Source organism: Nocardia sp. NPDC024068, from assembly GCF_040638875.1.
Taxonomy (GTDB): Bacteria; Actinomycetota; Actinomycetes; order Mycobacteriales; family Mycobacteriaceae; genus Nocardia.
Map to the genome: position 1 here is coordinate 1 of NZ_JBEZYU010000012.1, position 56,018 is coordinate 56,018.

Consider the following 56,018-nt stretch of genomic DNA (forward strand, 5'->3'; position numbering starts at 1 on the left):
CATTACGCGCTGGCAACATAAGATAAGGGTTGCGCTCGTTGCGGGACTTAACCCAACATCTCACGACACGAGAGGTCCGACAGCCGACGCCAAAAGGGCCGAAACCCCGCGCGCGCCAGCGCGCCCGTGTTACAGCACAGCGAATGCGATACCGGTGGACGTGAAGGCGGCGAGCCCGGCCGCGCCCAGCGCGAGGGGCAGCTGCGTTCGCACATGGTCCATGACATCGCCGCCGCAGGCCAGGGCGGACATGATCGTCGTATCGGAGATCGGGGAGCACTGGTCGCCGAAGACCGCACCACCGACCACGGCCCCGAAGCACAGGTGCATGAACGTCGGGCTGGGGTCGATGGCGTAGGCGAGTGGCATCGCGATCGGGAAGACGACCGCGAAAGTGCCCCAGGACGATCCGATCGAGAACGCCACGGCCATGCAGATGGCCATGAGGATGGCGGGCAACAGCGGGTCCACCACCAGATCCGATGTGGTTTCGACGATGTAGTTCGCGGTGCCGAGCTGTTTGGACACGAACCCGAGCGTGACGGCCAGGGCGAGGACCAGCGCACCGACGGTCACACCCTTGCAGCCGTCGACGAAACCGTCGATGGCCTCATTGAGCGAGAGCCCCTTGATCAGCGCCAGCACGATCGCGACGATCACGGCCAGACCGAAGCCCTGTGCGATCAGCACGTCGCCGGTCAGAATGTAGGAGCCGATCACGACTGCCAGCAGTACGCCCATGGGAAGGGCGAAATCGATCACGCCGGGTTTGTAGTCCGCCGGCAGCTTCAGGGTGACCAGCTCTTCGGAGGTGATCGGTTTCGCGGTGGGGGCGTTCAGCTGGCCCGTGGTGCGCGCCCGGTGCATCGCCTTGCGCATGGCACCGCCGACCCAGGGCAGTTTGCCCCAGGCGAACAGCAGTGTCGCCAGGATCGCGAAGATCGCGTAGAAGTTGAACGGGATCGAGCTGATGAAGAACGCGACACCGTCGTCCTCGGTGAGGAACATCGGCGTGGTGCCCACCACCAGGCCTGCGACGTACAGCGGCCAGGCGTTGAACGGAAGCACCGTCGCGACCGGGGATGCGGTGGAGTCGACGATGTAGGTCAGCTCTTCTTTCGACACCTTGTGCTTGTCGGTGAGCGGACGCACGGTAGTGCCGGCGAGGATCGTCGAGATCGTGCCGCCCTGGTGGAACAGCACGCCCACCAGCCATCCGAAGACCCGGGCACTGACCGGTCCGCGAACCAGCGTGCGACCCGCCAGTTCCGCGAACGCCTGGGCGCCGCCGGTGCGGGTCCACAGGCCGATCAGGCCGCCCAGCGCCCACAGGTAGACCAGCAGGATCGTCGCGAAGGAGACGGTGCCCAGCGCCGGGAGCATGAAACCGTCGACGACGTTGTACTCCGCGCTGACGACTCCGCCGGTGATGACACCCAGGAACAGCGCGGCCACCACGTTCTTGGTGGCGAAGACCACCGCCAGGGTGACCAGGGCGGGCAGCAGGCTGAACACGCCCACATGGTCGCCCTCGCCGGGAAGCTTTCCGGGAGAGAGGAATCCGAGCGCGATCAGAACGATCGCCAGCCCTACCACCCCGAGGATGGTGCGGGTGTTACCCAGGCGGGAGGTGTCGAACAGCCTTTTCAGGCCGGTGGGTGCGGCCGTGGCGGTCGCCGCGGCTGTGGGTGGACCGGAATCGCTATCCGGGCTTTCGGCTTCGGATGTTGCGTCTGTGCTGATCGTGGACATGGGTGACCTTCCGCTGATACCCGGATGCACACGGCACCGGGGTGCGCGCCGAATTCGAACGAACCCGCACGCGGTCCTTGTGGGTGTTGTTCGAGCGCCGTCACGCGGGAGAGGTGTGTCTGCGTCCACTCGGCCGGTGGGGGCCGATCAAACGTTCTGCCCACCGCGCCACCGGCTCCCGCGTGACGGAGTTCTGGTTGCGCGACGCCCGCAACCTACCCTTCCGTTAATGCGCCGTTATATAGCGGTACGTTAAATCAGTTCCTAAAGGTATGGCAAAGGCGGGCCTTCTCGTGCACGGGAATAGTTGCCCTACAAGGGGTTAAGGGCCCTTGCCCGGGCCGCTGCGCGTGTTCGGATTCGGCATGCGCTTCGGAGTGGTGGAGCTATCGAGCCGTTGAATGACGGCGTAATACGAAGACTTACGGATCCGTCGAGTCCGATCCGACACGTGACTGCGGCGCGTGGTCGGTCGAACCGGGCTGCCTCCTACGAGGTCATGCGTAACCTCGTGAACGCCTGTGCCCCACGGGCACATCCTCACCACAGTCGCCGCCGGTGACGCGGCTGAGGTTGGTGCGCTCCCCGTCGTCGACAACGGTCGTGGACCGGGCGCTCGACCACGAAGGGGCTCCCGGCGCGATGGCCGGGAGCCCCTCGGTGCTCGATTGTTCGCCGGGCCGGCGGCTCAGTCCGGCCCGCCTCCACCGGCCGACGGCGGCGGTATCCGTACCACGCGGTCGTCGTTGGGGGTGGGCTGGCCGCCCTCGGATTTATTCGCCGTGGTGACCCAGATGGTGCCGTCCATGGCCGGGGCGGCGCCGAGCAGCCGGCCGTACTTGTTGGCGACGAAAACACTCGGCGGCGCGGTGATCGCGAAGGTGGCCGGGTCCGGGGTCGCCATCGCCAGCGCCTTGGCATCGGTCAGCGAGATCGCGACACCTTCGGGTGTGACCGCGCATCCGGCGACACCCGGGCGGTCCGGCCAGGTCCAGGCCGTGGTGACCGCGCCGTCGGGGCCGATCCGCTGGAGCCGGTCCAGGGCCGGAGTGCGGTCGGTGATCCAGATCTGGTCGCCGCCCAGGCAGATATCTCCGGCCGAACCGATCCCGGATACCGCGACCTCGGTGGGGGCGTTGCCGTTGGTCGTCGGATTGTTCACCCGCAGCAGTTTGCCCGCCGTGCTGCCCGGGTCGCTCGCACTCGCGGGGTCGCCGGCGTCGCCGGTGAGCACCAGCATCTGCTCGGCCGAACTCCATTCGATCGCGCCGCGATTCCCGGTGCTGCCTTTCGGGATTCCGGTCAGCACCGGTTTCGGGGGGCCGCCGTCGGCGATACGCACCACCCGGTTGTCACTGCCGGTGGTCACATAGGCATACAGCAGGCCGTCCTCCGGATAGGTGGGGGAGACCGCGATATCGCTGAGACCGCCGTCGCCGGCCGGATCGACATCCACCCGCGCTACTTCGACCGGCTGCTGTTCCGGCGCGACCTGCAGGATCCGCCCGGTGCGTCGTTCGGCGACCAGCGCGTATCCGCCCATCTCCACGATCCCGCCGGTGGTGTCCAGGCAGCTCACCACGACCGCCGGATCCGGATCGATGCACGGACCGCTGGGCCGGGTGGTGGAGCTCTCGCCCGGCTGCGGTTTCTTGGGTTCGAGTTGCGCGCCGTCCAGTGTCGGTTCCGGGGTGAACGGACTGGACGCCGAATCGTCGAATCGGGCGCATCCGCCGAGTAACAACGCCGCCCCGAGTACCAGTCCCACCGTCACGCGCCGCGCGCCAACCGACCTCATAAGCTCCCAACGTAGTGGAAATCTCCCCGGCCGCGCCCCGACGCCCCTGCCGGGACCGGGGGCACGGACGCGACCGGCGGATTCCCCGCAGGACCGGCCCCGGTCGGCCGACGCCCGGCCGCCACGGCGACCGGCCCGGAACGGATGGGCCGGTCGCCGCGCGCGTATGGCGCGGACACGCCGCCGTTTCAGCGGGGTGGACGGCACCCGATCGGCTTAGGGTTGAGGGGTGAGTGCCAAGGCGAGAAACGGGTCCGCGTCCTCCGAGGCCGCCGGGCCCGGGAATCTGTCTACCGGGGAGCAGCGCGCGGTATCGACTACCGCGGGCGGGGTCGGGAGTCCCTATGACTCTCCGACCGGCCAGTTCCCGAAAGTGGCCATGACCAAGGAGTTGCCCGTGAATGCCTCGACCGCCACCGGAGACACACCGGGCGACGTCCCAGGTACGGACGGCCCCGGCAGTCATGACAGCACCTACACCTACGCGAGTATCCCGCCCGCGGGCGGTCAGCCCAGCGGCGGACTGCGGCGCCGCAACGGCGACGCCCGGCGCGGCACCCTCGACTTCGGCCTGTTCATCCTCCGGCTGGTCGTCGGCGCCACCTTCCTCTACCACGGCCTGCAGAAGCTGACGGGCTGGTTCCACGGTCCCGGCCTGGACGGCACCAAGGCCATGATGGAGAGCGGCGGCTGGGACCATCCGTCGGTGGCTGCGGCACTGGTCACCGCGGGGGAGGTGGGCGGTGGCGCGCTGCTGATCCTCGGCCTGGCCACCCCGCTGGCCGCCGGTGCGGTGCTGGCGGTGATCCTGGACGCCTGGATGTGGAAGCAGGGTATGTACCCGGGTTTCCAGTACAAGGAGGGTCCGGGCGCGGTCGAGATGGACAGCATCCTGGTCGGTGCCGCCACCGCCCTCATCTTCACCGGGCCGGGTCGCTGGTCGCTGGACCGCGGCCGCAGCTGGGCGGTCCGCCCGGGCGCCGGTTCCTGGGTCGTCTTCGTCTTGGCCGTCGCCGCCGCGATCTTCACCTACTGGTACCTGCAGGACGGTAACCCCCTCACGGGAATCGGGCCGTTCGATTAATTGGCGTCGCCTCCGGCGACGCGGGTTTCGGCCCTCTTGGACGGGCCGAAACCTTGCAGGGCCTCGCTGAACTCGGCACGATGGCCGGGGGTCGTTCGGCACGGCCGAACTTCGCGCAGGCTTTCTATCCATTGATGGGAAATTGACCTGCGCTGTCCGGTCGCGAATCGTGAAAGTCGATGTCCTCGAATATCGGTTTCCTCGTCGCCGGAGTACTTGCTTCGAGCGGCCGGGGAAGGTCGCCGATCGAAGACGCCTGCCGGCCGCCGGGAGCGCAGGCGAGGTTTCGGTGCCGCACCCGCGAAGGAAATCGGGCGCGGGTTGTCCGGTAAGACAGGCCGGGGGAGTGCCCAGGAGGTACTGAAACAGGTTCGCGATGGCCTGCGGGGACTGCTGAGTCTGCGAGCACACCACGATCATGTCTGGCTTCGCGGTGGCGCCGACGGCCTGCGCGGGGCCGACCGGGCCTTCCGGCGCAGCGAGGACGACGGACACGATCGAATCACCGCCGCGGGGCCTCGCGACGACCGCGCCGGCGGATCGGCTACCGCCGCCCGGCCGCCCGTCACCGATCTATCCCATATGCGCTCACTGAGCGACCTGCACAACGCCGCACGCCGCGGTGATCTCGACAATGCCGGGCTGACTCGGGAAGTGCAGGGTCTGGGCCGCCGGTACGGTCCTTTCGACGTCACCCGCCTGCGGGCTCGCTACCACTCGGGGTCCGACACGCTGACCATCACCGCGGACGTCCGCGATACCCGCGGCAGGTACGCCGGGGCACTGGACTACCGGATCGGCCGGGATGCCGAGGGGAAGCTGGTGGCCGAGAATTTCATCACCCACCTCATGCCGGGATTCACCGGGAAAGGTTTCGCCTCCGCGTTCTCGGCGGCCATCGAGGCCTATTTCCGCCGATCGGGTGTCGATCGGATCCTGGTGAGCGCGGGTCTGGCGGACGGCGGGGTGGTCTGGGCGAAATCCGGCTACGGCTGGAATACCGCCCCGGACAAACTGCACAAGTCCGTCACGAACATGCGCACACGTATCGACGAGTTGCTCGCCGGCGGCAAACGTTCGTTGAGTGCCGGTGACGCGGCGCTGCTCCAGGATATGCGCGGCCGATTCGACGGCCCGGTGACCGGATATCCCTCGCCACGCGAACTGGTCACCCTCACCGGGGACAACCCGGGGCTCGGCGAGGAACTGTTGCGGGGTACGTACTGGCACGGGATGAAGAAGCTGTGACCAGGGCCCGGAGGAACGGAGTTCCTCCGGGCCCGTGACCGGCCGATCGCCGCCCGGCCGGAGCGGGCCCCGTCACCGAGCGCGGCCGCCGTCGAATCGGTCTATGGCGTATATCGGCCGCCGGCGGAGGGTCTCAGGGCACGTACCGGACGGCGCCCTTGTCCGCCGAGGTGGCCATGGCGGCGTAGGCGCGCAGCGCCGTGGTGACCGGTCGTTCCCGGTTCACCGGCTGCCACGGGCGTTCCCGGGCGTCCATCTTGGCCCGCCGCTCGGCCAGGACCGCGTCGTCGACCAGCACCTCGAGGGTGCGGGTGGCGACGTCGATGCGGACCTGGTCGCCGTTCTCCACCAGCCCGATCACCCCGCCGCTGGCCGCCTCGGGGGAGATGTGCCCGATGGACAGGCCGGAGGTGCCGCCGGAGAACCGGCCGTCGGTGATGAGCGCGCACTGTTTGCCCAGGCCCGCGCCTTTCAGGAAGGCGGTCGGATGCAGCATCTCCTGCATACCCGGCCCACCCGCCGGACCCTCGTAGCGCACGACCAGTACATCGCCCGGCTTGATCTGCTTGCCCAGGATCACCGAAACGGCTTCCTCCTGGGATTCGACCACCACGGCCGGGCCCTGGAAGGAGAACAGTTCCTCGTCGATACCGGCGGTCTTGAGTACCGCGCCGTCGGGCGCGAGGTTGCCGCGCAGCACGACCAATCCGCCCTCGACGGTGTAGGCGTGCTCGATATCGCGGATGCAGCCGCCCGCGGCATCGGTATCCAGTGACGACCAGCGGTTCTCGGTCGAGAACGGTTCGGTGGTGCGCACCCCGCCCGGCGCCGCGTGGAAGAGTTCGAGCGCTTCCTCCGACGCCTTACCCGAGCGGATATCCCAGGTGTCGAGCCATTCGTCCACGGTCGCGCTGTGCACCGTCGTCACATCGGTTTCCAGCAGCCCGGCGCGGCGCAGCTCACCGAGGATGGCGGGGATACCGCCGGCCCGGTGCACATCCTCCATGTGATAGTCGGAGTTCGGCGCCACCTTCGACAGGGTCGGCACCTTACGGCTGATGGTTTCGATGGTGTGCAGATCGAAGTCGATCTCACCCTCTTGTGCCGCGGCCAGGGTGTGCAGCACGGTATTGGTCGAACCGCCCATCGCGACGTCCAGGGCCATCGCATTGCGGAAGGCCTTGTCGTCGGCGACATTGCGCGGCAGGACCGACGCGTCGTCGTCGCGGTACCAGCGGGTCGCGATATCGACGATCACCCGCCCGGCCCGCTCGAACAGCGCCCGCCGCGCGGCATGGGTGGCCAGCGTGGAGCCGTTACCCGGCAGGGCCAGGCCCAGCGCCTCGGTGAGGCAGTTCATCGAGTTCGCGGTGAACATGCCGGAGCAGGAGCCGCAGGTCGGGCAGGCACTGCGCTCGACCTCGTCGAGCCCTTCGTCGGTGACCGCGGAGTTCGCGCTCGCCGAGATGGCCGAGACGAGATCGAGCGGTGCGTGGGCGACTCCCTCCACGACCACGGCCTTACCGGCCTCCATCGGGCCACCGGAGACGAACACCGCGGGGATGTTCAGCCGCATGGCCGCGTTCAGCATGCCGGGGGTGATCTTGTCGCAGTTGGAGATACACACCAGCGCGTCGGCGGTGTGCGCGTTGGCCATGTACTCCACGGAGTCGGCGATGATCTCGCGGCTGGGCAGCGAGTAGAGCATGCCGCCGTGTCCCATGGCGATACCGTCGTCGACGGCGATGGTGTGGAATTCGCGCGGTACGCCGCCCGCCTCCCGGACCGCGGCGGCGACGATCTCGCCGACATCCTTCAGATGTACGTGCCCGGGCACGAACTGGGTGTAGGAGTTGGCGATCGCGACGATCGGTTTACCGAAATCGGAATCGGTCATACCGGTGGCCCGCCACAGGGCGCGGGCGCCGGCGGCATTACGGCCGATGGTGGTCGTGCGGGAACGAAGCGGTGGCATGGATGTCCTCGGTCTGGTCGCGGGGGCTGAAAGATGCGACGGCGCCGTACCACCCGGCGGCAGGTGACCGCGATTCCGGGCGATCGGCGATTCTCCAGGCTACTCCCGTTAGGAAGTGGACTCGGGGTCGGTATCGGCCTTGGTCCGGCCGGTGTCCGCGGCGGCGGAGTCGCCGTTCGCGGGGTCCGCGCCGGACTCGGTGCCGGACGCGGTGTCGTCGGCCGCGTCGGAATCGGAGGTCGTCTCCGGGTCGGGGACCGCGAAGGGGTCGGGGATTCGCCCGCCCGACGCGTCCACCAGATCGCGCAGCCGGTCGTAGCTTACGGCCGGCAGCGGCACCTCGCTGTCGTCGTCGAGGTGCGCCCGCACATACCCCCGCTTGGGGATGCTGACGCCCTTCAGCCGGTCCCAGTCGATATGCCGGGAGGAGAACGTCGACCGCAGGTCCAGACCGCTCGGTGACACCGTGGTCTGGGTGCGCAGCAGGTACACCAGGACCGCGAGGGGGATGAGCGCCAGCCAGAAGAGCCCGGCGGGCCAGCCGACGATGGGGAAGAACACGCACATCGCCAGGAGGAACACGCCGAGGAACGACAGCCGTGTCATGCGGATCACACGGGTCGGTCCCGGCGGCGCCGTATCGCCACCCGTTACCGCCGCGGCCGCGGGGTTGTGGGACGATTCAGGTGGTGGCACGGACTGATGCGGTGATGACACCTCACCATCCTCGCATCATGGTGGACCGGCGTGAGCACCCGCTACCTTCCCACATAATGGGAAGTCAGCGGTCAGCTGTTTGACTCCGCACCACACGCACACATACCGTCATGCGCGTGAATCGAAACGAGATGCTCGTAATCGGCCGGCGCGTCCAGCGCTGAGCCAGACGATCCGGAGTCGAATACGTCAGCTCGCACTGCGACGCGCCACCCTCGAACAGCCGCCGGCTGTCGGGGGCTTTTTTATGTCGGGACCAGTGAACGACAAGCAGTAAGGAACCAAGACGGTGAGCGCACCAACTACCCGGCCCGGGCCCGCGGCCCGCAGGCCCGCGCCTTCGAATACACCGGCTCCGGCCGGCGCTCCGACCACCCCGGCGAACCGCCGCCAGGTCCCGCCCGAGCGGGTCATCGGCGCGCAGTCCGTCGTCCGCTCCCTCGAGGAGCTCGGCGTCGACACCGTATTCGGCATTCCGGGTGGCGCTGTCCTTCCGCTCTACGATCCGCTCTTCGATTCCACCAAAGTGCGCCATGTGCTCGTGCGTCACGAGCAGGGCGCGGGCCACGCGGCCACCGGATACGCCCAGGCCACCGGCAAGGTCGGTGTGTGCATGGCCACCTCCGGCCCCGGCGCGACCAACCTGGTGACCCCGATCGCGGACGCCCAGATGGACTCGGTGCCGATGGTCGCGATCACCGGTCAGGTCGGCCGCAGCCTGATCGGCACCGACGCCTTCCAGGAAGCCGATATCTCCGGCATCACCATGCCGATCACCAAGCACAACTTCCTGATCAAAGAGGGCGCCGATATCCCGCGCATCCTCGCCGAGGCCTTCTACCTGGCCTCGAGCGGACGCCCCGGTGTGGTACTGGTGGATATCCCCAAGGATGTGCTGCAGGAGCAGACGACCTTCAGCTGGCCGCCGGAGATGCGGCTGCCCGGCTACCGTCCGGTCACCAAACCGCACGGGAAGCAGGTGCGTGAGGCCGCCCGGCTGATCGCCGAGTCCACCCAGCCCGTGCTCTACGTGGGCGGCGGCGTGATCAAGTCCGAGGCCTCGGCCGAACTGCTGGAGCTCGCCGAACTCACCGGTATCCCGGTGGTCACCACCCTGATGGCGCGCGGCTCGTTCCCCGACAGCCACGAACTCAATATGGGCATGCCGGGTATGCACGGCACCGTGGCCGCGGTGGCCGCCCTGCAGAAATCGGATCTGCTGATCACTCTCGGCGCCCGGTTCGACGACCGCGTCACCGGAAAGCTGGACTCCTTCGCGCCCGGCGCCAAGATCATCCACGCCGATATCGACCCGGCCGAGATCGGTAAGAACCGGCACGCCGATGTGCCGATCGTCGGCGACTGCCGCGAGGTGATCACCGAACTCATCGAAACCCTGCGGGCCGACCCGGCCGGTTTCGAACTCGACCTGACCGCCTGGCGGGCCTACCTCGACGGCGTCCGCGAGTCCTTCCCCCTCGGCTGGAGCAAGCCGTCGGACGGCTCGGTGTCGCCGGAATTCGTCATCGAGACCCTGGGCCGCCTGGCCGGACCCGACGCCATCTACTGCGCGGGCGTCGGCCAGCACCAGATGTGGGCCGCCCAGTTCATCAAATACGAGAAGCCGCGGACCTGGCTGAACTCCGGCGGCGCCGGAACCATGGGTTACGCGGTTCCCGCCGCGATGGGCGCCAAGATGGGCCAGCCCGACCGTGAGGTGTGGGCGGTCGACGGTGACGGCTGCTTCCAGATGACCAATCAGGAACTCGCCACCTGCGCGGTGGAGGGTGTGCCGATCAAGGTCGCGCTGATCAACAACGGCAATCTCGGCATGGTCCGCCAGTGGCAGACCCTGTTCTACGACCAGCGCTACTCCAATACCGACCTCAAGACCCACGGCCTGCGCATCCCTGATTTCGTGAAGCTCGCCGAGGCGCTGGGCTGCCACGGGATCCGGGTGGAGAAGGAAGAGGATGTCGAGGCCGCGATCCGCGAGGCGCAGTCGATCAACGACCGCCCCGTGGTGATCGACTTCATCGTCGGCAAGGACGCCCAGGTGTGGCCGATGGTCGCCGCCGGCACCAGTAACGACGAGATCATGGCCGCCCGCGGTATCCGCCCGCTGTTCGACGAGGACGAGCAGGCCGCCGAACCGGCCATCATCCACGAGGCCATGAACCGCGAGCAGAACGACACCGAGGGGAACCACTCATGAGCACCACCCACACCCTCAGCGTTCTGGTCGAGGACAAACCCGGCGTGCTCGCCCGGGTGGCCAGCCTGTTCTCCCGGCGCGGATTCAATATCGAATCCCTGGCCGTCGGCGCCACCGAGGTCAAGGAGATCTCCCGGATGACCATCGTGGTCACCGTGGACGATCTGCCGCTGGAACAGGTCACCAAACAGCTCAACAAGCTGGTGAACGTGATCAAGATCGTGGAGCAGGACCCGGACACCTCCGTGGCCCGCGAACTGATCCTGGTGAAGGTCCGGGCCGACGCCAGTGTGCGCACCCAGGTGATCGAATCGGTCAACCTGTTCCGCGCCAAGGTCATCGACGTCTCGCCCGACGCCCTCACCGTCGAGGCGACCGGCACCCGGTCCAAGCTGGACGCGCTGTTGCGCATGCTCGAGCCGTACGGCATCCGGGAGATCGTGCAATCCGGGGTGGTGGCCGTCGGCCGCGGACCCAAGTCGATCACCGCCACCCGCTAACCCGCGGCCGGGCGCACCCCGTGCCCGGCCGCTTTTCGTACCTCGTTTACCGTTTCCCGCGTTTCGCGGGTTCGAATAAGTCAGAAGGGATACCACCAAGTGGCAGTCGAGATGTTCTACGACGACGATGCCGACCTGTCGATCATCCAGGGCCGCAAGGTCGCGGTGATCGGCTACGGCAGCCAGGGTCACGCGCATTCGCTGAGCCTGCGCGACTCGGGCGTCGAGGTCCGCATCGGCCTCAAGGAAGGCTCCAAGTCGCGGGCCAAGGCCGAAGAGGCCGGCCTGACCGTCGGCACCCCCGCCGAGGTGTCGGAGTGGGCCGACGTCATCATGCTGCTGGCCCCCGATACCGCGCAGGCGTCGATCTTCAGCAACGAGATCGAGCCGAACCTGAAGGACGGCGACGCGCTGTTCTTCGGCCACGGCCTCAACATCCACTTCGGCCTGATCAAGCCGGGCGCCGAGATCACCATCGGCATGGTCGCCCCCAAGGGCCCCGGCCACCTGGTGCGCCGCCAGTTCGTCGACGGCAAGGGCGTGCCCGCCCTGATCGCCATCGAGCAGGACCCGAAGGGTGAGGGCCAGGCCCTGGCGCTGTCCTACGCCAAGGGCATCGGCGGCACCCGCGCCGGCGTCATCAAGACCACCTTCAAGGAAGAGACCGAAACCGACCTCTTCGGTGAGCAGGCCGTGCTCTGCGGCGGCACCGAGGAACTGGTCAAGACCGGTTTCGAGGTCATGGTCGAGGCCGGCTACGCCCCCGAGATGGCCTACTTCGAGGTGCTGCACGAGCTGAAGCTCATCGTCGACCTCATGTACGAGGGCGGTATCGCCCGCATGAACTACTCGGTCTCCGATACCGCCGAGTTCGGTGGCTACCTGTCGGGCCCGCGGGTCATCGACGCCGACACCAAGAAGCGGATGCAGGACATCCTCAAGGACATCCAGGACGGCACCTTCGTCAAGCGCCTGGTCGCCAATGTCGAGGGCGGCAACAAGGAGCTCGAGGGCCTGCGCAAGCAGAACGCCGAGCACCCGATCGAGGTCACCGGTAAGAAGCTGCGCGACCTGATGAGCTGGGTGGACCGGCCGATCACCGAAACCGCCTGAGCGGTTCGCTGATCCAGCGCCGGCAAGGGGTCCTTCCGCGGTTGCGGAAGGACCCCTCAGCGCATTAGGGACGATGAGCGGCCGTCGGCCATTCCGCTGAGCCGTACCCTTGCGGGCCCGGCGGCGGATACAGTCGCGAACGGTGGACGCGGCACCATGTCCCGGCCGACCTCACCGTATTCGGGTCCGGATATCAGGCCGCTTTCCGCTGCCTGTCGGCAACTCTGCGCATCCGGACCATCAGCGTGGCCGATGGAATGACTTTCCCGTTCAGATACGTAGATAGGCGGGAGCTGGACGTGCCGATATACGACGCGAATTCGGCGTTGCTCAATCCTGACCCCGCGACGGCACGGCGCACTTCATCGGCAACCTGCGCGCGCTCGGCCGCCTCGGCGTCGCCGCGGGCCCGGTCCAAGAGGCTTTCCATGATTTCGGCGACACCGTAGGGGCGCGAATGCGTCAGCACTTCCTCCAGTTGCCGTGCCGTACGTCCCCACGGATCACGGCTCAGTTCCCGGCCGATGCGTCGCCAATCATCGAGGTCGCCTCGCTCCAGCGCGGTCTGCAGCGCCTCGGTTGGCCACTCGGAGACCGGGGTGTCCGGGTCGATGGACAGGTTACGGAAGTGCAGAGTCATCTCTTCCTCCTGCGATGACGACCGCCACGTCTCGGCACTGCGCGCGGACGCGGCTCCACTCGTGCCACCGGCGATCGAGATTGCGGTAGGCCGGTAATTGGCGGGTCACCGATACGTCGGCCGGCCGCGGATCAGCCAGCTGTCTGGCAACCTGCGTCGAGACCGGCACACCTTCGAGGCGCTGGTCAGCGTAATACTGATCAATCTGGTCGAGAACTGCGGCCGCCTCTACCGTACCCATCTGCTCGGAGAGCGCAGCCACATCGAGGTAGTCCCTGGTTTGATTACGCCGAACCATGAGAAACGCCTTGATGCGCAGCGTCTCCTCAGGCGTGGGGACCTGCAACGAACGACCCGACTGCACTTCGACAACGGCTGCCTCGAGCGGCCTGGTGCGAATCAGCTGACGAACCCCTGCCTCGATATCACCGAGGCGCCCGAGGATCAGTTTGCCCGGCCGGACCCGGTTGGTCACCCACTCGCCCTCGGACTCGATCGCCTCGAGAACCATATCGAACCGATCACGCAGATCACTCAGGACATGGTCGTGATCGAAGGAATCGCGGTGCCCGGCATAGAGCGCCGCTGCCGATCCCCCCACTAGCACGGCGTCCGGCACCAGCTCCTGTAAGCGCGCGGCCGACTCCAGTACTGCGGCAAGTTCCGCGCTCACTTTGCGATCCACCACCATGGCAGATTATCACATCCGATAATTCTGGAAGAGTCTGAGGCGTTTGCGGGGAGCGCGAGTAGGGGGGAAGCATCTTTTCCTACTTAGTTTGATAACATCGGTGTCATGAGTGGGCTGGAGCACGGCGTCGGGAAAGGGCCCGCGACGCGGGTCAGCCTGTCGTTGCCCGAGGGGACCGCCGAAGCCATCCGGCGTCGAGTGGGCAAACGAGAGTTTTCTTCTTTCATCGCCTCCGCGGTCGAACGCGAACTGCGTGGCCTGCTCCTCGACGAATACCTCGCCGACTACGAGCAACGCAGTGGCCCCCTTCCCGCCGAGGAACGGCAGCGCGCCCGGGAAGCCTTCGACCGAGCGCTGGGTGAGCCAGGGCAATGGCCCACGGCAAGCTGACCCCACCCGCGTCCCGCCGCCCGAACACCTCATCGCAAGGCACTGTCGTCCTCGACTGCCAGGGTTTGTCGCGGCTGGTCGAGGATTCCGCGCCGGTCGTCGCGCTCGTAGCGGAGGCGCGGGCACGAGGTATGGAAGTCGCGGTCAGCGCACTGACCATCATCGAGGCGACGCATCGGAAAACCGACCGAGCGCGCCTGTCATGGCTGTTGTCCGGGATCCGGATCGAACACGTCGACGAGATGACCGCAAAAGCCGCCTCGGCATTACTCATCGACACCGGCCTCCACGGCCACAAATACGCCATCGACGCCGTGGTCGCGGAAATGGCGGCGCGTCAGCCCGCTCCCGTGGTCATGCTGACGAGCGACGCCGACGATATGTCCACACTGTGTGGTCCGGCTGTCCGAATCATTGCGATCTGAGACGCCCTCGCTGGTGCCGGTCGATCGTCGGCTCTCCTGCTCCAGTGGATGCCACACTCACGGGCGCCAGCTCACGACGGCGGTCTCCCGGTCGCGGCGAGATTCGCCGGTTCAGCTATCGGCAGAGGCATTCCGGATGAACGCATCCCACTCACTCGGGGTGAAAATCAGTACAGGTCCGGCTGCATCCTTTGAATCTCGGACGCCGACTCCGTCCGAGAGGTGCGCGACCTCAACACAGTCGCCGCCGGCCTGGCTGTAGCTACTCTTGAACCAGTCCGCTCCTGATAAATCCCTGCTCACGCGGAATCCTCCTCTACGATCTTCTGCACCAGACTCCGAGTGTCGTCCTCCCGCAACGCTACCTCCCTGACACCCGCCGCCGCCTCCCTATGACGGGCGATCGTCTTGTCGTCCTCGAGGAATAGAGCACCTGTGAAGCCTTCCACGAACGCGACAGGCGGTTCTGGCGGGCGGCCGGCGCGCAGAGGCGGGAACTCGAACAGTGTGAACGATTGAACGACCAGACCGAGGTGCGGAGTCGCACCGAACGGAATCACGCGAAGCGAGACGTTCGGCAGTTTCGACACGCTCACAAGGTGCTCCAACTGATCCCTCATCGTCTCCGGCCCGCCGACCTGGTGCCGCAGGACCGCCTCCGAGAGCACCACATTCAGCGAAAAGTTCGCTGCCTCACCGATTCGACGCTGCCGACGAGCAGTGAGTTCCAATTGGCGCTCTACGTCGGCGGACGGCATGGCGGGATCGGTGGTCGTCACAATCCATCGTCGGTAGGCCGGGGCTTGAAGGAGCCCGGGCAGTAGTGTCAGCTGGAAAGCAGTCATTCGGGAACATGCTTGTTCGAGGCTCATGAAGTGGTCGAAGTGCGGATTCACCACATCGGCGTAGGCGCGCCACCATCCGCGTGACGGATCACCTTTCGCCGCCTTCACCTCCTGAAGCAGACCCAGAACCTCATCTCTTGCTTCGCCGTCGGCGCCATAGAACTCCAGTAGATCCCGGAATTGTGCCGTACTGATCCGGACCGGCTGCCCCTCTTCGAGCCGCCCGATCCCTTGTTTGGATACCTCGATCGCCAGCCCGGCGGCCAGCTGACTCTTTTTCGATTCGAATCGCAGTTCCCGCAGCCGCCGACCCAATGCGCGCCGCGGCAGAGTCGATCCAATAGCCATGCCCACCCTCGCTATCCCTTTGTGGTCCAGAACGGACCTATGTTTTCTGGACCTACCCATACCGGACCCGCGGTGACCTCCGCGGATCGTCCCGAATGAGCTTCTCGGCAAACAGTTTTCGGTGTCTACTATATCCACCCGCACGCCGGGCCGAGGGATCTTTCTTCCGGTCCCGGATCCCTTTCACCGCGAATATTCGAGAGTATCGCCCGGCACCGAATTCTCCGGTGCCGGAATGAATAGTCGTGCCCGGCAAACGGAATGGCCTGACACCTCTGAAAAGGGTTCGAATAGATGACGATACATTTCGACCGCAGGACAAGGCACTCGCATCGTCCCCGTGCGATCGGCTATCTCCGAACGGATCTCTCACACAACCAGCCCCACCACACCGAATCGATCCGGCGTCTCGCCCGCCGGCACGGCCACGCGCTGATCTACATCGTGCGACTCGGCCCCGACTCCGCCCCCGACCCGATCGGCTACCTCCTCCACATCATTCGTGCCACCACAACGACGACACTGATCGTCCCCGACCTGGCCCATCTCGAAAACCACCCCGGCCGGGTATGTGACACCTGCGACCTGATCACGGTGTGCCCGGAACAGCTCTGGATGAAGGCCGGTATGGCAACCCGCGATGCCCCCTGCGAACCCATCCGGCTGCCGGAGGTCTGGCACAGCGAACCCGGCTCCGCGCTGCATATCGCCGCCGCACACCGAATCATGCAGGCCCATCGCGCCTGCAACCCCTTGGACTGCCCCCGCAAAGCCGCCGCCTTCGCCCGCCTCACCGAAACCGGCAGACTCGTGCCCGCTACCCACGGCCCCCGGGAACGAGCCGCCGCCCGCGGCATTCCGTACCCACCGGCCGAACCGGTCACCACGAAGCCGGGCCCACCTCTGGGGATCCTCCAACGTCTGCTCGCCGGCCTCACCGAGGTATGACCATGCCCACCCCGCCGCCTTCGTCATCCAGCCCGGACATTCACCTCACGGTCTTCTTGCATGGACTCCGTCTCGACTACCGAGCCCACCCCGCCGCCGCTCATCTCTTTCTCCAGGAGTGGACCGTTCAACACGGCGCCTATACGGCCGCCATCCTCTCCGGCAACCCCCTCGACCTCCCGCGCCTCCCGTGTGAACGGCTCTACCTGGACAGGTGATGCGCGACGGCCCCGGGCCGGTGTCCGGCACCCACCCGATCCTTCTGTTGGAACGAGGGCACTGGCAAGAAACCGCGCGATCCCGCACCGCAGTGTCCCGATCTCGGCGGCCGCCCCCAGGAATACGCAAGGTGTGCTGATCCGAGGTCAGGGTGCGAAGCCGAACAGCCCCGGGGCGTTGTCCGGGGCCCGGGGACAGAAGACCAGTACTGCCCCGGGAGCGGGCAGGAGAACCGGGGCGCCGCAGTTTCCGGCGGCGACGAACGGATGCACCGCCGGGGGCGCGGTAGTGCCACGCGGCAGGATGCGTAGCGCGAGAGTTCGGTCGTCGCTGTGGAGTTCGGTCAGTTCGGTCGTGAGGAACAGCGCTGTCGCCGCTGATTCCCTGCCGATCGCGTACACGTCGGCGGGTTTACCGGCCGCGGCGTAGATCGATATGTCGGCGCCGGACGCGGCGTCGGACAGCTTCACCCCGTCGAATATCTGGGTGCCGTGGGGATCCGCGGTGATCGGGTCTTCCGCGGCTCCGGTGAGTTCCGTCGCGGAGGTGAGGTCGGCAGGTGTACCGGCCACCAGCATTCCCGGCCGGTCACCGGACCATTCGATCACCGCGTCGTCGTCGACGAGATGGATCCTGGTGTATCGCGGATCGACGGATTCGAGACCGTAGGCAATATCGCGGGTGGCCGCCACCGCGCCGGTTCGCGGATCCAGTGCCATTATCCGCAAGGTGTTCGTTTCCCCGGGACACCCGGCCACCACGAAAACCGCGCTGCTGGTCGCCGCGGCCGGGCCCTCCGACCGAATGCATCCGGGTGGAATCGGTTCGGTCGACCACATCAGTTCATTCGTTCGTGCGTCGTAGCGAGCGAGAGTGCCGTCGTGTTCGAATATCACCATTCCGGCTCGATGCTCCGTGCCGGACGGCACGCGGTTCTCCGGGTCGTCGTCGGCGCCACCGAATTCGGCGTGCTCCCGTAGCAGTTCGCCGGTGACCGCGTCGAATACCTTCCAGCCCCACCATTCCCAGGCAGCGACGACGATCGCGCCGCCGTCCAGCGACCGTAGCGAATCGGGCGAGTACGCCAGCGGATGGTCGGCGTCGATATTCTTGCGTCGATATTGCCAGCGTGGTGCTCCGGTCGCGCCGTCGTACGCGGTCAGGCCGCTGTCCGACGCGAGTACGAAACCGGCACCGGCGATAGCGATATCGTCGGCCCGGCCGTCGGAGGTCAGTTCATCGGTGGTCAGTGCGTAGCGTTGCGTGCCCACGGCGGCGGGCGTCGGCGGGATTTCGGCCGGTGCGGCGGTCCGCTGCTCGATATTGGTGCTGTCGTCGCCGAACCACACGGCTGCCGCCCCGGCGAGAATCGTCACCGATAGTCCGGCCGACAGCGACAGCACAAGACCACGCTGTCGCACAGACCGTATCGACCCGGGGGTCACCGCGAGCGGGGTGACGAGCAGGATTCCGGCGGCGACCAGTCCGTACGCTGCCATGATGAGGGGCCATTGCGCATAGTACGGGTATTCCTGCCGGATATAGGAGTGGATTCCCGGTAAGTGATGACCCATGAAATCGACCATCAGATAGCCGAACGGCGCGAATATCAGCACTACGGCCAGTCCGCCGACACCGTGATAGGAATCCCGCTTCCGGCGGCTGATCAGCCAAGCCGGAGCCAGCGCGATCAGTGTCGCGAATGCGGCGATCAGCACGGTGTTCGCGAAATGCGTGGAGACATCCTCGATCCGGACACCCGAGAAGCTACCGAAGGCATCCTTGCCCTGCGCGGTGATCTCATGCCCGGACGAATAGGATCTGGTCAGTGCGAACGGCGGTTCGCGCAACCGTGCGAGTACGGCGACGGCCGCGCCACCCAGGATCAAGACGATCCCGGCCACCCCCGTCATCGCGACTTTGCGCGTAACCCTGTTGTCGTCGCTGCCGACATCCACGACTTCCCCCTCCGGATTCCCTGGCGGCCGGGGGAATCGGAACTGCCGTTTCCCCCGGACCGCAGCCGAAGGAACGATACCGCAGTCTCCCGATTGCACCGGCCTGCGGCGGCATCACCCGAACCCCGCTGATCGGCCGATCCCTTCGGGCCGGTCCTCTTCCACTACGCCGTCCCGCGCACCATCTATCACCGGGGTGCGGTGGGTTTCGCGCCCCAGGAGCGTCCGGGGAGAACCGCCAACACCGTGATGAAGGTTATCGGCGTCGTGGGCGGCACGCCGGCCGTTCTCATGGTGCTGCTGGCAGTGATCTTGACCCTGACGCAATGAGCGGACGTGTCGATCTGCCCGGAACATGAGCAGCCGCCCCGGCCGGCTCGGCGGGGCGGCTGCCGATTACGTCATTCGCAGGCCACGCCGTCACCGTCGCGATCCAGCTTTCGGCTGTACCCGGGCTGACCCGCATACAGCGGCGCGGCCCCGGCTGCGCGGGCGTCCGCGCAGCTCCCATACGTGACACCGGACGGCGCAGGGGCGGGCGGCGGTGCCACCACGGTGGGTTCCGGCGTCCACTCGGGCACAGGCGGCGGCGCGGGAGCGGGAACAGGTGAAGGCGGAGGTGGGGGAACCGGTGACGGAGAGGGTTCCGGTTCGACCAGCACCGGCGTCCGTGACGTATCGCGTTCCGGCGCTACGCCGGTCGCCGGTGGTGCTGCCGGGCCGGTGGTGCCGCTGCGCGGTGCCGAGGTGACCGGTGCGGACCGTGTGGCCGTCGCCGCGGGCGTGACCTGACCGGTCGGTGGTGTGGTCGCCGGCTTCTCGGGCTCGTCGTCGGCCCCGAAGACCGCGCCGATACCTCCGCACAAGCACAGAAGACCGAGCACCACCCCGACCACGATGAGCGTGTTCCGATTTGTTCGTCTGCGGCGGGCGAGATTTTCTTCCTGCCGATTCATGTATGCCACTGAGGGTCCTTTGCCTGAGGTAACTACGATGCCGGAAACCGGGGCGCCCGCTGGTTCCGACATCAGATCGGCGGAAACGCCTCGAGTGTTTCAGCGGTCCTTCAGGCCTGTGAACTGCGATGATCTTGTGACATAGACGAATACGACCGAAGACGAAATCGGTTACTGGCGCGAGAGATCAGCGTTCGATACCCAGCCCGTCAGTGGAGATCCGACCGGACCTCGGTCAGTCGATGCCTTCGACGATGCGGAAGTCGCGCTCGACGCCGTCGGCGAGGGCGACCAGCGCCTCCTGGTAGGCCGCGCTCTCATGCGCCGCGACGGCCCGCTCGAAGCTGTCGAACTCGATCAGGATGGTGCGTTGGGCGATTCCGGCGTCATGCGCCACGACCCGGCCGTCACGGGCGAGGATTCGGCCGCCCCCGGCCTTGACGGCCGGAGCGGCCTTACGGGGTGGTCTCGGCCGAGCGTCGGCGGGCGAGAGCGAGGCTTGTCAGCGTCGTGATCGCCATGGCGCCGATCCCGATCAGCGCCGCGGTGGTGTAGGCGCTGTCGTCGGGGAAGAGGTGGCCCGGGCGGGTGCCCGTGGCGAGGATCAGGCCGCCGATGGCGCTGCCCAGGGAGTACCCGACGCTGCGGACGACATAGTTGAAGCTCATGGCGCTCGACGTCTCGCTTTTGGGGGTGACGGCCAGGATGACGCCGGGCATCGCGGCCGAGAAGCCGCCGACGCCGAAGCCGAGCACGCCCATCGCCGCGAACAGTTCGGCCAGATCCGACCGGGCCGCCGCGAACAGGGCGAACCCGCCGCCGACCACGACGGCGCTGCCGGCCAGGAGCAGCGGATCGGCGATCCGCGTCCGGGCCCGCGGCGTGAGCTTGCCGGCGACGAATCCCAGCACCGAGAACGGGATGAGGACCAGTCCGGCGACGAAGGTCGTCAGCCCGAAACCGTAGCCGGCGTCGTGCGGCGTCTGCGCATACCGGGTGATGAGCGTGAGCAGGAGGTACATCCCGATCCCGCCGACGAACATGGCGAGGTTCGCCCCGGCGACCGCCGGGTGCCGCACCGCCCGCACATCGACCAGGGGCGTCGTGCTGCGCAGTTCGATGACGGCCCAGACGCAGAGCAGCACCACCGCGACGACGGCGAGGCCCGCCGCCACGGCCAGGTGCCGACTCCACAGACTCCGTTCGCCGGCGAGGAACAACACCAGGAGCAGTGCGGCGGCCAGGACGACCGCGCCCGCCACGTCCACGTGGGCGGAGCGGCCTTCGGGGGCTTCGGGCACGGAACGCCACGCGGTCAGGAGGGCGGCGGCGGTGACGACCAGGCCGAGGCCGTAGGCGGCCCGTACCCCGCCGAGCTCGGCGAGCAATGCGGCCAGCGGGTAGCCGACACCGGCCCCGATGATCGAGACCACCGAGATCTGGGCGATCACGGCCGCGCCGCGCTCCTCGGGGAGGTGATCCCGGGCCACACCCATCATCAGCGCCGTCAGCCCGAGCCCGACGCCCTGGGCCGCCCGGCCGGCCAGCAGCCACGCGAACGGCAGCGGCAGCACGGTGAGCGCGCTGCCGGCGACGACGACCGCCAGCGTGGCGAGGATCGTGGCCCGTCGGTGCGGACCGGCTCCGAGCCGGCCCAGGATCGGCGTGGCGACGGCGCCGCTGAGCAGCGTGATGGTCAGCGTCCACTGCGCGCTGCCGAGCGAGACCTGGAACGAGGTCGCCACGCTGGTGATGAGCGGTGCCCCGAGGCTGCCGACCGCCGCCACGACCAGAGCGATGAACATCAGAGCGGGGACCAGTAGCCGCGCCTCGGGGTACTCCGGAGTAGTGCTCATCGGACCGGTGGCAGGAAGTCGGCGAAGCGAGGCGCGCCGGGCTCGTTCGGCACGCGCGTAGCGCGCGCGGCGAAGCTGACGGCGTGGTACCACCCGCACAGCAGAAGCAGATCGAGCAGCTGGAGCTCGTCGAAGACCGGCACGAGTCGTGCCCACAGCGCGTCATCGATATCGGAATGCTCGTGCAGGGCGTCGACGGCGAGGATGAGCAGCTGTTCCCGCTCGGACGCCCAGCACGTGTCCGAGGGGCCGCCGTGCACCAGGGATGCCGCCTGCTCGCGGGTGAACCCGACCCGTTCGGCGAACATCATCATGTGCACGCCCCACTCGTACTCGCAACCGCACAGCACGCAGGTCCGGTCGATGGCGATCTCGCGCTCCCGCATCGTCAGAGTCAGCTGTCGCCCCAGCTCATAGCGCCCCCATTCGTGCATGGCGCCGGCCATCGGGAGGTTCCGGGCGAACATCCGGAACAGCCCGATCGGCGGCACGTCGCCGGGCATCATGCGCGCGAGTAGCGCACCGGCCTGGTCGGCGTACGGCGGTTCCAGCAGGGCTATTCGCGACATCGGAGCTCCCGTTGCGGTTGTTTCGGAATCAGAAACGCGGTTCGGATGGTAATGTTTCTGAAAACGAAACGCAAGGAGGGTTATGCCGACACCGCGTCCAGGAGCGCCGGTTCGTGGATCGACTACCGGCCGACCGATCATGGCCGCGCTGGATCTTTTCGGCCGTCGGTGGGCGCTGCGAATTCTCTGGGAACTGCGTGCGGGTCCGCTCGGCGCGCGTGCGCTGCTGACACGGTGTGCGGGTTTGTCGTCCAGCGTCCTCTACCAGCGGATTCGAGAATTGACGTCAAGCGGGATCATCGCCCCCTCGGCTGATGGCTACGAGCTCACTGAGCTGGGAGCGGCACTCATTCAGGCCCTTCGCCCGCTCGACGAATGGTCGATTGCCTGGGCGCGGAGTCGAGAGCAGAACGATCAGAATCCCGTAGAGGCATGAGATCGCGGGCTCTTCGCGGTGACGCCCAAGCTCTTCTCATCGGCCGGGGTGCTTCCCGGTCGGCGAGCCTCGCGATCGCCGCGGTCCCGAGTTCGGCTTCGGCGGCCGGCCGGAGCCGGCCGCCTGCCCTTCATCGCTTCGAGGACCACGCCGGGTCGCGGCCGATGAACGCCATCAATCGGTCCTGTGGGGGAGCGTCCGGTGCGACGGGGACGGCGGTGCCGAACTGGCCGCTGTCGCGCAGCATCGGTTCCACCGGCTCCATGCCCGCCAGCGCGGCGGCACACCGGTCCTGTCCGAGGTCGGGTTCGCGGCCGAGGGCTTTGGCCAGGTCCCAGGTGTGCATCCAGATATCCGGGGTGTAGAACTCGTCGATGGCCTCGGCGACGGGGCGTTCCCCGAAATGCGGGTTGTGCAGGACCCGGCCTGCGGGATCGTCGAGTATCGCCTGGATATCGGCGACGTGCCGCTTCCACGCGGCTACCGGGTCCGCGGCGACATCGAGGGCCGGGAGTTCGATATCGGCGCCACTGAGCAGGCCCCGGGACCACTCGACCAGATGCGCCACGATATCCACCGCCGTCCACTCCGCGACCGGGCTGGGACGCGACCAGTCGCCGGGGGCGGCGGATTCGACGAGTGCGGTGAACCCGGCCGCATCGCGTTCGTGCCGTTCGGCCGGACCTGACGGCATCACGCCTCCTTCGCGAGCAGTTCGTCGAGTTTGGCGTAGCCCTCTTCCACCCCGACGTTCATGCCGCTGGCCAGCATGCCGTCGCGGATCTCGAAACTCTCGACCACGCTCAGCACCCGCAGCCGGGTGCGTCCGCCCGCGAGCGGTTCGAAGGTCAGTGTTTCCAGTGCCACGCCGTCGGGTTCGCCCTCGTAGGTGAAGGTCCAGACGATCCGCTCGTTGGGCCGGACCTCGTGGAAGCTGCCGAAGAAGGTGGCGATTTCGGCGCCGTCGCGGTCGTTGGCGAAGGCCCACGCGCCGCCGGTGCGGGCGTCCCAGGCGGTGATCCGGGTGGTCACGCTGCGCGGCCCGACCCATTGCGCGTAGAGCTCGGGATCGGCGTGGGTGCGGAACACCTGTTCGGGGGTGGCGTCGAACTCCCGGATGATCTCGATGGTGGGGACCTTCTCGTCCGCGATGATCTCGGTGGTGGTCATGAGGCGTCCTTCCTTCGGCTGGTCTGGTCGTCGTCGGTTATTCGGCCCAGCAGGGCGTCGAGGCGCTGATAGCGTTCTTCGGCTCGGTGGCGGTAGCGTTCGATCCACTTCGTCATCAGGTTGAATACCTCCGCGTCGAGATGGACCGGCCGGCGCTGGGCATCTCTGCTCCGGGTCACGAGTCCGGCGTCCTCCAGGACTTTCACGTGCTTGGAGATCGCCTGGAGACTGATGTCGTACGGTTCCGCCAGCTCGCCCACGGTGGCGTCCGCGTCGGCGAGCCGGGCCACGAGGTTGCGCCGGGTCGGGTCCGCCAAGGCCGCGAACACGCGGTTGAGCTGTTCGGTGTCTTCGTCCACTATGCTTCCTCAACTCTTGAGTTGAATAACACCCTAACGCGTTGCACCTGTGTGTTCAACACTTTGGTTGAATAAGACGCCGACCGGTCCCGAATCATGCGAATGCGTGTGTGGGAGCGGCGAGGGGTCAGGGGCGGTGGTGCCGGGGCGTGGGGGAGGGCCGGGACCGGAGGATCAATCCTCGACGTTGAGCGCCTGCCGGTAGGTCAGACGACCTTGCGTCTGTAGCAGGGAGCGGCGATAGATCCGCTCCGCGACGACCACGATTCCGTAGGCGGCCGCCGCCATGACCGCGAGGGAGGCGATCGGCTCCCACCACGCGGCGGTGCCTTCGGCGAGGCGGGCGGGCATGGTCACGATGGAGACGATCGGGACGTAGGACAGGACGGTCTGCGCCGTACCGGAGGCGAAGATGCCGAGGAACAGCACGATCATGATCAGCATGCTGAGCGGCGTCGAGGTCGACTGCAGGTCCTCGTTGCGCGTCGCGAGGGAGCCGGCGACCGCCCACAGGCTGGCCAGCGCGAGGAACCCGACGATGAAGAAGACGATGAACCAGCCCGCGGCACCGGCGATCTGCGTGACCCGATCGGCGCTTCCCATCATCGCCAACCCGGCCAGGCCCGCGCCCGCGAACAGCACCAACTGGCCGAACGCCATCAGAGTGTTGCCGACGATCTTGCCGATCAGCAACTGCCGCAACGGGATCGCGCTGGCCAGGATCTCGACGATACGGTTCTGCTTCTCCTCGACCACGCTCTGCGCGATGGACATTCCGAACAGGAGCGAGGCGATATAGAACAGGAACGCGAAGACGAACGTCAGTACCCGGGCGAATCCGGGGTCGATCGCGGACTCGTCGAGCACGTCGTAGGTCACCTGGCCGCCGCGGCCGAGCTCTTCGAGCGAGGTGCCCGCGGCTTCGGCATTGCGTTGCAGGGCGAGTTGCTGCGCGGCGGTCGTCACATAGGTGTTGACCTCGTCGTTCACTGATTCCTTGCCGATGAGCCGCCACCCGTCGGGTCCGGCCACCAGGCCCGCTTCGGCCGCACCGTCGCGCACCTGCTGTTCGACGGCGGCGGGGTCGGCGGCCGGGTGGGAGGTGAAGGCGACGTTGCTGTCGGCGAGTTCGGCGAGATCGCCGGCTGTCTGGACCACCTGGTTCGCGTCCGTGCCCGCGACCGCGATATCGATGGTCTCGGTACGTCCGCTCATGAATCCGCTGACGGCCAGCGACGCGACGATCGCCACGATCGTGATGACCGTCGAGATGAGGAAGTTGCGGTCGCGCAGCTTCACCACGACCTCACGTTCGGTGACGATCCGCCATACGCCGCGTGGCGCGCTATCCGCGGCTGCCTCGTGGTTGTCCGCTTCGGCGCGGCGTGTTATCGGCGCGGTCATGCCGTGACCTCCCGGAAGATCTCCGCGACCGACGGCCGCACTTCGGCGAATTCCTGTACCGACCCGCGCGCCAGCGCCGCGGTGAGTACCTGGTCGGTGGTCGCGCCGGTCAGCTCGAGCAGCACCCCCGACCCGTTGCTTTCGACCACACCCACCCCGTCGAACTCGTTCAGCCAGCCGGTGTCGGCGCCGGTCCGCAGCCGGTACCGCAGCGCGCCGCCGGTCCGCAACTGCGCCGCCGACCCCTGCGCGACGACCCGGCCGTTCGCGAGGATCACCAGCCGATCACACAGCCGCTCCACCAGATCCAGCTGATGCGAGGAGAACAGCACCGGCACACCCCGCGCGGCGTATTCGGCCAGCAGTTCCGCCATCGAATCGACCGCGACCGGATCCAGCCCGGAGAACGGCTCGTCCAGCACCAGCGCCGACGGTTGCGCCACCACCGCCGCCGCGATCTGCACCCGCTGCTGGTTGCCCAGCGACAGCGACTCGAGTTTGTCCTTGCCCCGGTCTCCGAGTCCGAACCGCTCCAGTAACTCCGCGGTCCGCCGCCTGCCCGCTGCCGCCGAAAGCCCGCGCAACCGGGCCAGATACACCAGCTGATCACGCACCGGCTGCTTCGGATACAACCCCCGCTCCTCCGGCATGTACCCGAACGAGCGCCGATCGGCGGCCGTCACCGGGCGGCCGTCCCAGCGCACCTCGCCGCCGTGGACGGCCAGCACACCCATGATCATCCGCATGGTCGTCGTCTTACCCGCGCCGTTGCCGCCGACGAATCCGGTGAGCGCGCCCGGCTCCACGCCGAACGACACATCGTCGACGGCCGTCTTATCGCCGAATCGCCGCACCAGGTGTGCCACTTCCAGCATCGAACCTCCCCATTCGCGGACCGGGCCGACTCTAACCTGTTCTGTCCAGGTATAGGTTGCGGTGTCCGGGGATGGCTTGCGGGGATGGTTGCGGGCAGCGCGTTCTACGTTCTCATCGATCGGTTGCCGGTTGGGCGACACACGTTCGGGTCGGCGGTGACGCGGCGGCAGCCGGCGAAACGCCCGGACCGCCGGCGACAGCTCGAATGCCGCTGCAGACGTGACAGCTGTGTCACTTCACTGATGAGGATGCCTCGATGGTCCAGCTGAGGTCGTGGTCGGACAGGGTTTCGAGGAAGTCCGCGGGATCGAATGCCTGCGCCGGGGTGAGCACTCCGGCAGCAGTATTGCCTGCTGCCAATCGCCGGGCTGCTTCGACCGCGGCGACGGCAGTGGTTCCGTAGGTGTCTCGGCCTCGGATGACTCCCCGTGTCTGCTGACCCTGGTGGTCCACGGCGTCGAGCAGGTAGGTGAACTGCTGCCTGGCGCGGTCGTGCGCGGTCGGGCCCGCGGGAAGCCCCTCGATCAGTTCCGGCGTGATGGGGGTTTCGAGGCCGGCCTTCAAGGTTGCCTCCAGCAGGCTTTCGACATGGTCGACCCGTACGTGCCGGGGGATGGTGACCACCTCGCACGTCGGCAGCGCCGCCATCGCGACGGACTCGCCGTCGGGCAATGCGATCGTCTCGTGCCGGGACGGGATCCCGCTGCGCCAGGCACCATTGTCATAGATCAGCCCGCCTGACCGCATCGCGTCCATCGTCGCCGACGCCGAGCGCAGCGATCCGCGTGAGAGTCCGGCAGCACCGGTGATGAAGTGGCTGACAGTGATCTCCGCCAGCGGCCCCGTCCGCTCGGCGATCAGGTGCGCGAGCAAGTCTCCCGGCAGGCAGCCGTCGTTGACCGCCGGCACTACCGTGACACCCGCACGCTCGGCGTCGCCGCCGAAGGAATCGAAAATGCCCTTCACATACAGTTGCTCGCCCGCGGTGTCGACATAGTGGGCGCCGGCGGCGATCGCCGCATCGACCATCACCGCGCCGGAGGTGGTGAACGGTCCCGCACAGTTGATGACGACATCGCTACCCGCCAGAGCGGCAACCAGAGCGGTGCGGTCGTCGAGACCGGCCACCCGGCGATCGGCGCCGGGAATTCCGACCTCGACGGCCGCGGTTTCCAGCCGTGTGTGATCTCGACCGACGAGCCGGACCTCCACATCACAGCGGGACAACTCGGCAAGGGTGAGCTTGCCCTGATAGCCGTTGGCGCCGTAGACGGTGATGAGCATGTCAACTCCTGTGGCTCATGTTTCCACTGCATGATCAGCAGCAATTCGAACTTAAAGCCAACGCTGCGCGACGTTCAATGCGTCATAATCCGAGATTTATACGAATTTGTCTCGATCGAACCTTGAATTGATAGTTTTGATGGTGTGGATCCTCTTTCTGACGTGGTGGCAGCGATGCGGATCGGCGAGCCTCATTCGGGCCGGGTCGGCCATCATGCGCCGTTCGGCTGGCAGTTTCCGGCCTTCGATGCCGCGGGATTCCATGTGGTCCTGTCGGGCACCTGCTGGTTGCTGCCCCCCGCCGCCGAACCGATCGCGCTGCGGCCGGGGGATATTGTCCTGCTCCCGGGAGGATGCACCCATGGCCTGGCCGACGATCCGGCCACGCCACTACGTCCTGCCGCTGCCTCGCTGCGCCGGGTGAACCCGCGACCGTCCCGGCCGGACACCGCATCCGTACCGCGCGCGGAGACCGTGTTGCTGTGTGGTGCCTACCTGCTCGATCGAAGCCGGTCACATCCGATGCTCGCTGATCTGCCCGAGGTCATCCATCTGCCCGCCCCGGAAACTCGCCATACCCCGGTCGGGGCGATCATCGATCTCCTCGACGGCGAACTGACCGCCGAGGAGCCCGGACACGATGCCATGCTGCGTTCGCTGCTGGATGCGCTACTGCTACACATCCTGCGCAGCTGGCTCGACCGCCACGCCGGCACCGGGTGGTCGGCCGCGCTGCACGATCCAGCCGTCGCCGCGGCGCTCTCGGCGATCCACGGCTCGCCCGGTCACGGCTGGACCGTCGCTGAACTCGCTGTGCGCGCCGGGGTTTCGCGGGCCGGCTTCGCCCGCCGATTCACCGACCTGATCGGCCGGCCACCCATCGCCTACCTCACCTGGTGGCGCATGACCCTCGCGGCCCGGCAACTGCGGGACACCGACACCCCGCTGACCGTCATCGCCCGAGACGCCGGCTATGCCTCCGAATTCGCGTTCGCCCACGCGTTCAAAAACGAATTCGGCCGGCCACCAGGTCGATACCGAAAGGAGAACCTGCCGGTTCCACCACCAGATCGGAATGCTGGAGGACGATCGACCGGCTCCGCCGCTCGCGCAGTCACACCCGCCGTCGAATCCGAAAGTTAGACCCGAACACCCGGCACCCAGGAACGTCACACCAGCTTTTCGCGGACCATGTCGTCGGCCGGTCCTTCGGAAAGGTTCACTCGGACCGGACACTACCGGCCGCCGTCGTGTGGGCCGCGCTATGTGTCCGGCCGGGGAGCGGCCGGGGCCGGGGTCACCCGGAAATGCCCGGTGCCGCGGATACGGCGCCGGTCTCCCGCGCCCGGTTCAGTCGCCGACCGCCTGGAGTGCGTCCAGGTCCATGATCGCGGTGGCGGTGCGGTGCACGATCGCGCGGCAGATATCGGCGGGCTGGAACTCCGGCATCAGTGAGCTCCGGCCGATGGTGATCATCCACGCGAAGTACGGGTAGAGCGATTGCTGCCGGTAGGCCAGCCAGGCGGAGTCGAACGACAACGCGGGCCCGCCCGCCGCGCGCAGGGTGTCGATGTAGAGGGCGATCAGGTCCTGTTCCCAGGCCCGGCGATCGTCCACTTCCAAACCGGAGGTGATCGTATAGGCCACATCGAATGCCCAGCTGCCGCGCATCACCAGTTGCCAGTCGGTGAATCCCATACCGCCGTCGACGCAGACGTAGGCGTTGCCGATATGCGGATCACCGTGCAGCAGGGTCTGTGGAGCCTGTTCGGCGATCTGCAGCGCCCGGCCGCAGGCCTCGTACAGTTCGCCCTGTACGGGCGGCAGCGTGTCGGGGACGATTTCGGGAGCCCGTTTCAACCCGACCTCGGCCCGTTTCCGCATCCCGAGGAGCCGGTCGAAATTGCGGAAGTGCGCGCTCGGCGTTTTCAGCCAGTCCGTCGTCGGCAGTTCCGGCGATTCCCAATAGTGGCCGTGCCAGCGCGCCATATTCCCCAGCAGATCCTCCATCTGTTCCCGGGTGACCCGCTCCAGCGGTGTGCAGAAACGCGCCCCGCGGGTGACGCTCACATCCTCGAGGAGCGTGAGCGACCGGCCGGTTCGCAGATCGGCGGCGCCGAAATACCCGTGCGGTGCCTCGATATCGAGTCCCGGCCGCAGATGCTGGAAGAAACCGGGTTCGCCGGGCAGTGCGTGCGCCAGGTACTGCGTCAAACGCTGGGTGAAGGTGAGGGTGGTCTTGGCGAAGAGATGTTCCGGCAATCGCGCCCGCCGGCCGGCCTCGTTGTAGTGGACGGTCGCCTTCCAGCGGCTGGTGGTCCCGCTGTCGACGTCGGCGAGCTCGAACGATTCCACCGCCGCGCCGGGATGTCCGGCGGTGAGTACCCGGTCGAGCCACTGTGCGTCGACTTCGTTCCTCTTCATCGGGATCCCGCCGTCGCGGCCGCGAAGTACCTTCTCCGCCAGCACATGGCCGCCGAGTTTCAGTACTCCCGGCAGCACACTGTCCCCGGAGCCCTGGGTATTCGTCTCATCCATCCGATCGCCTTCCTCGGCTCGTTCTGCCGCACAACTGCCCGGCGGATCGAAAGTATGGGCGCGCCGGTACGGATTCCGCAGTGTCCGCCGGTGTCGCGCCGGAAGGTCGCCTGCCGCTGTATCGCCGCGTTGACGTGCCTTTATCCGCCGACGATCGACGTGATGCCGATCGGAATTCGGCGCGGTCGGCACCCTCGTCGGCGCGATCGGCTTTCCGGTCGCGCGCCACGGCAGCGGATTTCGGCGCACCGGACGGATGCCGAGCGGCGCACTCGTCGGCCGGTAGACCCGGGCCGTCTACTTCCGCCCGGTCCACCGTTGCCGCGCCCGGCGCAACGCGCCCGCATCGGCGTACCCGATTCGCCTGGCCAGCGCCGCCTGCGTGACGTCGGGAGTGTCCTGGAAACGCTGTTCGACCATCGCGCTGCGGGCCCGGTCGAGTTCCCGTGTCCAGGTGGTGCCTTCGTCGGCGAGTCGCCTTTGCAGACTGCGACTGCTGGTGGCCAGGTACCGCGCGACCCGGTCGATCGTGACCCGCCCGTCCCCGAGCAGCGCCTTCAGCGCCTGGTGCACCTGACCCGCCCAGGTGACCTCCAGCCGCGGCGGTGGCGGCAGCGCGGCCGCGCACCGGACGAGTATCGGGGCGAGTGCCGGATCGGCGGTGGCGAGTGGGAGTTCGAGATCGGCCGTCCGGAAGGTGATCTGATCGGTGGGCGCCCCGAATTCGACCTGCCGGGTGCCGAACATCTCGACGAACGGCTGGTAGCGCCGCGGCGCGGCCTGCCGGAACCGGATACGCACCGGATGCACATCCCGGCCGGTGGCGTTGCGCGCCCGCGTCACCACCGCCGCCAGCGCGAACTGAGTGGCCAGTTCCCGGCCCCGGCCGTGCCCGTTGCGCAGCCGGACATCCGCGTTGGCTTCCTCCTCGGAATCTCCCGACACCGCGAACCCGATATTGGTGGTGATCAGGTCCGCGTGCTGCTCCGACCGGGCCAGCCCCTCGGCGAGGGTCGGTGCCGTGCTGAACAGGTAGTCGTGTAGCCCGAAGTTTCCCAGCGTGTTGGTCTTCCCGATCCGCAGCGCCACATGCGGTTCGGCCAGCTCGTGTTCCACCAGCTCCCACAGGTTCAGCTGGTAGGTGCTGGGAACCATCGTGTCACCGGCGTCCAGTACCCAGTCCGGCAGTTCCGCGGCCCGCGCGAGTTGCCGCCGCGCCGACTCGTTCAGGCCCGAGTTGCCGAGGACGAAATTCGAAAACGCGACATTCTCAACCGTATCCACCTGCGCAACACACCTAATCAGAACCTGCACCGCACCGGCCCGCTCGCAGGCCGCTGTCCGTCCGACGACGATAGCCCGCCCCGCGGGGTCCGGCTGCGCGGCGATCCCGTCTCCGCGCCCCGGCGACCGGGTTGGCGCGATCTGCCGCGTCGCGGGCGCGAGCGGCACTGTCGGTGGTGCCCCGCCGATGGCACCATGTCCGTTCCGGTGCCTCCGGTGCCCGAATGTGGAGAACGAGCGGTGAGGACGAACGATTGGCGCAGCGCAAACTCGCGCACTTCCCGGATCCGTCGCAACCCCACCGGTCGCCACCGGATTACCGCGAGGAACGGGTTCCGCTGTACGCACCCGAATTCGCCGCCGACCCGCATCGCGCCTACCACGAGATGCGCCGGCGCGGAAGCTCGCTGGTGCCGGTGGACCTCGCCCCCGGCGTCCCCGCGACCCTGGTCATCGGATACAGCACCGCGTTACGCATCCTCAACGACCCCGACCGTTTCCCCGCCGACCCGCGCGCGTGGCAGCGGAACGTTCCCGCCGACTGCCCGGTCCTGCCGATCATGGAGTGGCGTCCCACCGCGAGCCGCAATACCGGCGCGGATTTCCACCGCTACCGGGAGGCCATCACCACCAGCATCGGCAAGGTCGATCTGCATACGCTGCACGCCACGGTGGAACAGGCCGCCGTCCCCCTGATCAACGAGTTCTGCGAATCCGGAAGCGCCGACCTCATCTCCCAGTACGTCTTCCCGCTCACCTTCGCGACCGTCAACGCCCTGCTGGGTTGTCCCGCGGAAATCGGCCGGCGGGTCGCCGACGGTATGGCGGCCCTCGTCGAAGCCGTCGACGCCGAGAACGGCAACCGGATGATCAGCGAGGCGATGCTGGAACTGGTCGACCTCAAACGCGCCGAACCCGGTAACGACATCACCTCCCAGCTGCTGGAGCACCCGGCCGCGCTGAACCAGGAGGAGATGGTGCACCAGGTCGCCGGCCACTACGGCGCCGGTATCGAATTCCAGCAGAACCTGATCGCCAACACCCTGCTGTTCATCCTCACCGACGATCGCGTCGGCAGCGGGGTTCTGGGCGGCAGCCTGTCCACGCTCGACGCTCTCGACGAGGTCCTGTTCGACGATCCGCCGCTGGCGAACTTCCTCATCACCTACCCGCGCCACCCGATCCTCGTCGACGAGGTCTGGCTGCCCGCCGACGAACCGGTCCTCATCAGCATGGCCGCCTGCAACAACGACCCCGCCATCCGCTCCGACGATCATGTGGGCAACCGTTCCCATCTGGCCTGGGGCATCGGCCGGCACGCCTGTCCCGCCCGATCCGTCTCCTACCTGATCGCCCAGAACGCCATCGACCAGCTTCTCGACGCACTCCCGGAAATGGAACCCGCGCTACCCGACGGCAGCCCGACCTGGCGACCGGGTCCTTTCCACCGGGCCCTGGCGGAGCTCCCCGTCCGCTTCACCCCGGCCGCCAGGTTGAATCTGTGAATGTTCGGGGCCTCGGGATTCGGCTTCGATGGTGCTGAGCGCGGCCGCGTCGCCGCGCCCGCTGGTCCGCCTCAGGTCCGGTTCGTGCCCCGGTTGCGGGCCTCGACGGCATCGACCGTTTTCCGGAACGCGTTCTTCAGCATCCCCTGGCCGACGGACCCGACCACCGCGCCGAGCGCCTTGCCCTTGAGGTTCTTGCCCTCGCGTACCACGACGACGTCGATATCGGTTTTGCCGTCGGGACGGGCCGCGAAGGTGTAGGTGTGCCCCGAGTGGCCGCCCCACAGGTTGGAATCGGTGGTCGTCATGACGACCCGGCCGGGGTCGGACCAGTCGTAGTGCAGGCGTTCCCAGATACCGCGTGACCCTTCCGTGACGTCCGCCTCGGTGGCGCCGCGTTCGTGCACCTCGAGGTATTCGTCGGTGCTGTTCCCGAACAGCTCGGCGCGGCCGGGACCGAAGTCGGTGAGTGCGGCGACGAACTGTTCGGGGGTCGCGGTCGTGGTTTCGGTGAAATGCAGAATGGCCATGAATGCTCCTTGTCCGGCGACGGCTGCCTCGTCTTTACACAGGAACGGCTATACGCAGAAACTACGCGTTTCAGGCGCTGTACCCCCGGAATTCCGGGTGAATCACGATGGGAAGTATGTTCGAGAACGCTCGGCACCACAGGAGGGTTCTCGATGACGGAAGTCCACGGTATCTCGGTCGACATCCCGACCCCCGACGGCGTCGCCGACGCGTACCTCACCCGTCCCGCCGACGGCGCCGCTCATCCGGGGGTGCTGCTGGTCCAGGACGGTTTCGGACTGCGGCCCAGCCTGCGCGCGATGGCCGACCGGATCGCCGCCCACGGCTACACCGTGCTGCTGCCGAACGCCTTCTACCGGCACGGGCGAGCGCCCGTGCTCGAACTGCCGGAACTCATCGACCCGGTGGCGCGACCGGAGATCTTCCAGCAGGTCTTCCCGATGATCCGCGCGCTGACCCCGGACCTGCTGCGGTCCGATGCCGCCGCCTACCTGGAGTGGCTGGCCGCGGCGCCGCAGGTCGCCGACGGGAAGGTCGGCGTCACGGGCTACTGCATGGGTGCCCGGCTCGCCGTGCTGATCGCCGCGGGCTTCCCCGGCCGGGTGGGGGCGGTGGCCGGATTCCACGGTGGACCGCTCGTCACCGACGGCCCGGACAGCCCGCACCTGCTCGTCGAAAACCTCACGGCGGAACTGTATTTCGCCCACGCCGAGGAGGACGTGCGTAAGGCTCCGGAACAGTTCGCCCAATTCGACGAGGCCCTCGAGGCGGCCGGTGTCCGGTACCGCACCGAGGTCTACGAAGGCGCGCAACACGGTTACACCCAGGCGGATACCACGGCCTACGACGCCGATTCGGCGGATCGGCACTACCGCGAACTACTGGCCCTGTTCGACCGGAATCTGCGGGCGTAGACCGCCGCCGTTCGGATCGTGCCGGTTCGGCAGCGGGAGTATGGCGAACCCGGTGAGCGCGGGGGAGTGGTTGACTCGTTGTGGCGGACAGCATTCCCGGATAGCTCACCGATCCAGAACGCATCCTGTCCGATCCGGCCATGGTCGAGGGCACCGTGCAGGCCTACCGGCGGAGCGGTATCGAGATGGAAGCGCGCGGTCACGAGGGAGTTTCGCGATTCTTCCGCGATACCGAGCTGCTGGAGCCCGGAATCGTCGCCATCGAGGATTGGTACCCGAAGGTAGGCCGGCGTCGACGGCCGGCATTGCCGAACTGCCGACCGGCGCGCCCCGCCCGCCCGCCGCCGGTTACGCCGCCGTCGGCCGCAAGAAGTAACCACAACCTCGCGGGGAGGCCGCGGAAACCAGTGGTCGACGACTGAACCGTGCGCTGCCATGCCGTCAGGTGGGGTCCAGGTCCCGTGCCTCCGCGAGGAGTTGCCGCGCTTCCACCGACCGGCCGAGTTGTTCCAGCAGATCCGACTGCCGCATGAGGGCTTCGGCGAGGTATCCGGCGGTCTGGTTCCTCACCTCCACCGGCAGATCGCCGCGGTGCGCGAACGCGGCGTTGAGGCGGCGACCGCCGACGATTTCTTCCGCCCCCACCGCGACCGCGTCCGCTATCCGGCCTGCCAGGGTGAGGGTCTCCGCTTCGTAGTCGAGGGCCTGGGCGAAGGCGATGAGGTAGTCGGCGCGCCTCGATTCGCCGGTGATGCTCCGGCGTAGCGCCGATGCCTCGGCGCAGTGCCGCAGCGCCTCGTCGAGTTCGTCGGCCGCCACCAGTTCCTCCGCGACCCGGATCTGGAGTTCGGCGATATCGTTGCGGATATCGCGATAGACGACCGCGAAGCCCGGCGGCCGGAACGGTGGTGGTCGCAGGTCCATCAGTTCCCGTGCCCGGGCCCGGCCGGCGAGCGCGCCGAACGCCTGTCTGCTGTGCGGCCGGCCCGTCGGAGATCGGCCCGCGCGGTTCCGGGCCGCGACGCCGGCGTAGTCGTAGAGGTGCTGTTCGAACCAGGCCCCGTCGACGACCCGCACCACCGCCAGATAGGTGATCACCCCGCCGAGCGCCCCGCTGACGATCGCCCACGTCCACACCTGTGCCGACTCCCGCAGGACGAGGACGGCCGACGCGGCGGCGGCGAGTACTCCCAGCAGGATGAAGGCCCAGCCGAACAGGACGACAACCCCGCGGCGGGGTATGACGAGCGCGAGCCAGGCGGCGTCCCGGGAGATCTCGCCCCAGCCCAGCACCGGGACGAGCGCGAAGAGGAGCAGCCATTCCTTACCGGTCCAGAACGCGATGGGCAGCGCGACAACCAGCAGGAGCACGATGCCGATCACCCTGGCCCCGAACCCGCCCGAATTGTCGCTCACCGCACAATTTTCCCATAGTGCGCAGGTCAGAGCAGCCGTATTCGCCTGTCTCGCCGCGAAATGAATTGTGGCTCAGCCGGTCCCCTTGACTGTGCCGTAACGGCACAGTGTCTCCTGGATCAGGACAGCGAACGACAGGAAGTGCGCGGTGGGACCAACCCATCACGCCCTGGGAGGACGCACGATGATGACCGACGTCAGCCGAACCGACCCCGACAACGCGGATACCGAAGCTCCGGCGGCCGCCGCCGAACAACCGAAACCGACCCTGCTCGACCAGATGGGCGGACCGTCCGGCGTGATCTACTCCGGTCTGCCCGTGGTGGTTTTCGTGCTGGCCAACGCCCTCGGCGGACTGTCGGCGGGGATCTGGAGCGCCGTGGCCTTCGCCGCCGCGCTCGCGGTATTCCGCCTGATCCGCAAGGAACCGGTCCAGCCGGCCGTATCCGGCCTGTTCGGTGTGGCGGTCGCCGCGGGCGTCGCCTACTGGACCGGCTCGGCCAAGGACTTCTTCCTGCTGAACATCTGGCAGAGCCTGATCTGCGCCGTGCTGGTGCTACTCACGGTGGTGCTGCGGCGACCGCTGGTCGGACTGGTCTGGAACGCGCTCAACGGCGCCGGCCAGGCATGGCGCCGGGACCGGGTCTCGCTGCGCGCCTACGATATCGCCACCCTGGTACTCGTGGCCGTGTTCACCGCCCGGTTCGTGGTGCAGCAGTGGCTCTACGACGGTGACCACACCGGCTGGCTGGCGTTCGCCCGGATCGCCATGGGCTACCCGCTGATGGCGCTGGCCGTCCTGGTGATGCTGTGGGCGGTCCGCCGCTCCAAGAAGAGCCTGGCGGCGCAGCAGTCGCCCGCCCACGGGTGACCGCCGGTCCACCCGATCACCCCCGGGCCTGGCAGCGGCGACCTCGATGCCCACGAGCACGAGGGCGACCGCTGCCAGGCCCGCGCCTATCCACGGCACCGCCGGATAGCCGAGACCGGCGGTCAGCGCCATCCCCGCGAGCCACGGCCCGACGCTGATACCCACATTGAACGCCGAGGTGTTGCCGGCGACCGCCAGCGTCGGTGCCGTCGGGGCGATCCCGACGACACGCGAGTTGAGCGCCGGATTCGTGCCGAAACCCATCAGACCCAATAGAAACACCCCCGCGACCAGCGGGATCAAATGAGTGGCCGTCGCCGCGATCAGCGCGGAGGTCGCCAGCAGTCCGGTGAACCCGAGGCCGAGCACCCCCAGCGGGTACCGGTCGGCGAGAGAACCACCGAAACCGATCCCCAGTAGTGCTCCGGCGCCGTAGGTCAGCAGCACCAGCGGCACCCATCGCGGCGCCAGCCCGGTGGTTTCGGTGAGCATGGCGGCGAGGTAGGAGAACGTTCCCAGCAATGCCGCGGTCGAGACCGCGGTCAACGAGTAGGAAAGCCAGAGCCTGCGGTTGGCCATTCCGCGCAACTCCGTGCGGACCCGCGGCGGATTCTCAGGAGATCGATCGGGCACCCCCGCCGCGACGACCAGCCCGGCGAGCGTGGTCAGCGCGACGATGGCCCAGAAGGTGCCCCGCCAGCCGAGGTGCTGCCCGATCCAGGTGCCGGCGGGCAGCCCGAGAATCGTGGCGACGGTGAGCCCACCGGCCACGATGCTCATCGCCCGCCCGCGCCGCTCGGGCGCGACCAGTGAGATCGCGGTCGCCCCACCGACCGCCCAGAATCCCGCGTACACGAACGCCGCGATGAAACGGGTGGCGAACAGGACCGCGTAGTCGTCGGTGAGGGCCCCGACCGCATGCGCCACCACGAATACACCGAGGAACGCGAGCATCGTGCGACGCCGCGGCGCGCGCAGGGTCGCCGCCGCCAGCACCGGGGCGCCGACCAGCATGCCGAGCGCGAAACCCGAGATGAGCAGACCGGCCTGCGGAATGGTGATCGAGAGGTCGGCGGCGAGCTCGGGCAGGATCCCCGCGAGCACGAGCTCGCTGGTGCCCTGGGCGAAGATGGCGAAGCCGATGATCCAGACTGCCGCGGGCATCAGAGCAGCGCCCCGCCCGTCGCGTCGATCCACTGCCCCGTCACCCAGCGGGCGTCACCGGAGGCGAGGAAGGCCACGATATCGGCGATATCCTCCGGCCGGCCCACCCGGTCGAACGCCGACTGCCCCGCCATCAGCTCCCGGCCCTCGGCGGTCGCGAGGCGCACGGCGTTCATATCCGTATCGACCACGCCCGGACCCACCGCGTTGACCGTGATCCCGCGCGGCGCGAGTTCCTTGGCCAGAGAAGCGGTGAAGGCGTCGATCGCCGCCTTCGACATCGTGTACGCCAGCAATTCGGGCACGCGTATGCCGTGGGTGAACTTGGTGGAAATGTTGACGATCCGGCCCCCGTCGCGCAGCCGCCGCAGCCCCCGCTGCACCAGGAACACCGGTGCGGTGGTGTTGACGGCGAATACCTCGTCGTAGGCGGCGCGGGTGAGTTCGGCGAACGGGACCGGCTCACCCAGGATGCCCGCATTGTTGACCAGGATGTCCAGCCCGTCGGCGTGGGTGTCGAAGGCCTCCCAGAACGCATCGGTATCCCCGGCGTCACCCAGTGGCGCACCGAACGTGAATGCCGCCCCACCCGCGTCACGAATCCGCGCGACGACCGCGTCCGCCGCCTCGGCGCTACGCCCGTAGTGCACCCCGACCCGGGCACCGTCGGCGGCGAGCCGGAGCGCGATCGCGGCCCCGATCCCGCGCCCAGCGCCCGTCACCACTGCTGTCCTGCCTGCAAGAGCTGACATGACTCCTCTTTCTTTATCGACCGTTACAAAAATGAAGGTAACACATTCTTGAGCGACCGCTATAAAATGGGTTCATGGCAGCGACGACCCGGGGCCGACCACGTTCCTTCGACCGCGATGCCGCGCTGGACAGCGCCATCCGCCTGTTCTGGACCCGCGGCTACGAGGCCACCTCGGTCCGCGACCTCACCGAAGCGCTCGGCATCGCCGCACCCAGCCTCTACAACGCCTTCGGCGATAAACAGCGCCTGTTCGCCGAGGCCGTCTCCGTCTACGACCGCGCCTACGGCGGTTTCATCGAAGCCGCCCTCACCGAGGAACCCGACGCCCGGCGCGCCGTCACCCGGCTGTTCACCGAGGCCCCCGAGCGCTACACCAGGCACGGCCTCCCCACCGGCTGCCTGATCGTGAGCGGCGACGCCGGCACCGACGACCCCCGCGTATGCGAGGCCCTCCACGACATCCGCGAGCAGAAAACCGCCCTCGTCGCCGCCAAGATCCGCGCCGACGATCCACCCGATTCCGCCCCCGCCCCCGAATCCCTCGCCCGCTACGTGATGGCGGTTCTCGGTGGGATCGCCCAGCAGGCCCGCGACGGGGTATCCCGCGAACAACTCGACGGGCTGGCAGCCGTCGCCGTCAGCATGTGGCAAACCATCTGATTCGCGAGAGTCGCGTGCGAACCCGGCTGGAATTCTCCCAGCCGATCCACATTTAACATGCAGCTCAGGACGGACACGAATCGGTTTCGGTCCCTCCGCGCGCCCCACCCGCGTGCCATGCTCGAAGATCGAGATGCCGTGATCAGCACCTGCTCGGCAAACAAGCCGCACAGCGTTCGCTAGGAGGCGTGATGACCACAGGTGGATTCGACCCCGCCTACAGCCAGACGGCCAGCATAAAACCCGGAGGCCTCGGCAAACGCGCGGGCGCCAGGTTCGTCGACTGGATCATCGCCGGCATCATCGGCGCCATCTTCTTCTGGCTCCTCGGCGTGGTCTGGGACGCCCCCGACTGGGTGTCGGTGCTGCCCGGCGCCGGCTTCGGGTGGTTGTACTTCGTGCTCTTCGAGGTGTCCTCGGGGTCGACGCCCGGTAAGAAGCTGCTCGGGTTGCACGTGAACGGGTCGGGCGGGGCACCGAAGCCGAGTTTCAAGGACTCCGCGGTGCGTAATGTCTACATGCTGCTGAACCTGATCCCGTGGGTGGGTGGGTTGCTGTGGTTCATCGCGGCGATCGCGATCGCGGTGACGATCAACGGGAGTCCGACGAAGCAGGGGTGGCATGACAATGCGGCGGGGGGGACGCAGGTTATCGACACCTGACCCTGTCGACGACCCAACCAAGTGGCGGCGCTGCCCGAGACGATGGGTAGCGCCGCCGCGTTGTCCGAAGCCTGCATTTGAAGCTCACGTTGCCGTCCAGCCCGAAATTATCCCCCGCAGCCCGGACTGATCCGCTGGCGATAATCATCCTGGTCGGCGGATCAGCTTTCGGTCGAGACTGCCCGGAGGAACGCCTGCCACTCGCTCGGTGCAAAAACGAGTGCGGAACCAGTGGGATCTTTCGAATCACGAACACCGACCGCGTCGGCCGTGTGCGCAACCTCCACGCACTCGCCGCCGTGCTGGCTGTAGCTGCTCTTGAACCAGCTCGCATTCGATAGGTCAGTGCGCACCTTCACCGCTCCCTTGCTAACTCTCTGAGCGCTTGTCGACTATCCGGACCGGCAATCGCCCTACCTCTGATGAGATCGTACGTCCGGAGAAACTTCGCTACATCGTCTCGATCCTCGATGTACATATTGCCGACGACCCCCTCCAGAAACACCACGGGCGGCTCCACGGGCTCGCCGGGAGCCGATTCGCCGAACAGGAGGACCACAAACGGGGGCATGGACAACCCGCCGGGGAACCCGGCAGTGAAGGGGAGAATGGCCAGTTCGACGTTGTCCCGGGTGGACATATCGGCAAGATGCCGAAGTTGCGTAGCCATGACACCGGGACTCCCCGCTGTCCTCCGGAGAGCCGCCTCTCCGACCACGACGTCCAGTGTGACCGGCTGAGTACGGCGGGTGATGATCCGCTGGCGCTGCATCTTGAGCTGGACACGGCCGTCCTGTTGCTCGGAATCGTCATCCGGACGCTGTTCCTGCGCCAACGCTCGATCGTAATCAGCGGTCTGAAGCAGGCCGGGCACCAGATCCGGTTGATACGAAAGAATTTTCGCGGCGGCCGCTTCCAGACCTACGTAGACATCGAAATCCTTCGGGATCAGGTCCCCGTACTGGTGCCACCAGTTTTTCACGTTCGCCTGTTTCGCCAGTCCCACCAGGGCTGACGTCAGATCGTCCGGTACTCCGTACAGATCGCAGGCGGCCTGGATATCCCGGGTCTTGATTCGTGAGTTCTCTCCCTTCTCCAGTCGGCCGAGGCTGGTTGCCCCCATCTCCAACAGCTGGGCGGCCTTGGCCTGCGTGTAACCGGCGCGAGTCCGCCACTCCAACAGGTGCCTTCCGAGTTGGCGCCGTGGCAGCGTCGATCCGGAACCGCCGGGGTCTTCAGGCATTACTCCTCCGTTTCGGGGATGCAGCATTCACCGATTCGGCGAAAGCCTCCTACCTCGCACGGTTCTCTTCCTGGCTACATGGAGAACCATGTTCGGTGGCTCCGATTCGGTGGGACATCGGGCTGTTCGAAGTGTGTCATAGAGCCTGCCCGGCAACGCAGGAACCGAACATCCAGTGCCCGAATGAATCCCATGCACCGTCGACCGGACCGAGGCGCCGCGAATATGACTCAGCCGATAGGCAATACCCATCCCGACCGACCCCGTGCGATCGGCTATCTCCGAACAGATCTCTCGCCGGACCACGTTCACCACACTGAAGCCATCCGCCTGCTGGCTCGGCGCCAGGGCCACACGCTGATCTATATCGTGCGACTCGGCACCGACTCCGTTCCGGACCCGATCGGTCATGTCCTCGACATCATCCGCGCCACCGACACGGCGACCTTGATCGTCCCCGACCTCTCTCATCTCGAAAACCACCCAGGCCGCATCTGCGACAGCTGCGACCTCATCACGGTGTGCCCGGAACAGCTTTGGATGAAAGCTGGCCCAGGCAGCAGTGGTACGTCACAGGTTCCCCACTGGCTGCCGGAGGTTTGGCACAGCGAGCCCTCCACCCGCCTGCGAATCAACGACGCGCACCGAATCATGCAGGCACACCGGGCGTGCAACCCGTTGGATTGCCCCCGCAAGGCGGCCGCTTTCACTCGTTTGGTGGGGGCAGGGAAGATCATCCCCGCAACCTGTGGTCCCCGCGAACGAGCCGCCGCCCGTGGTCTGCCGTTTCCACCGGCTGAACTGGGTATAACGGGCACGAGAGCATCCCTCGCGGTCCTCAATCGGTTGCTTACCGGGCTCGGCCAGATGCACTGATGACCGGTACCCAAGACCATCAGGATCGCGTCGATGTCTGTCTCACCGTATTTCTGCACGGCCTCCGATTCGAGTATCGCGCTCACCCCAGCGCCGCGCGCCTGTTTCTAGAAGAGTGGACCGCGCGCCACGGCACCCACACCGCTGCAATCCTCTCCGAGATTCCGGCCGACCTCCTACGCCTCCCGTGTGAACAGCTCTACCTGGACCACTGACTGGCCCCGCCCGGTGTTTCATTACGTAGGGGCTGTCTCGGGGATCCAGTCATGTGCAGTTTCAACCGCCCCATTCGCTCGCGCCACTCAGTAGCCGGCTTGCGGTGTCGGCGCTCGACGCGATGTGGAGGGACGAGACTCCCGGGACCGGAATATGCGGTGGAATGTCCAACCGGCAGGACTCCCAACGCCCGTAGAGACTTCGGTCGGCGGGTACCTGCTCGGATATCCAGTCGTTCGGCACTGTGGCGACCGCTGTCGGCTCACGGTTCGAATTGAGCCGTACGGCCACCAGTTCCCAGTCGGGGTCACGGCGCAGGGCGTGGTACTCGTTTCGGCTGAGGTAGACGGTGAGGTCTGTTTGGCGGGTGGTCGATTTGACCTCGAGGTGTGTATCGTACCTGCCGGAAACCGCAATGTCATATCCGAGGCCATCACGGAAGGCGGCTACATGGTCCACGGATAGTTCGGGTGCAGCAGTTTCCAGTAAATCTCCTAGAGCGAGTTCGCCGACAAGTCTAATTTCTGACCACAGCGAACTGTCGACTGGTTACCACTGCTTGGTGGCTTCTTATGCTTGAGTAAGAGAATAGGGGTCCCGAGGATCATCCAGGCTCGGACTCCGACTACTTCTCCTTCGCGGCTTTAAGAGGCGCTTTGGGTGCATCCTCCGCGAGAAATTGCTGGGACTCCACGTCAACGACTCGGACAACGCCCGAAACCCAGCCCCGGCTTCGTTGTAGTCGTCACGATCGCGGTCACGACCAGCTCCAGTGGAATGGAAACGATTGACACGATCGGCTGGCAGGGGTTCTCGGGTCAGCGGCAAATAGTTACGGACCCTGTGGATCATAAAGATCGAATGTCGACCAAGGCTGATAGATCCACGCTACACAGGATCTCTTCGGGCGCTGCAACATCCGCATCGTCCACCGATTCCCGGTGCCGCCACCATCCCGCTGTGGCTTGCAATCTGAGTGTAGCGGCGCCCCTGGGTACCAGGGTCAGCATCGCGCCGGCTACGATCTCAAGGTGTCTGCACCTCTTGTTGCTCCCGACCGGCATGAAATGGTCGATCTGTTTGCAGGTCCTGGAGGCTTGGACGTGGCTGCGAAATGGTTGGGGCTTGGGGCCGTAGGCATTGAGATCGACCCAGATGCCTGTTCGACGCGCCGATCGGCTGGCCTCAATACCGACCAAGCAGATGTAAGAGAACGCGGGCCAGCGGACTACCCGGAGGCGGTGATTCTAGCGGGAGGACCTCCATGCCAGACCTACTCAGTTGCGGGCTCAGGTGCGGGTCGTGAGCGGCTTGAGGAGGTTCGCAAACTTGTCATTCGGATGGCGACGCATGGATATCGAAGCGTAGCAATAGAATTGGCAGATCTCGCCGATGAAAGGACCGGCCTAGTCCTTGAACCACTTCGATGGATCCTTGCTGCGTTCGAACGAAAAAAGCCCTACGAGGTCGTGGTTTTGGAACAGGTGCCGGCCGTGCTCCCAGTATGGCAGCAATATGCTGAAGTACTCAGAGAGATGGGGTACGACGCTGCCGCGAATATCATGCGTGCAGAGGAATACGGAGTGCCACAAACCCGTAGGCGGGCGATCTTGATTGCAGTCCGTGGGCGAAGGTTGGCGTGGCCGGTATCGACCCATCGGAAGTTTGGACGAGGGAGTACTTCCGGCAGTCAGGATGGTAAGAGCGATTGGAACTCGATGGCCGATGCGCTTGGCCATCGTGGGGGATTTGTGGTGGTTTCGAATTATGGAACAGGCGGTCGGCCTGACCAGCGCGGTAGACGAAGCTTCAATGAGCCCGCATACACAGTGACGGGAAAGGTTACGCGAAACAGAATTCTCAACCTGGAAGACAAATATATCGATCATATCAGCGTTGAGGATGCTAGCGTGCTCCAAACATTCCCCCGGAACTATCCGTGGTCGGGCAAAGATATTTCTCAGCAGATCGGAAACGCAATTCCTCCCAGGCTTGCCGCGCACGTACTTTCCAATGCTGTATTCGGCGCTCCGCCAAATGATGAACTACTTGAAGCGGCGGTTCAGGGGAACTGGCAACAGGTCTTGGACGGCTGCATCAGCCCCCGTCGCATCGAGGATGATCTCGATGAAAGTACTGTGCCTAACAATGCTTAGCAGCGTTACAACTGTCCTCAATCCTGTTGGCTGTCGTACTAAATTGACGGGACTCTAGGTTAACCGATTGCCAATTGCACCGCATCGAACCTGTTGCGGAATTAAACGGATGCGAAAAATTATATGTTGCACGAGCACCTCTAGAAGTGCTGTATTTGGACCAAAGTCGGCGGCTAATTACCGCAAGATGAAACTTTGAAAAAACACTAACCTTGCTCAATTCTGGACTGAGCCTATGAGCGGGCCCAGTCCAGAATTGCTCTGTTTTCTACCCCCTAGTCCTCCAGCTCTTTGGCTATTCGGTCAAAATCCGGCAAGACGCTTAGTACGGCGCGGGCGGTTGCCTGTCGACCCGCATCAAGAGCGGCCTCATCTGGCAATTTTCCCGCCTTTCGTTCCTTGTCCTCCTCCTGGTGAAGCACAAGGAGCCCGACGCCGACGCCGACTGCATAGCGTTCGCGAGATTGCTCCTTACCTTCGTCGGTTAGTTCGGCGGCTCGTGCTTGGATGTAAGTCTTAAGCCGGGAATAGGTCCGGTTTAGTACCACGGTGGGGATTTCATCATCGATGGTTTTAAGGTCTTTATACTCATCTCGAGTGGCAAGTTCCTTGGCTGGCACCATCTCAACGGAACCTACCGTATTCGGAGTCCAGCTGTCCTCGTCGGCGTCGCTTTTCCAGATCAACGCCACTAGACCGCCGTCACCCGCGCCACGCTTGCCTGCGGCGTCTCCGGCTGGACGTCCAGCCTCCTTTGGGGTTATCTTCTCAACGATTTCCAGGTCAGTAGTCCATCTGAGTTTTGGTCCAAGGCCACCATTGGTCTTTGTCCACTCAGTTAGCTCGGCGTCTATGGTAAAACGTCCTTGCTCTGCACCTTCGGGAACCGCCAATGAAACGCGTACACGGCCAGAACTCAAACTCCCGATTGTCACCTCATCGGCCCCAATCTCTGGATGGTTACAAGTTATTAGCAAATTGCTCCGCGTCCCGAGGAATCCGTCTTTGGCATTGAGTTTGAAGTATATTCCCTTAACTTTTCCGTGCGCGGCTTGTACCAATAGCGGGCCCTCGAAGTGGGTGGGATTGTCGTATAGATCCTCATCTGCCATGGGGTCTGGAGATCGAAGCTTTCCACCGTGGGTACCCGCAGGGATGCTGCCGGCCGCGTAACCCTTCACTTTTAGAGCGCGTGCAATCTTCTCGGCAATTGCGAGAGTGGGGCGGCTGTTATTGTCTCCGGTGATTGCTTCCCTGATCAACCTTCGATTTGCATCGACAAGTGCAGCCCATTCGTTCAGGAAGGCCGATATCTCCTTTTCCAGACGAACGGCTGGTGCGCTTCGGACAAGTTGTGCGCGGTCCGCCGTGAACAGTTCTGTGCGGACATCTAGTGGTAGCGCGTCACTCTCGACTATAATCAGGATACGGTCGTACAGCTTGTTTAGCTTTGTGTTGAGTTTGAATTCCTGCGGGGTCCAGTGAGAGTGGGCTTGACCGTTCGAGGTGACCAATAATGCGTGCCCGTGTGCAACGAAGTTTTGTCTTTCCCCCTTCTGTCCAGGCTTTGCGAAGAGTCGAAACCTAATGGGAAGTTGAAACGTCTTCCCATGATGGAGAAATGGTAGAGTATCTCGACCTTCGGTGCCGGGATCGCCGGGGTTGTCGTTCATGCGCCGTTCGAGCCCGCTGAGCGTTTCGACTCGACCTGCGCGGGTGATCCTATTCTCGTAGCTTACTGGGATTACGGGCCTAAACAGTCGAGTATTTAGGACCGTATCGAAGGATTTTTCGTCTCCGGAACGACGGCCCAGCCCCTCTGTGTCGTAAGCAATTAGTGCCAAATGAGTCCCTGGAGCAAACTCTGGATACTTGGTCGCGGGGATCGAAAATGGTACTGCTACCTGCCAAGTCGTATAATCATTTTCATCCCACGGAGATGTTACGAGATAGAAGGCGTTTGTGGTTGTTCTCTGTCGTTCCCATTCGACGACTGCTACGGTGATGCTGTCGATTTCGGATCGTCCAAGTAGAGTGGGTTCTCTGCGAGTAACCAGTACTATCGCTTGCGCGTTTCTGTAGGTAGTGGCACCGCCGAGTCCGAATGTGCCTTGCTGCCAATCGTAGCCATCTTTATGCTTCGAACCTACGCGAAATATACTTTCTGGTATGTCAGAGGGGGTGATGCCGCAACCCTGATCTCGCATTACCAGGGTTACGCGTTTCTTGGTTGTTCCGGGCTGTGCGCGTTCGATAGTGATCTTTGCGAGCTGTGCCCTTTCCTTGACGGTTCTGCCATGCAGAAGGTGGTGTGCTGCCTCGTGCGGTGTCTCATAGCTGACCTGGTTGCGGTTTCCGAACCGCTGAATGGCAAGTAGTTCAAGGACTGCGTCTTGCATATTCGTTACGACTTCGAGTGCCTTGTGGTCATAGCTGGCACCGCTGCCGGTTAATATTCCCTGATTATTCCAGGTGTTGCCTATGGGCCGTTGGTATCGATTTCCTACATCTTCTTGAATCAAGCTCTGTACGTGGCGTGCCTCATCTATCGTCCGCGCTTGAAGCGCAAGGTCGATAATCTGCTCGGAATTCGACATTCAGGCTCCGGCTACTGTTTCGAGACCCAATGGGGTCAAATGGTAGAGGTAATCAGTCTGCTTTGGCTCCAGGAGCCCCCACTCACGGGCGCGAGCGATGTAACCTGCCGCGTTGGTGGATGTCTCATTATCTGTGAAACCGGTCCAAGTGTTACTCAACTGGTGAAGCAGTTGAGACCTGGTTGCGCCCTCTTTCCCGACTGCACGTAAAGTGTCGATCAGACTCGACCAGTCACCAGGTGAGTGGCGTGAGAGGTGCTGCATAAATGCCCGGCTTGAGGCAGCCGGATGAGGCTCTTGGACTGTCGTCCCTACTAGGGAAGCTAGCAGTGTATGTCCCTGGGTGGTGACTCCTATTTGCGGCCGTCCATCGTCGCCTGGCTCCAGGCTGGCAACTCGCCACTCGAATAGAGGTCCGGTGGTTGTGAGGATCGATCGTACGGTGCGTAATCCGCCAACTGCAAAAGACTTGAATGCCGTTTCGGCGGGCTTCCTTTTTTCTGTATTCGTAGGAAATAGGGCAGTGCACTTGCTGCCGGTTCTTGCCTCGACTTCTTTTAATACCTGTCCATACAACCACGCTTCTTCGCAGATTCTTGACATGTAAATTTCAAAGGGAAGTGTATGACTGGGAGTCCATTCTGCTAGCTTACTCAGTGCCCAAAGTGAGGGATAGTCACGGTTATGTAATCCGAACAAAGGCATGTTTTCCGGCGGTGCATAGTCGTTTAGTGCGACTGTAAGACCTGCCGGCTTCCACTGCAGGGCGGTAGGGGAGAAACTGTCCTCGCTGGTTCTTGTGTCTGGGTCCTGGAGTTGCTCTTTGTCTGGGGCGTGGGTAGGTGCGCCAGAGTCCTCGGTGCCCTCAACCGTGAGCTCCAGGATCCGCTCCTCGATCGCATCGACGATGAATTCGGCCCTGGTTGTATAACCGCCTAGCCCCTGGAGGATGGCCCGGTCCATTGCGCGGATGAGGGGTACCGGCAGCGCCACCCGCATGACCCGTCTTTCGGGAGGGATCACGGCTGGGCCCGGAGCTGGCCTGAACCTAGATATAGTCGATACATGCGGTCAATATAGCCTGATATAGGCACTTAATTCAAGGGTAGTAGCGAGTAATGGTCGCGCTTCCGGCGCGTGATGGACCTCCAGGAATCGGGAGCCTTGGCGGGAGTTCCGCAACGATGTGGTGTGGGACATCCGCGAACGTCGAAGATGAGGTCGCGGCAATGAAGGTGACGTCGTTTTGGTCTAGTCCACTGTCGGTTTCGGAGCCCTTCCGAGGACGTTGATGAAGCAGTTCCCGTCATACCGGTATCGATGCTGTGCGGGTTGACTGGAAAGGGCAGGCCACATCGAAGAGCTGATCGTAGGTACGTGACCCGAGGTGTATCCCGGGTTGATCCTGTTGGCGCGGGCTGTGCTGTCGCTCTACGGCTGGACCGAACCCGATGTCTCCGACGCGGCGGTGCGGGCGCTGGACCGGATCCAGCCACCGGCCCCGGACGCCGACCTCGACCGGGGAGCGCAACGGCTCATCGCACGCATACTGGGCATCGAACCGGACCTGCTGTATCAGGAGGCCGCGGCCCGGACCGATATGGCGGCCGGGTACTACAACCACAATGTGCGGGTCGAGGGCGCATTGGGCACGGTGAATGTCCGCATTCCGGTGGCGGGTGCGGATGTGATGGATCTGCGGCAGTGGCCCGAAGCGTTGGTGGTGCGGGCGATCGAGGCATCCGTGGCCGCGGCGCCACGGTTGCGCTGGGAATCGCGGTCCCCGAAATACCAGATCCACGACTACATCGAGGGCGAGCTGCTGGACCGGATCGCGCCCAGAGGTGTCGCGGTACCCGCGCATGTTCCCATGGATGTGGCCGCGTTCTTCGGGGAGTTGCGGGAGGTCCCATCGGACCGGTTGCCGGTCACGGCCGGAGAGAACAGGGGCGATCCCGTCTCGTTCGCGCGGCGGCTGTCCGAGGTCTCACAACGCGTGTATAGGGAGGCTCGGGAATCATTCGGCCCGCTCTACCGCGAGCTCGAAGTACCCGCGGATCCGTTCGCCGGAATTCTCGATTCCTGGACCACTCTGCAGGCCAGGCCTTTCCGGTTGCTGCACTCGGACGTGCACCGCAAGAACATGATCATCCGGGACGGCCGCGTCGTATTCATCGACTGGGAATTGGCGCTGTTCGGCGACCCGGTATACGACGTTGCGACGCACCTCCACAAGATGGGGTACTTCCCGGCGGAGCGGGAAGCATTGCTGACGGCCTGGGCGGCGGCGGAGCCCGCCGCGGCTGTCGGTAACTGGGCCGCGGACCTGCAGACCTACTTGAACCACGAACGCGTCAAATCGGTGGTTGTGGATGCTGTTCGGTACGCGAAAGTGCTGGCCGACGGGGAGCTGAGACCAGAAGACGAGCAGCTGTTGGTCTCCAACTTCGTGGGCAAACTCGAGTGGGCGAGAGAAATCTGGGGACACGCCGAACCTGTGGCCCCGGCGCGAGTGGAGACTGCGCTGCGCTCGTGGGCACGGAGCACCTGACCGGACTCCGTGCCCTGAAGAGCCATCGACGCTGTCAGGGGAAGTGAGAGACAAGTCGGAGTAGGAGTACGTGGGGGAGGCTGACGGGGTGCATCTGGTTGACGGTTGCGGCGATATAGAGGTCGTGGGCGGGAACGTGATAGAGGACGGTGCCGAAGGCGCCGGAGTGGCCGATCATGGGTGGGACCGGTGTGAAAGGGTTCTGCCAGCGGGGCTGGTGGTAGCGCATGATCCCGAGGCCGTAGTGGATGGGGATCAGGGGGGAGAACACCGGACGCCACCGGGCGGTCATCTCGGCGAGGTAGTGGGAAGGGAACAGGTCGCCGGCGATGAAGGCGCGTAGGAAGCGCATCTGGTCGGCGGCTGTGGACACGATCGCGCCGTCCGGTGGGAACGAGGCGATCGCCTTCGGGATATGTAGCGGGGTGCGGCCGTGCCGGAGCGTGGCGACTCGGTCGTAGCGGTCCAGGGTGTGCGGGGTGAACAGCCAGGTGTGTTGTAGGTGGAGCGGTTCGAGGATGCGGTGGCGTAGGGCGTCGTGGAAACTGCCGGAGGTGGCGACCTCGACGATCCGCCCGAGCAGTTGGTAGTTGGTATCGCAGTACTGTGCTCGGCCCGGTGTCGACGGGGCGAATCGGCTCGGCATGTTGCGGGCCATCTCGAGGAAGTCGTCGAACGTCCAGGCGGCGTCGGTGTGGAGTATTTCGGCGGCGAGGGTGGTGCCGTCGGGTCGCTTCTGGTCGTAATAGTCCGGTATTCCGGAAGTTTGGCTCAGCAGCTCCCGCAGTGTGATGGCTCGACCGTAATCGTGGCCTTCGTGCACGACGAGCCCACGCATCGTGTCCGCGCCGAGGATGTCCGCGGCGCGGGTGTCCAGGGTGAAAGATCCCTCATCGCGCAACTGCATGATCATCGCGACGGTGTAGAGCTTGGTGATGCTGGCGACGAAGTAGGGGCGGTCGATATCGCCGTAACGCCAGGAGAATCCGGTGGACGGCTGCTCGAGGGCGACGCTGAACGCCGACACCGCCGGTTTGGCGGCGTAGCGGGCCGCTATGCGGTCGAGCCGAGTCGGCAGTGGCGGTCTCATGAGGTGATCCGGTCCAGCCGGCGCCGGGTGGTGTCGAGCCAGGCGAGTTCGGCTTCGGCCACAGTTCTTCCGTAGTCGAGAGTGGCCAACCGGAGCGTCTGACCGATATCGGCTGCTTCGTCGGGGACGGTAATCGCCTCCAGGGTCGCCAGGTGCTCGCTCAGTTCCCGTCGGCGTGCCTGCAGCAGGTCGCGAATCCGGTCGGGCGGCAGCCTGTCCGCGAAGAACAATCGCACCAGAAACGGGTCACGCGTCGGCGGTGTGCGCAGCGGTGAGGCCAGCCAGGCGTCCAACTCGGCCGAACCGGACTCGGTGAGACTGTGGATGTGCATATTCGGACGCTCCTCCTGCACGACGGTGCGGCGGTCGGCCAGTCCGCTGTCCACCAGATCCGCGAGGGTGCGATACACCTGCGACTGATCCGAGGTCCAGAAGTGCGCAACGCTTTCGTCGATCACCTTCTTCAGCTCGTATCCGCTCATCGGTCTGATGGACAGAAGACCGAGAATCGCGTGCCGCAGAGACATGGGAAGATGTTAGCGCATATATGTGTGCTGTCCTATATGCCTTCCAGAGGCTGATCGCGGAAGGCGGGCCCACGGTGTGGCGGGTGCATGCCGACGACGGGGTCCGGATACCGATGGTCGTGTTCGGCTGCGGACCTGCCGGACCGGCGACCGTGAGTTACACCGAACCTCAGCGGTAGGACCGTACGCTGTCGCATATGACCAGGGCGCGAGCTCGCTCCGCAACTGAACATCCCGGCTCGCCCATATTGCTGGCCCTGGCCGCTGCTGCCGCCGGAACCGCACTACTCGCCCCCGGCGCCGGTGCCGATACCGGATCCGCACTGCTCGATCCCGGCTCTGCTACCGGTTCCGCCGCTACCGGATCGGCGATGCTCGCTCCCGGCAGTGCCGAGGGGGTCGCCGTGGGGCCGGGATCGTCACTCGGGCTGTGCTCGGTGACCGCGACGGGCTATGCGGACGGACAGCTGGTCGCGCTGACCGCGGGGCACTGCACGCTCGGGCTGTTCGGGGTGATCCGGCTCCCCTATGTGGACTGGGCCATGATTCCCCTGCTGCCCGGCACGCGGACACACAACACTCTGCCCGACGGCAAACGATTGGTCGCGACCGGACCGCCGGGCGGTTCTCCCCTCTGCCGGTACGGTCAGGTCAGCGGGACACGATGCGCCGGATACACCGATATCTGCATCGGCGACTCGGGCGGACCTGTGTATCGGCATGCCGGCAAAGGAACTGCGGTATTGGTCGGCATCACGAGCTCGAATCTCGAATACTCCAGCCTGCCAGTCGGCTTCGAGCTGGGGGAGCCGTGAAAATGGCTGTGGCGAAACGGGTTCCGCATGATCATGCGAATCGGAGGGCTATCGCCGCTGTGATCGCGTCGGGTGTGTTCCGGGATGAAGTGCCGCCGGCCCACTGCTGGAGCAGCTCGCCCGAGACGTCCCTGCCCTGCTCGGTCACAAATCGGGGACCACGCTAGGTGCGGTGCCGGTATGAACCGCAAGGGTTCTCGGGCGCTACGCTCGATTCGGCTGATCCAGGCCGGTCGTCAGTAGCCTTTGGTGTCGGTGAGGGAGAGGCGGATCGTGCCGAAGGCGAAGATCGCGAGGCATACCGCCGCGAAATACGCCAGTGAGCCGTTCTGGCCGAAGAGACTTTCGATGGTCGCCAACTGCCCCACCCCCAACTCACCGTTCTTGAACGGTGACAGCTGCTGGAGGGTGACGCCCAGGTCGCCGGGGACGAAGGTCACGAACACTTCCACCCCGAATTTCCACAGCAGCACGATCATCACCACGAAACCCGGTTTCGGGACCAGGGCGGACAGGCCGAGGCCGAGGGCGGCGATGAGGAGGGTGTAGAGCGGGGCGCCGATGAGGAGCTGGATACCTTCGGAGGAGAAGACTTCGACGCGGCCCCAGATCTCGGGGAACAGGTGGGGGAAACCCCATAGGACGACGAAGGTCGTGACGAAGGCCGTAACGGCGGCGATCGCGCCGAAGACGATCAGTTTGGCTACGGGTAGGAGCCAGCGGCGGGTCTGGATGCCGAAAACGGTTTCGACGGTCTGGTCTTTGAATTCCGCGCACAGCGAGGTGACGCCGCCGGCCATGAGGATGAACGACGAGAAGACGAGGATCCAGTAGGCGGCGTTGTTGGTGTCCATACCGCCGGCGCCGTTGAGGGCGTTGGATTCGGTGGCCTTGGCGATACCGAAATTGATGCCCAGCGGGATGATCACGGCGAGGGGGACGACGGCGTACCAGAGGGAGCTGCGCCAGGAGAGTTTGGCGAGTTCGCTGCGGACGGCGCGGACGAGGTAGGTGGCGATCATTCGGCCGCACCCCCGGTGGCGGCGTATTCGACGCTGCTCTTGGTGATCTCGACGTAGGCCGCTTCCAGCGGCCGCGGACCGGAGCCTGCCGCCACCAGTTCGTCCTTACTCGTATCGGACAGCACGCTGCCCTTGCCCATGATGACTATCCGGTCGCCGGTGATCTCGACTTCGGTGAGGTTGTGGGAGGCGACCAGCAGGCATTTGCCTTCGCCGGCCAGGCCGACGAGCAGTTCGCGCAGCCAGATGATGCCTTCGATGTCCAGGCCGTTCGCGGGTTCGTCGAGGACCATGGTTTTCGGGTCGCCCAGCAGGGCGGAGGCGATACCGAGGCGTTGCAGCATGCCGTAGGAGAATTTGCCGACGGGGCGCTTCGCCACCTGGTCGAGGCCGACCCGGTCGAGCAGTGGGGCGACCTGGGATTTCGGGACGCCGCCCAGCCGGGCCTGCCACAGCAGATGCTGTTCGGCGGTGTGGGCGGGGTTGCGGGAGAAGGCGCCGAGGCTGAAACCGATTTCGTGGATGGTGTCACGGAAATCGCGCAGGCCCTCACCGTTCACGGAGACCGAGCCGGAACTGGGGCGGGCCAGGCCGGCGATCATGCGCATGGCGGTGGTCTTTCCCGCGCCGTTCGGGCCGAGGAGATAGGTTATCGAGCCCTCGCCGGCCTCGAAGGTGACGTTGTCGACGGCGAGTTTCTCGCCGAAGCGTTTGGACACGCCACGAACGCTGATCATAGGAAGTCCTGGGTCACTGGTGCGGTGCCGCGGTGTCGCGGCAGCGGATTCGGGTGTTCCGGGGCGGCACGGGCCCGATGGGGGCGGCTCCCCGCGGCAGCTGCCGCGGGGAGCCGTTCCGGAATACGGGTGGTGCGGGGGATCAGTAGCCGAAGCTGGGGTTACCCGAGCACTGCATGGCGGCGCAGGTCTGCTTCCAGTCGATCTTCCACAGGCCGGCGTCGCGGATGTAGAAGTACTTGTTGTTCTGCGCGGGGAAACCGGCCATCAGGCCGTGCATGGTGACCGACATGGAGTTGCCGTTGATCTGCACCGGGCCGATGGCGCGACCCTGGATGGAGAAGAAGTCCATGGTGCTGCTGTTGGCCATCACGCGCTCGAGGGCCGGGCGGGCGGACGGGCCGTTGTAGCTGACCTCGACCTTCGGGTCCATCCCGATATTGGGGTTCCAGAACGCCGCGAACTGCTTCTCGAGCTGCAGCAGGCTCGGCGTCTCGGCGCGGACGTAGAGGTCCGAGGCGGAGGAGTCCCGGATGGAGACATCGGCCGAAGCCGGTTGCGCCATACCGAGGCCCACGAGCGCGGCGAGGATACAGACGGTGGCGAATCTGATGAATCTGGACATGACGGCAGGCCCCTTCCGACCAACGTGCTAACCGCTGCGGCGGGGACGCGGGCGGTGTCGGGTACCGCTCGGCTGGTCCACCGACGCAACCCGGCCGGCAATCGCACAGCGAAGACCGTCCGGGTACGCAGCACGCTAGCGGGCGGGGTTAGGTTAGTCAATCCTAACCATGAATATGGGATGTGAACTGTGCGGTATTCGCGGCACTCCCGGTATGGCCGGTGAACGGTTCGGGTCAGGGCACCACGTATTCGGCGCTGCAGTCCCCGTAGGTGTGGTTCTGGTCCGAACCGTGGTTGGACGCGCTCAGGACGAATGCGATCCGGCCGGGTTCGGTGGTCACGCCAGGGATGGCAAGAATGGTTTCCGGGCCCTGGACGCGGGCGTTTTCCTCGGCGACGCCGCTGCGCCCGGTATCGAGGTTCGCCCACGTGACGCCGAACCTCTGGTCGTACCCGGCCTCGGACGCGGCATCGGTGTACATCCTGAGGTCGACGACTCCGGACGCGCCGGGGGTCGCGGTGACCTTGCTTCCGGCGGTCACGGAGAAGTCGTCGGGGGTCGGATAGGTGAAGCCGCACAGAGTTTCTTCGGACGCGGCATGGGCCGCCGGGGGCCCGGCGATGAGGCCCATGGTCGTAATGCACGCTATGGCAAAAGGTTTCGCTGCTCGTGACGCATACCTATTCATGCGATGAGGGTATGACGGACCCGGTCGCGCTGCGGCTGATTGGGACAAACGAACTATCTCGGGATGTTTTTCCTGCGAACTGCGATCCGGTGACCGGGCGACGTCGAGTGGTGGTTGTGACACAGCGCAACGGCCGGTGGAGCGAGTCCGGCAACTCGCTCCACCGGCCGCTGTGATTCGCAGGACGGCGCATGAGGGGTGTAGGCCCCGGCCGGCTCATCGCGCCCCTCATCGGTACGGTGGGCCGGTACTTCGCCGTCGCTGCGAAGCGGTGATCAGGACTCCGGGTGGTCCGGTGTCACCGATCGGCGTTCAGATAGTTCCGCCACCCCCCGTACTCGGTGATATCGGTGGCGTCACGTGATGATTCGTAGTCGCAGGCGAAGCCAGTCACCCATTCCCCGGAATCCAGCTCGACCTTGCCCAGCGTCATGGGTGCGGGCAGGTTGCTCAGGAAGGTGCCCAGTGCGGCGGGGGAGAGGCGGTACAGTTCGCCCGGTAGCGACGCGCCGGAACCGGTCCCGACGCGCAGCATCCCCGGTTTCGGCGGGGTGGCGGGCAGAGCGACCATACGATAGGCCGCCGCGGTCGTGACCTCGCCGAGGAAACGGGCTTTCGCGCCTTCCAGCTGGTGGTGCAGGGGCAAACCGCGCAGATGCGCACCGACGACGAGGAGTTCGGTGCCGGTCTCGGTGAGCAGCGGCGCGGGTTCATCCAGCAACCGGGCGGCCAGGTCGATACCGACCTGATCGGCGAAGGCGGGGGTGATCAGCATGACGCCGAACGGGTCGCCGTCC

55 protein-coding genes and 2 pseudogenes (1 of these 57 running past the window's edge) are annotated in these 56,018 nt (G+C 65.8%); 21 read left to right on the forward strand and 36 right to left on the reverse strand.

Annotated elements, in window-relative coordinates; genetic code table 11:
- Nucleotides 1–129 precede the first annotated feature (129 nt).
- On the reverse strand, nt 130–1,752 hold the full coding sequence (locus AB0F41_RS13150; RefSeq protein WP_357423255.1) for a Na+/H+ antiporter NhaC family protein: 1,623 nt from the start codon (nt 1,750–1,752) through the stop codon (nt 130–132).
- Nucleotides 1,753–2,440: 688 nt separating this feature from the next.
- Nucleotides 2,441–3,550 (reverse strand): PQQ-dependent sugar dehydrogenase, encoded by a 1,110-nt coding sequence (locus tag AB0F41_RS13155; RefSeq protein ID WP_357423257.1) that lies wholly within the window; start codon nt 3,548–3,550, stop codon nt 2,441–2,443.
- Between the two features lie 397 nt (nt 3,551–3,947).
- On the opposite strand from AB0F41_RS13155, the gene AB0F41_RS13160 reads away from it, so the two are divergent.
- Entirely contained in the window at nt 3,948–4,634 is a 687-nt protein-coding gene (locus tag AB0F41_RS13160) for a DoxX family protein (RefSeq protein ID WP_357423259.1), read from the forward strand.
- Between the two features lie 321 nt (nt 4,635–4,955).
- On the forward strand, nt 4,956–5,882 hold the full coding sequence (locus tag AB0F41_RS13165; protein WP_357423261.1) for a hypothetical protein: 927 nt from the start codon (nt 4,956–4,958) through the stop codon (nt 5,880–5,882).
- 133 nt (nt 5,883–6,015) lie between these two features.
- Here AB0F41_RS13165 and ilvD read toward each other — a convergent pair whose 3' ends face one another.
- Nucleotides 6,016–7,857, reverse strand: coding sequence for a dihydroxy-acid dehydratase (gene ilvD, locus AB0F41_RS13170; RefSeq protein ID WP_357423263.1), 1,842 nt, complete (start codon nt 7,855–7,857; stop codon nt 6,016–6,018).
- Nucleotides 7,858–7,965: 108 nt separating this feature from the next.
- On the reverse strand, nt 7,966–8,463 hold the full coding sequence (locus tag AB0F41_RS13175; protein WP_357423265.1) for a PH domain-containing protein: 498 nt from the start codon (nt 8,461–8,463) through the stop codon (nt 7,966–7,968).
- A 400-nt stretch (nt 8,464–8,863) separates the two neighbouring features.
- Between AB0F41_RS13175 and AB0F41_RS13180 the strand changes: the two genes are divergently transcribed.
- The 3 genes from AB0F41_RS13180 to ilvC all read left to right on the forward strand — a co-directional run bounded on the left by AB0F41_RS13180 (nt 8,864) and on the right by ilvC (nt 12,402).
- Nucleotides 8,864–10,789: an acetolactate synthase large subunit gene (locus tag AB0F41_RS13180; RefSeq protein WP_357423267.1), complete on the forward strand. Its 1,926-nt coding sequence runs from the start codon at nt 8,864–8,866 to the stop codon at nt 10,787–10,789.
- Nucleotides 10,786–11,289, forward strand: coding sequence for an acetolactate synthase small subunit (ilvN, locus tag AB0F41_RS13185; RefSeq protein WP_058856806.1), 504 nt, complete (start codon nt 10,786–10,788; stop codon nt 11,287–11,289). The genes AB0F41_RS13180 and ilvN overlap by 4 nt, the downstream gene beginning before the upstream one ends.
- 111 nt (nt 11,290–11,400) lie before the next feature.
- Nucleotides 11,401–12,402: a ketol-acid reductoisomerase gene (gene ilvC, locus AB0F41_RS13190; protein ID WP_174552600.1), complete on the forward strand. Its 1,002-nt coding sequence runs from the start codon at nt 11,401–11,403 to the stop codon at nt 12,400–12,402.
- Nucleotides 12,403–12,595: 193 nt separating this feature from the next.
- Here the strand turns inward: ilvC and AB0F41_RS13195 are convergent, their stop codons facing one another.
- Together AB0F41_RS13195 and AB0F41_RS13200 are read right to left on the reverse strand one after the other, a co-directional pair.
- On the reverse strand, nt 12,596–13,042 hold the full coding sequence (locus tag AB0F41_RS13195) for a helix-turn-helix transcriptional regulator (protein ID WP_357423270.1): 447 nt from the start codon (nt 13,040–13,042) through the stop codon (nt 12,596–12,598).
- Nucleotides 13,023–13,730 carry a nucleotidyl transferase AbiEii/AbiGii toxin family protein gene (locus AB0F41_RS13200; protein ID WP_357423272.1) on the reverse strand — a complete coding sequence of 236 codons (708 nt, stop codon included), beginning with the start codon at nt 13,728–13,730 and terminating at the stop codon, nt 13,023–13,025. The genes AB0F41_RS13195 and AB0F41_RS13200 overlap by 20 nt, the downstream gene beginning before the upstream one ends.
- Before the next feature lie 108 nt (nt 13,731–13,838).
- On the opposite strand from AB0F41_RS13200, the gene AB0F41_RS13205 reads away from it, so the two are divergent.
- Both AB0F41_RS13205 and AB0F41_RS13210 read left to right on the forward strand, forming a co-directional pair.
- Entirely contained in the window at nt 13,839–14,123 is a 285-nt protein-coding gene (locus AB0F41_RS13205; RefSeq protein WP_357423274.1) for a hypothetical protein, read from the forward strand.
- Entirely contained in the window at nt 14,105–14,548 is a 444-nt protein-coding gene (locus tag AB0F41_RS13210; protein WP_357423276.1) for a DNA-binding protein, read from the forward strand. The genes AB0F41_RS13205 and AB0F41_RS13210 overlap by 19 nt, the downstream gene beginning before the upstream one ends.
- 111 nt (nt 14,549–14,659) lie before the next feature.
- Here the strand turns inward: AB0F41_RS13210 and AB0F41_RS13215 are convergent, their stop codons facing one another.
- Together AB0F41_RS13215 and AB0F41_RS13220 are read right to left on the reverse strand one after the other, a co-directional pair.
- Nucleotides 14,660–14,851: a DUF397 domain-containing protein gene (locus AB0F41_RS13215; RefSeq protein ID WP_357423278.1), complete on the reverse strand. Its 192-nt coding sequence runs from the start codon at nt 14,849–14,851 to the stop codon at nt 14,660–14,662.
- Complete coding sequence (locus AB0F41_RS13220) at nt 14,848–15,741, reverse strand: helix-turn-helix transcriptional regulator (protein WP_357423280.1); 894 nt, start codon at nt 15,739–15,741, stop codon at nt 14,848–14,850. The genes AB0F41_RS13215 and AB0F41_RS13220 overlap by 4 nt, the downstream gene beginning before the upstream one ends.
- Before the next feature lie 294 nt (nt 15,742–16,035).
- Here AB0F41_RS13220 and AB0F41_RS13225 point away from each other — a divergent pair, with 294 nt between their 5' ends.
- Nucleotides 16,036–16,689: a hypothetical protein gene (locus AB0F41_RS13225; protein ID WP_357423282.1), complete on the forward strand. Its 654-nt coding sequence runs from the start codon at nt 16,036–16,038 to the stop codon at nt 16,687–16,689.
- 365 nt (nt 16,690–17,054) lie between these two features.
- Here the strand turns inward: AB0F41_RS13225 and AB0F41_RS13230 are convergent, their stop codons facing one another.
- The 5 genes and pseudogenes from AB0F41_RS13230 to AB0F41_RS13250 form a co-directional block, all read right to left on the reverse strand.
- Nucleotides 17,055–18,866 (reverse strand): hypothetical protein, encoded by a 1,812-nt coding sequence (locus AB0F41_RS13230; RefSeq protein WP_357423284.1) that lies wholly within the window; start codon nt 18,864–18,866, stop codon nt 17,055–17,057.
- Nucleotides 18,867–19,267: 401 nt separating this feature from the next.
- On the reverse strand, nt 19,268–19,894 hold the full coding sequence (locus tag AB0F41_RS13235) for an excalibur calcium-binding domain-containing protein (RefSeq protein WP_357423286.1): 627 nt from the start codon (nt 19,892–19,894) through the stop codon (nt 19,268–19,270).
- A 163-nt stretch (nt 19,895–20,057) separates the two neighbouring features.
- Nucleotides 20,058–20,267 (reverse strand): annotated as a pseudogene (locus AB0F41_RS13240) (DUF1330 domain-containing protein); the annotation flags it as partial.
- 10 nt (nt 20,268–20,277) lie between these two features.
- Nucleotides 20,278–21,678, reverse strand: a complete 1,401-nt coding sequence (locus tag AB0F41_RS13245) for an MFS transporter (protein ID WP_357423288.1) — start codon at nt 21,676–21,678, stop codon at nt 20,278–20,280.
- Nucleotides 21,675–22,247: a carboxymuconolactone decarboxylase family protein gene (locus tag AB0F41_RS13250; protein WP_357423290.1), complete on the reverse strand. Its 573-nt coding sequence runs from the start codon at nt 22,245–22,247 to the stop codon at nt 21,675–21,677. Before AB0F41_RS13250 ends, AB0F41_RS13245 begins: the two co-directional genes overlap by 4 nt.
- A gap of 139 nt (nt 22,248–22,386) precedes the next feature.
- Here AB0F41_RS13250 and AB0F41_RS13255 point away from each other — a divergent pair, with 139 nt between their 5' ends.
- Complete coding sequence (locus AB0F41_RS13255) at nt 22,387–22,683, forward strand: helix-turn-helix domain-containing protein (protein WP_357423292.1); 297 nt, start codon at nt 22,387–22,389, stop codon at nt 22,681–22,683.
- Nucleotides 22,684–22,813: 130 nt separating this feature from the next.
- Here the strand turns inward: AB0F41_RS13255 and AB0F41_RS13260 are convergent, their stop codons facing one another.
- The 6 genes from AB0F41_RS13260 to AB0F41_RS13285 form a co-directional block, all read right to left on the reverse strand.
- On the reverse strand, nt 22,814–23,377 hold the full coding sequence (locus AB0F41_RS13260) for a TIGR03086 family metal-binding protein (RefSeq protein ID WP_357423294.1): 564 nt from the start codon (nt 23,375–23,377) through the stop codon (nt 22,814–22,816).
- The gene (locus AB0F41_RS13265) at nt 23,377–23,853 is read right to left on the reverse strand and encodes an SRPBCC family protein (protein WP_357423295.1); all 477 of its coding nucleotides are present in this window, start codon (nt 23,851–23,853) and stop codon (nt 23,377–23,379) included. The genes AB0F41_RS13260 and AB0F41_RS13265 overlap by 1 nt, the downstream gene beginning before the upstream one ends.
- On the reverse strand, nt 23,850–24,212 hold the full coding sequence (locus AB0F41_RS13270) for a metalloregulator ArsR/SmtB family transcription factor (RefSeq protein WP_357423297.1): 363 nt from the start codon (nt 24,210–24,212) through the stop codon (nt 23,850–23,852). The genes AB0F41_RS13265 and AB0F41_RS13270 overlap by 4 nt, the downstream gene beginning before the upstream one ends.
- A gap of 174 nt (nt 24,213–24,386) precedes the next feature.
- On the reverse strand, nt 24,387–25,616 hold the full coding sequence (locus AB0F41_RS13275) for an ABC transporter permease (RefSeq protein ID WP_357423299.1): 1,230 nt from the start codon (nt 25,614–25,616) through the stop codon (nt 24,387–24,389).
- The gene (locus AB0F41_RS13280) at nt 25,613–26,491 is read right to left on the reverse strand and encodes an ATP-binding cassette domain-containing protein (protein ID WP_357423301.1); all 879 of its coding nucleotides are present in this window, start codon (nt 26,489–26,491) and stop codon (nt 25,613–25,615) included. The genes AB0F41_RS13275 and AB0F41_RS13280 overlap by 4 nt, the downstream gene beginning before the upstream one ends.
- A gap of 232 nt (nt 26,492–26,723) precedes the next feature.
- Nucleotides 26,724–27,776, reverse strand: coding sequence for a saccharopine dehydrogenase NADP-binding domain-containing protein (locus AB0F41_RS13285; protein WP_357423303.1), 1,053 nt, complete (start codon nt 27,774–27,776; stop codon nt 26,724–26,726).
- A gap of 144 nt (nt 27,777–27,920) precedes the next feature.
- Between AB0F41_RS13285 and AB0F41_RS13290 the strand changes: the two genes are divergently transcribed.
- Nucleotides 27,921–28,919 (forward strand): AraC family transcriptional regulator, encoded by a 999-nt coding sequence (locus AB0F41_RS13290; protein WP_357423305.1) that lies wholly within the window; start codon nt 27,921–27,923, stop codon nt 28,917–28,919.
- 207 nt (nt 28,920–29,126) lie between these two features.
- Here the strand turns inward: AB0F41_RS13290 and AB0F41_RS13295 are convergent, their stop codons facing one another.
- Nucleotides 29,127–30,314 carry a phosphotransferase gene (locus AB0F41_RS13295; RefSeq protein ID WP_357423307.1) on the reverse strand — a complete coding sequence of 396 codons (1,188 nt, stop codon included), beginning with the start codon at nt 30,312–30,314 and terminating at the stop codon, nt 29,127–29,129.
- 297 nt (nt 30,315–30,611) lie between these two features.
- On the reverse strand, nt 30,612–31,598 hold the full coding sequence (locus AB0F41_RS13300; RefSeq protein ID WP_357423309.1) for an AraC family transcriptional regulator ligand-binding domain-containing protein: 987 nt from the start codon (nt 31,596–31,598) through the stop codon (nt 30,612–30,614).
- 224 nt (nt 31,599–31,822) lie between these two features.
- Here AB0F41_RS13300 and AB0F41_RS13305 point away from each other — a divergent pair, with 224 nt between their 5' ends.
- Nucleotides 31,823–33,103, forward strand: coding sequence for a cytochrome P450 (locus AB0F41_RS13305; protein WP_357423311.1), 1,281 nt, complete (start codon nt 31,823–31,825; stop codon nt 33,101–33,103).
- Between the two features lie 71 nt (nt 33,104–33,174).
- Here the strand turns inward: AB0F41_RS13305 and AB0F41_RS13310 are convergent, their stop codons facing one another.
- A complete protein-coding gene (locus AB0F41_RS13310; RefSeq protein WP_357423314.1) occupies nt 33,175–33,633 on the reverse strand; it encodes a hypothetical protein in 459 nt (152 codons plus the stop codon).
- A 153-nt stretch (nt 33,634–33,786) separates the two neighbouring features.
- Between AB0F41_RS13310 and AB0F41_RS13315 the strand changes: the two genes are divergently transcribed.
- On the forward strand, nt 33,787–34,548 hold the full coding sequence (locus tag AB0F41_RS13315; protein WP_357423316.1) for a dienelactone hydrolase family protein: 762 nt from the start codon (nt 33,787–33,789) through the stop codon (nt 34,546–34,548).
- A gap of 140 nt (nt 34,549–34,688) precedes the next feature.
- Nucleotides 34,689–34,970: an SAM-dependent methyltransferase gene (locus AB0F41_RS13320; protein WP_357423318.1), complete on the forward strand. Its 282-nt coding sequence runs from the start codon at nt 34,689–34,691 to the stop codon at nt 34,968–34,970.
- 19 nt (nt 34,971–34,989) lie between these two features.
- Here the strand turns inward: AB0F41_RS13320 and AB0F41_RS13325 are convergent, their stop codons facing one another.
- Nucleotides 34,990–35,964, reverse strand: coding sequence for a hypothetical protein (locus AB0F41_RS13325; protein ID WP_357423320.1), 975 nt, complete (start codon nt 35,962–35,964; stop codon nt 34,990–34,992).
- Between the two features lie 280 nt (nt 35,965–36,244).
- Here AB0F41_RS13325 and AB0F41_RS13330 point away from each other — a divergent pair, with 280 nt between their 5' ends.
- Nucleotides 36,245–36,835 carry a DUF3159 domain-containing protein gene (locus AB0F41_RS13330; protein WP_357423463.1) on the forward strand — a complete coding sequence of 197 codons (591 nt, stop codon included), beginning with the start codon at nt 36,245–36,247 and terminating at the stop codon, nt 36,833–36,835.
- Between the two features lie 33 nt (nt 36,836–36,868).
- Here the strand turns inward: AB0F41_RS13330 and AB0F41_RS13335 are convergent.
- A pseudogene (locus AB0F41_RS13335) lies at nt 36,869–37,999 on the reverse strand (Cmx/CmrA family chloramphenicol efflux MFS transporter); the annotation flags it as partial.
- A complete protein-coding gene (locus AB0F41_RS13340; RefSeq protein WP_357423322.1) occupies nt 37,999–38,751 on the reverse strand; it encodes an SDR family oxidoreductase in 753 nt (250 codons plus the stop codon). The gene AB0F41_RS13340 and the pseudogene AB0F41_RS13335, both read right to left, overlap by 1 nt.
- Nucleotides 38,752–38,825: 74 nt before the next feature.
- Between AB0F41_RS13340 and AB0F41_RS13345 the strand changes: the two genes are divergently transcribed.
- Both AB0F41_RS13345 and AB0F41_RS13350 read left to right on the forward strand, forming a co-directional pair.
- The gene (locus AB0F41_RS13345) at nt 38,826–39,413 is read left to right on the forward strand and encodes a TetR/AcrR family transcriptional regulator (protein ID WP_357423324.1); all 588 of its coding nucleotides are present in this window, start codon (nt 38,826–38,828) and stop codon (nt 39,411–39,413) included.
- A 191-nt stretch (nt 39,414–39,604) separates the two neighbouring features.
- A complete protein-coding gene (locus tag AB0F41_RS13350) occupies nt 39,605–40,075 on the forward strand; it encodes an RDD family protein (protein ID WP_357423326.1) in 471 nt (156 codons plus the stop codon).
- 161 nt (nt 40,076–40,236) lie between these two features.
- Here AB0F41_RS13350 and AB0F41_RS13355 read toward each other — a convergent pair whose 3' ends face one another.
- Together AB0F41_RS13355 and AB0F41_RS13360 are read right to left on the reverse strand one after the other, a co-directional pair.
- Entirely contained in the window at nt 40,237–40,434 is a 198-nt protein-coding gene (locus tag AB0F41_RS13355) for a DUF397 domain-containing protein (RefSeq protein ID WP_357423328.1), read from the reverse strand.
- Nucleotides 40,431–41,318 carry a helix-turn-helix transcriptional regulator gene (locus AB0F41_RS13360; RefSeq protein WP_357423330.1) on the reverse strand — a complete coding sequence of 296 codons (888 nt, stop codon included), beginning with the start codon at nt 41,316–41,318 and terminating at the stop codon, nt 40,431–40,433. The genes AB0F41_RS13355 and AB0F41_RS13360 overlap by 4 nt, the downstream gene beginning before the upstream one ends.
- Before the next feature lie 225 nt (nt 41,319–41,543).
- On the opposite strand from AB0F41_RS13360, the gene AB0F41_RS13365 reads away from it, so the two are divergent.
- On the forward strand, nt 41,544–42,194 hold the full coding sequence (locus tag AB0F41_RS13365) for a hypothetical protein (RefSeq protein ID WP_357423332.1): 651 nt from the start codon (nt 41,544–41,546) through the stop codon (nt 42,192–42,194).
- Nucleotides 42,194–42,409 carry a hypothetical protein gene (locus AB0F41_RS13370; protein ID WP_357423334.1) on the forward strand — a complete coding sequence of 72 codons (216 nt, stop codon included), beginning with the start codon at nt 42,194–42,196 and terminating at the stop codon, nt 42,407–42,409. Before AB0F41_RS13365 ends, AB0F41_RS13370 begins: the two co-directional genes overlap by 1 nt.
- 61 nt (nt 42,410–42,470) lie before the next feature.
- Here the strand turns inward: AB0F41_RS13370 and AB0F41_RS13375 are convergent, their stop codons facing one another.
- Nucleotides 42,471–42,869, reverse strand: coding sequence for a DUF3883 domain-containing protein (locus AB0F41_RS13375; RefSeq protein WP_357423336.1), 399 nt, complete (start codon nt 42,867–42,869; stop codon nt 42,471–42,473).
- 572 nt (nt 42,870–43,441) lie between these two features.
- On the opposite strand from AB0F41_RS13375, the gene AB0F41_RS13380 reads away from it, so the two are divergent.
- Nucleotides 43,442–44,566, forward strand: coding sequence for a DNA cytosine methyltransferase (locus AB0F41_RS13380; protein ID WP_357423338.1), 1,125 nt, complete (start codon nt 43,442–43,444; stop codon nt 44,564–44,566).
- 275 nt (nt 44,567–44,841) lie between these two features.
- Here AB0F41_RS13380 and AB0F41_RS13385 read toward each other — a convergent pair whose 3' ends face one another.
- Entirely contained in the window at nt 44,842–47,163 is a 2,322-nt protein-coding gene (locus AB0F41_RS13385; RefSeq protein ID WP_357423339.1) for a hypothetical protein, read from the reverse strand.
- 1,399 nt (nt 47,164–48,562) lie between these two features.
- On the opposite strand from AB0F41_RS13385, the gene AB0F41_RS13390 reads away from it, so the two are divergent.
- Nucleotides 48,563–49,714 (forward strand): phosphotransferase, encoded by a 1,152-nt coding sequence (locus AB0F41_RS13390; protein WP_357423342.1) that lies wholly within the window; start codon nt 48,563–48,565, stop codon nt 49,712–49,714.
- Nucleotides 49,715–49,748: 34 nt separating this feature from the next.
- Here AB0F41_RS13390 and AB0F41_RS13395 read toward each other — a convergent pair whose 3' ends face one another.
- Nucleotides 49,749–50,804: a serine hydrolase domain-containing protein gene (locus tag AB0F41_RS13395; RefSeq protein ID WP_357423344.1), complete on the reverse strand. Its 1,056-nt coding sequence runs from the start codon at nt 50,802–50,804 to the stop codon at nt 49,749–49,751.
- The gene (locus tag AB0F41_RS13400; RefSeq protein WP_357423346.1) at nt 50,801–51,331 is read right to left on the reverse strand and encodes a PadR family transcriptional regulator; all 531 of its coding nucleotides are present in this window, start codon (nt 51,329–51,331) and stop codon (nt 50,801–50,803) included. The genes AB0F41_RS13395 and AB0F41_RS13400 overlap by 4 nt, the downstream gene beginning before the upstream one ends.
- Nucleotides 51,332–51,528: 197 nt before the next feature.
- Between AB0F41_RS13400 and AB0F41_RS13405 the strand changes: the two genes are divergently transcribed.
- Nucleotides 51,529–52,146 carry a trypsin-like serine protease gene (locus AB0F41_RS13405; protein ID WP_357423348.1) on the forward strand — a complete coding sequence of 206 codons (618 nt, stop codon included), beginning with the start codon at nt 51,529–51,531 and terminating at the stop codon, nt 52,144–52,146.
- 236 nt (nt 52,147–52,382) lie between these two features.
- On the opposite strand, the gene AB0F41_RS13410 is transcribed toward AB0F41_RS13405, so the two are convergent.
- The 5 genes from AB0F41_RS13410 to atzF form a co-directional block, all read right to left on the reverse strand.
- A complete protein-coding gene (locus AB0F41_RS13410) occupies nt 52,383–53,168 on the reverse strand; it encodes an ABC transporter permease (RefSeq protein ID WP_357423350.1) in 786 nt (261 codons plus the stop codon).
- Nucleotides 53,165–53,905 (reverse strand): ATP-binding cassette domain-containing protein, encoded by a 741-nt coding sequence (locus tag AB0F41_RS13415; protein WP_357423352.1) that lies wholly within the window; start codon nt 53,903–53,905, stop codon nt 53,165–53,167. Before AB0F41_RS13415 ends, AB0F41_RS13410 begins: the two co-directional genes overlap by 4 nt.
- Nucleotides 53,906–54,047: 142 nt before the next feature.
- The gene (locus tag AB0F41_RS13420) at nt 54,048–54,530 is read right to left on the reverse strand and encodes a hypothetical protein (RefSeq protein ID WP_357423354.1); all 483 of its coding nucleotides are present in this window, start codon (nt 54,528–54,530) and stop codon (nt 54,048–54,050) included.
- Between the two features lie 235 nt (nt 54,531–54,765).
- On the reverse strand, nt 54,766–55,164 hold the full coding sequence (locus AB0F41_RS13425; protein WP_357423355.1) for a hypothetical protein: 399 nt from the start codon (nt 55,162–55,164) through the stop codon (nt 54,766–54,768).
- 355 nt (nt 55,165–55,519) lie between these two features.
- Nucleotides 55,520–56,018, reverse strand: the 3' end of a protein-coding gene (atzF, locus tag AB0F41_RS13430; RefSeq protein ID WP_357423357.1) for an allophanate hydrolase. Its footprint extends 1,244 nt past the window's final position; the window shows 499 of its 1,743 coding nt (coding positions 1,245–1,743); its start codon lies off the right edge, out of view; the stop codon is at nt 55,520–55,522.

Bases quoted from the DNA above. Each gene is read 5' to 3' on its own strand.
- AB0F41_RS13150 (WP_357423255.1), bottom strand. From the start codon at position 1,752: ATGTCCACGATCAGCACAGACGCAACATCCGAAGCCGAAAGCCCGGAT.
- AB0F41_RS13155 (WP_357423257.1), bottom strand. From the start codon at position 3,550: ATGAGGTCGGTTGGCGCGCGGCGCGTGACGGTGGGACTGGTACTCGGG.
- ilvD (WP_357423263.1), bottom strand. From the start codon at position 7,857: ATGCCACCGCTTCGTTCCCGCACGACCACCATCGGCCGTAATGCCGCC.
- AB0F41_RS13175 (WP_357423265.1), bottom strand. From the start codon at position 8,463: ATGACACGGCTGTCGTTCCTCGGCGTGTTCCTCCTGGCGATGTGCGTG.
- ilvN (WP_058856806.1), top strand. From the start codon at position 10,786: ATGAGCACCACCCACACCCTCAGCGTTCTGGTCGAGGACAAACCCGGC.
- ilvC (WP_174552600.1), top strand. From the start codon at position 11,401: ATGTTCTACGACGACGATGCCGACCTGTCGATCATCCAGGGCCGCAAG.
- AB0F41_RS13195 (WP_357423270.1), bottom strand. From the start codon at position 13,042: ATGACTCTGCACTTCCGTAACCTGTCCATCGACCCGGACACCCCGGTC.
- AB0F41_RS13205 (WP_357423274.1), top strand. From the start codon at position 13,839: ATGAGTGGGCTGGAGCACGGCGTCGGGAAAGGGCCCGCGACGCGGGTC.
- AB0F41_RS13210 (WP_357423276.1), top strand. From the start codon at position 14,105: ATGGCCCACGGCAAGCTGACCCCACCCGCGTCCCGCCGCCCGAACACC.
- AB0F41_RS13220 (WP_357423280.1), bottom strand. From the start codon at position 15,741: ATGGCTATTGGATCGACTCTGCCGCGGCGCGCATTGGGTCGGCGGCTG.
- AB0F41_RS13225 (WP_357423282.1), top strand. From the start codon at position 16,036: ATGACGATACATTTCGACCGCAGGACAAGGCACTCGCATCGTCCCCGT.
- AB0F41_RS13235 (WP_357423286.1), bottom strand. From the start codon at position 19,894: ATGTCGGAACCAGCGGGCGCCCCGGTTTCCGGCATCGTAGTTACCTCA.
- AB0F41_RS13245 (WP_357423288.1), bottom strand. From the start codon at position 21,678: ATGAGCACTACTCCGGAGTACCCCGAGGCGCGGCTACTGGTCCCCGCT.
- AB0F41_RS13250 (WP_357423290.1), bottom strand. From the start codon at position 22,247: ATGTCGCGAATAGCCCTGCTGGAACCGCCGTACGCCGACCAGGCCGGT.
- AB0F41_RS13255 (WP_357423292.1), top strand. From the start codon at position 22,387: ATGGCCGCGCTGGATCTTTTCGGCCGTCGGTGGGCGCTGCGAATTCTC.
- AB0F41_RS13260 (WP_357423294.1), bottom strand. From the start codon at position 23,377: ATGCCGTCAGGTCCGGCCGAACGGCACGAACGCGATGCGGCCGGGTTC.
- AB0F41_RS13265 (WP_357423295.1), bottom strand. From the start codon at position 23,853: ATGACCACCACCGAGATCATCGCGGACGAGAAGGTCCCCACCATCGAG.
- AB0F41_RS13275 (WP_357423299.1), bottom strand. From the start codon at position 25,616: ATGACCGCGCCGATAACACGCCGCGCCGAAGCGGACAACCACGAGGCA.
- AB0F41_RS13280 (WP_357423301.1), bottom strand. From the start codon at position 26,491: ATGCTGGAAGTGGCACACCTGGTGCGGCGATTCGGCGATAAGACGGCC.
- AB0F41_RS13285 (WP_357423303.1), bottom strand. From the start codon at position 27,776: ATGCTCATCACCGTCTACGGCGCCAACGGCTATCAGGGCAAGCTCACC.
- AB0F41_RS13295 (WP_357423307.1), bottom strand. From the start codon at position 30,314: ATGGATGAGACGAATACCCAGGGCTCCGGGGACAGTGTGCTGCCGGGA.
- AB0F41_RS13305 (WP_357423311.1), top strand. From the start codon at position 31,823: ATGTGGAGAACGAGCGGTGAGGACGAACGATTGGCGCAGCGCAAACTC.
- AB0F41_RS13310 (WP_357423314.1), bottom strand. From the start codon at position 33,633: ATGGCCATTCTGCATTTCACCGAAACCACGACCGCGACCCCCGAACAG.
- AB0F41_RS13315 (WP_357423316.1), top strand. From the start codon at position 33,787: ATGACGGAAGTCCACGGTATCTCGGTCGACATCCCGACCCCCGACGGC.
- AB0F41_RS13320 (WP_357423318.1), top strand. From the start codon at position 34,689: ATGGTCGAGGGCACCGTGCAGGCCTACCGGCGGAGCGGTATCGAGATG.
- AB0F41_RS13330 (WP_357423463.1), top strand. From the start codon at position 36,245: ATGGGCGGACCGTCCGGCGTGATCTACTCCGGTCTGCCCGTGGTGGTT.
- AB0F41_RS13340 (WP_357423322.1), bottom strand. From the start codon at position 38,751: ATGTCAGCTCTTGCAGGCAGGACAGCAGTGGTGACGGGCGCTGGGCGC.
- AB0F41_RS13345 (WP_357423324.1), top strand. From the start codon at position 38,826: ATGGCAGCGACGACCCGGGGCCGACCACGTTCCTTCGACCGCGATGCC.
- AB0F41_RS13350 (WP_357423326.1), top strand. From the start codon at position 39,605: ATGACCACAGGTGGATTCGACCCCGCCTACAGCCAGACGGCCAGCATA.
- AB0F41_RS13360 (WP_357423330.1), bottom strand. From the start codon at position 41,318: ATGCCTGAAGACCCCGGCGGTTCCGGATCGACGCTGCCACGGCGCCAA.
- AB0F41_RS13365 (WP_357423332.1), top strand. From the start codon at position 41,544: ATGACTCAGCCGATAGGCAATACCCATCCCGACCGACCCCGTGCGATC.
- AB0F41_RS13370 (WP_357423334.1), top strand. From the start codon at position 42,194: ATGACCGGTACCCAAGACCATCAGGATCGCGTCGATGTCTGTCTCACC.
- AB0F41_RS13385 (WP_357423339.1), bottom strand. From the start codon at position 47,163: ATGTCGAATTCCGAGCAGATTATCGACCTTGCGCTTCAAGCGCGGACG.
- AB0F41_RS13395 (WP_357423344.1), bottom strand. From the start codon at position 50,804: ATGAGACCGCCACTGCCGACTCGGCTCGACCGCATAGCGGCCCGCTAC.
- AB0F41_RS13400 (WP_357423346.1), bottom strand. From the start codon at position 51,331: ATGTCTCTGCGGCACGCGATTCTCGGTCTTCTGTCCATCAGACCGATG.
- AB0F41_RS13405 (WP_357423348.1), top strand. From the start codon at position 51,529: ATGACCAGGGCGCGAGCTCGCTCCGCAACTGAACATCCCGGCTCGCCC.
- AB0F41_RS13410 (WP_357423350.1), bottom strand. From the start codon at position 53,168: ATGATCGCCACCTACCTCGTCCGCGCCGTCCGCAGCGAACTCGCCAAA.
- AB0F41_RS13415 (WP_357423352.1), bottom strand. From the start codon at position 53,905: ATGATCAGCGTTCGTGGCGTGTCCAAACGCTTCGGCGAGAAACTCGCC.
- AB0F41_RS13420 (WP_357423354.1), bottom strand. From the start codon at position 54,530: ATGTCCAGATTCATCAGATTCGCCACCGTCTGTATCCTCGCCGCGCTC.
- AB0F41_RS13425 (WP_357423355.1), bottom strand. From the start codon at position 55,164: ATGGGCCTCATCGCCGGGCCCCCGGCGGCCCATGCCGCGTCCGAAGAA.